This is a genomic window from Roseomonas sp. CCTCC AB2023176 (genome assembly GCF_042259275.1).
Taxonomy (GTDB): Bacteria; Pseudomonadota; Alphaproteobacteria; order Acetobacterales; family Acetobacteraceae; genus Roseomonas.
In genome coordinates this window covers 3,095,393-3,147,815 of record NZ_CP170086.1, presented here as the reverse complement: position 1 = coordinate 3,147,815, position 52,423 = coordinate 3,095,393, and the positions used below count along the sequence as shown (strand labels likewise).

65 protein-coding genes, 4 tRNA genes and 1 pseudogene (2 of these 70 cut by a window edge) are annotated in these 52,423 nt (G+C 68.7%); 14 read left to right on the top strand and 56 right to left on the bottom strand.

Translation table 11 applies throughout. The features are described 5' to 3' along the window. Nucleotides 1–12: the start of a carbon-nitrogen hydrolase family protein gene (locus ACE7GA_RS15750; protein WP_376088238.1), read on the bottom strand. Its footprint begins 822 nt before the window's first position; only the first 12 of its 834 coding nucleotides appear in the window; it begins with the start codon at nt 10–12; the stop codon falls past the left edge of the window. 153 nt (nt 13–165) lie between these two features. On the opposite strand from ACE7GA_RS15750, the gene ACE7GA_RS15745 reads away from it, so the two are divergent. Next, entirely contained in the window at nt 166–1,137 is a 972-nt protein-coding gene (locus ACE7GA_RS15745; RefSeq protein WP_376088235.1) for a Bug family tripartite tricarboxylate transporter substrate binding protein, read from the top strand. Nucleotides 1,138–1,176: 39 nt separating this feature from the next. Here ACE7GA_RS15745 and ACE7GA_RS15740 read toward each other — a convergent pair whose 3' ends face one another. From ACE7GA_RS15740 to ACE7GA_RS15535, 42 genes are all read right to left on the bottom strand, one after another. After that, nucleotides 1,177–1,332, bottom strand: a complete 156-nt coding sequence (locus tag ACE7GA_RS15740; protein WP_376088232.1) for a hypothetical protein — start codon at nt 1,330–1,332, stop codon at nt 1,177–1,179. A 9-nt stretch (nt 1,333–1,341) separates the two neighbouring features. After that, nucleotides 1,342–1,806: a hypothetical protein gene (locus ACE7GA_RS15735; protein ID WP_376088229.1), complete on the bottom strand. Its 465-nt coding sequence runs from the start codon at nt 1,804–1,806 to the stop codon at nt 1,342–1,344. After that, nucleotides 1,803–2,228, bottom strand: a complete 426-nt coding sequence (gene rplQ / locus ACE7GA_RS15730) for a 50S ribosomal protein L17 (protein WP_376088226.1) — start codon at nt 2,226–2,228, stop codon at nt 1,803–1,805. The genes ACE7GA_RS15735 and rplQ overlap by 4 nt, the downstream gene beginning before the upstream one ends. 26 nt (nt 2,229–2,254) lie before the next feature. Further along, nucleotides 2,255–3,268 carry a DNA-directed RNA polymerase subunit alpha gene (locus ACE7GA_RS15725; RefSeq protein WP_376088223.1) on the bottom strand — a complete coding sequence of 338 codons (1,014 nt, stop codon included), beginning with the start codon at nt 3,266–3,268 and terminating at the stop codon, nt 2,255–2,257. Between the two features lie 35 nt (nt 3,269–3,303). After that, complete coding sequence (rpsK, locus tag ACE7GA_RS15720; protein WP_376088220.1) at nt 3,304–3,702, bottom strand: 30S ribosomal protein S11; 399 nt, start codon at nt 3,700–3,702, stop codon at nt 3,304–3,306. Continuing rightward, nucleotides 3,702–4,079, bottom strand: a complete 378-nt coding sequence (rpsM, locus tag ACE7GA_RS15715; protein ID WP_376088217.1) for a 30S ribosomal protein S13 — start codon at nt 4,077–4,079, stop codon at nt 3,702–3,704. Before rpsM ends, rpsK begins: the two co-directional genes overlap by 1 nt. A gap of 159 nt (nt 4,080–4,238) precedes the next feature. After that, complete coding sequence (locus ACE7GA_RS15710; RefSeq protein ID WP_376088214.1) at nt 4,239–4,922, bottom strand: adenylate kinase; 684 nt, start codon at nt 4,920–4,922, stop codon at nt 4,239–4,241. Nucleotides 4,923–4,944: 22 nt separating this feature from the next. Continuing rightward, nucleotides 4,945–6,333, bottom strand: coding sequence for a preprotein translocase subunit SecY (gene secY, locus ACE7GA_RS15705; RefSeq protein ID WP_376088211.1), 1,389 nt, complete (start codon nt 6,331–6,333; stop codon nt 4,945–4,947). A 111-nt stretch (nt 6,334–6,444) separates the two neighbouring features. After that, nucleotides 6,445–6,933 (bottom strand): 50S ribosomal protein L15, encoded by a 489-nt coding sequence (rplO, locus tag ACE7GA_RS15700; RefSeq protein ID WP_376088208.1) that lies wholly within the window; start codon nt 6,931–6,933, stop codon nt 6,445–6,447. Between the two features lie 29 nt (nt 6,934–6,962). Then, nucleotides 6,963–7,154, bottom strand: a complete 192-nt coding sequence (gene rpmD / locus ACE7GA_RS15695; protein ID WP_376088205.1) for a 50S ribosomal protein L30 — start codon at nt 7,152–7,154, stop codon at nt 6,963–6,965. After that, nucleotides 7,147–7,827 (bottom strand): 30S ribosomal protein S5, encoded by a 681-nt coding sequence (gene rpsE, locus ACE7GA_RS15690; RefSeq protein WP_376088202.1) that lies wholly within the window; start codon nt 7,825–7,827, stop codon nt 7,147–7,149. Before rpsE ends, rpmD begins: the two co-directional genes overlap by 8 nt. 13 nt (nt 7,828–7,840) lie before the next feature. Beyond that, nucleotides 7,841–8,197: a 50S ribosomal protein L18 gene (rplR, locus tag ACE7GA_RS15685; protein WP_376088199.1), complete on the bottom strand. Its 357-nt coding sequence runs from the start codon at nt 8,195–8,197 to the stop codon at nt 7,841–7,843. Further along, the gene (rplF, locus tag ACE7GA_RS15680) at nt 8,197–8,730 is read right to left on the bottom strand and encodes a 50S ribosomal protein L6 (RefSeq protein ID WP_376088196.1); all 534 of its coding nucleotides are present in this window, start codon (nt 8,728–8,730) and stop codon (nt 8,197–8,199) included. Before rplF ends, rplR begins: the two co-directional genes overlap by 1 nt. Before the next feature lie 13 nt (nt 8,731–8,743). Further along, complete coding sequence (gene rpsH, locus ACE7GA_RS15675; protein WP_376088193.1) at nt 8,744–9,142, bottom strand: 30S ribosomal protein S8; 399 nt, start codon at nt 9,140–9,142, stop codon at nt 8,744–8,746. Nucleotides 9,143–9,155: 13 nt separating this feature from the next. Then, nucleotides 9,156–9,461, bottom strand: coding sequence for a 30S ribosomal protein S14 (rpsN, locus tag ACE7GA_RS15670; RefSeq protein WP_376088190.1), 306 nt, complete (start codon nt 9,459–9,461; stop codon nt 9,156–9,158). Between the two features lie 60 nt (nt 9,462–9,521). After that, complete coding sequence (gene rplE / locus ACE7GA_RS15665) at nt 9,522–10,082, bottom strand: 50S ribosomal protein L5 (RefSeq protein WP_376088187.1); 561 nt, start codon at nt 10,080–10,082, stop codon at nt 9,522–9,524. Continuing rightward, a complete protein-coding gene (gene rplX, locus ACE7GA_RS15660; RefSeq protein ID WP_376088184.1) occupies nt 10,079–10,393 on the bottom strand; it encodes a 50S ribosomal protein L24 in 315 nt (104 codons plus the stop codon). Before rplX ends, rplE begins: the two co-directional genes overlap by 4 nt. Next, nucleotides 10,393–10,761 carry a 50S ribosomal protein L14 gene (gene rplN, locus ACE7GA_RS15655; RefSeq protein WP_376088181.1) on the bottom strand — a complete coding sequence of 123 codons (369 nt, stop codon included), beginning with the start codon at nt 10,759–10,761 and terminating at the stop codon, nt 10,393–10,395. The genes rplX and rplN overlap by 1 nt, the downstream gene beginning before the upstream one ends. After that, the gene (gene rpsQ, locus ACE7GA_RS15650; protein WP_376088178.1) at nt 10,758–11,075 is read right to left on the bottom strand and encodes a 30S ribosomal protein S17; all 318 of its coding nucleotides are present in this window, start codon (nt 11,073–11,075) and stop codon (nt 10,758–10,760) included. The genes rplN and rpsQ overlap by 4 nt, the downstream gene beginning before the upstream one ends. Nucleotides 11,076–11,095: 20 nt before the next feature. After that, entirely contained in the window at nt 11,096–11,302 is a 207-nt protein-coding gene (gene rpmC / locus ACE7GA_RS15645) for a 50S ribosomal protein L29 (protein WP_376088175.1), read from the bottom strand. A gap of 4 nt (nt 11,303–11,306) precedes the next feature. Next, complete coding sequence (rplP, locus tag ACE7GA_RS15640) at nt 11,307–11,729, bottom strand: 50S ribosomal protein L16 (RefSeq protein WP_376088172.1); 423 nt, start codon at nt 11,727–11,729, stop codon at nt 11,307–11,309. 25 nt (nt 11,730–11,754) lie between these two features. Continuing rightward, the gene (rpsC, locus tag ACE7GA_RS15635) at nt 11,755–12,435 is read right to left on the bottom strand and encodes a 30S ribosomal protein S3 (protein WP_376088169.1); all 681 of its coding nucleotides are present in this window, start codon (nt 12,433–12,435) and stop codon (nt 11,755–11,757) included. Then, entirely contained in the window at nt 12,435–12,842 is a 408-nt protein-coding gene (rplV, locus tag ACE7GA_RS15630; RefSeq protein ID WP_376088166.1) for a 50S ribosomal protein L22, read from the bottom strand. Before rplV ends, rpsC begins: the two co-directional genes overlap by 1 nt. Next, on the bottom strand, nt 12,839–13,117 hold the full coding sequence (gene rpsS, locus ACE7GA_RS15625) for a 30S ribosomal protein S19 (protein WP_376088164.1): 279 nt from the start codon (nt 13,115–13,117) through the stop codon (nt 12,839–12,841). Before rpsS ends, rplV begins: the two co-directional genes overlap by 4 nt. Nucleotides 13,118–13,122: 5 nt before the next feature. After that, complete coding sequence (gene rplB / locus ACE7GA_RS15620; protein ID WP_376088162.1) at nt 13,123–13,959, bottom strand: 50S ribosomal protein L2; 837 nt, start codon at nt 13,957–13,959, stop codon at nt 13,123–13,125. 3 nt (nt 13,960–13,962) lie between these two features. Continuing rightward, entirely contained in the window at nt 13,963–14,298 is a 336-nt protein-coding gene (locus ACE7GA_RS15615; RefSeq protein WP_376088159.1) for a 50S ribosomal protein L23, read from the bottom strand. Further along, entirely contained in the window at nt 14,295–14,915 is a 621-nt protein-coding gene (gene rplD / locus ACE7GA_RS15610; RefSeq protein WP_376088156.1) for a 50S ribosomal protein L4, read from the bottom strand. The genes ACE7GA_RS15615 and rplD overlap by 4 nt, the downstream gene beginning before the upstream one ends. 10 nt (nt 14,916–14,925) lie before the next feature. Then, nucleotides 14,926–15,612, bottom strand: a complete 687-nt coding sequence (rplC, locus tag ACE7GA_RS15605) for a 50S ribosomal protein L3 (protein WP_376088153.1) — start codon at nt 15,610–15,612, stop codon at nt 14,926–14,928. Nucleotides 15,613–15,631: 19 nt separating this feature from the next. Then, a complete protein-coding gene (gene rpsJ / locus ACE7GA_RS15600; protein ID WP_376088150.1) occupies nt 15,632–15,943 on the bottom strand; it encodes a 30S ribosomal protein S10 in 312 nt (103 codons plus the stop codon). 1 nt (nt 15,944) lies between these two features. Beyond that, nucleotides 15,945–17,132, bottom strand: coding sequence for an elongation factor Tu (gene tuf, locus ACE7GA_RS15595; RefSeq protein WP_376088147.1), 1,188 nt, complete (start codon nt 17,130–17,132; stop codon nt 15,945–15,947). Between the two features lie 28 nt (nt 17,133–17,160). Further along, nucleotides 17,161–17,637: a 30S ribosomal protein S7 gene (rpsG, locus tag ACE7GA_RS15590; protein WP_376088144.1), complete on the bottom strand. Its 477-nt coding sequence runs from the start codon at nt 17,635–17,637 to the stop codon at nt 17,161–17,163. Nucleotides 17,638–17,648: 11 nt separating this feature from the next. After that, entirely contained in the window at nt 17,649–18,020 is a 372-nt protein-coding gene (gene rpsL / locus ACE7GA_RS15585) for a 30S ribosomal protein S12 (protein WP_376088141.1), read from the bottom strand. A gap of 324 nt (nt 18,021–18,344) precedes the next feature. Beyond that, nucleotides 18,345–22,502, bottom strand: a complete 4,158-nt coding sequence (gene rpoC, locus ACE7GA_RS15580) for a DNA-directed RNA polymerase subunit beta' (RefSeq protein ID WP_376088138.1) — start codon at nt 22,500–22,502, stop codon at nt 18,345–18,347. A gap of 97 nt (nt 22,503–22,599) precedes the next feature. Next, on the bottom strand, nt 22,600–26,796 hold the full coding sequence (gene rpoB, locus ACE7GA_RS15575) for a DNA-directed RNA polymerase subunit beta (RefSeq protein WP_376088135.1): 4,197 nt from the start codon (nt 26,794–26,796) through the stop codon (nt 22,600–22,602). A 258-nt stretch (nt 26,797–27,054) separates the two neighbouring features. Next, nucleotides 27,055–27,441, bottom strand: coding sequence for a 50S ribosomal protein L7/L12 (gene rplL / locus ACE7GA_RS15570; protein ID WP_376088132.1), 387 nt, complete (start codon nt 27,439–27,441; stop codon nt 27,055–27,057). An 85-nt stretch (nt 27,442–27,526) separates the two neighbouring features. Next, the gene (gene rplJ / locus ACE7GA_RS15565; protein WP_376088129.1) at nt 27,527–28,063 is read right to left on the bottom strand and encodes a 50S ribosomal protein L10; all 537 of its coding nucleotides are present in this window, start codon (nt 28,061–28,063) and stop codon (nt 27,527–27,529) included. A 298-nt stretch (nt 28,064–28,361) separates the two neighbouring features. Further along, on the bottom strand, nt 28,362–29,057 hold the full coding sequence (gene rplA, locus ACE7GA_RS15560; protein WP_376088127.1) for a 50S ribosomal protein L1: 696 nt from the start codon (nt 29,055–29,057) through the stop codon (nt 28,362–28,364). 2 nt (nt 29,058–29,059) lie between these two features. After that, complete coding sequence (gene rplK, locus ACE7GA_RS15555) at nt 29,060–29,494, bottom strand: 50S ribosomal protein L11 (protein WP_376088124.1); 435 nt, start codon at nt 29,492–29,494, stop codon at nt 29,060–29,062. Nucleotides 29,495–29,675: 181 nt separating this feature from the next. Then, the gene (locus tag ACE7GA_RS15550) at nt 29,676–30,656 is read right to left on the bottom strand and encodes a DJ-1/PfpI family protein (RefSeq protein WP_376088121.1); all 981 of its coding nucleotides are present in this window, start codon (nt 30,654–30,656) and stop codon (nt 29,676–29,678) included. A gap of 129 nt (nt 30,657–30,785) precedes the next feature. Then, complete coding sequence (locus tag ACE7GA_RS15545; RefSeq protein ID WP_376088118.1) at nt 30,786–31,694, bottom strand: LysR family transcriptional regulator; 909 nt, start codon at nt 31,692–31,694, stop codon at nt 30,786–30,788. A 55-nt stretch (nt 31,695–31,749) separates the two neighbouring features. Continuing rightward, nucleotides 31,750–32,526, bottom strand: a complete 777-nt coding sequence (gene allE / locus ACE7GA_RS15540; RefSeq protein ID WP_376088115.1) for a (S)-ureidoglycine aminohydrolase — start codon at nt 32,524–32,526, stop codon at nt 31,750–31,752. 62 nt (nt 32,527–32,588) lie between these two features. Next, the gene (locus ACE7GA_RS15535; protein ID WP_376088112.1) at nt 32,589–33,464 is read right to left on the bottom strand and encodes a hypothetical protein; all 876 of its coding nucleotides are present in this window, start codon (nt 33,462–33,464) and stop codon (nt 32,589–32,591) included. Between the two features lie 41 nt (nt 33,465–33,505). On the opposite strand from ACE7GA_RS15535, the gene ACE7GA_RS15530 reads away from it, so the two are divergent. Together ACE7GA_RS15530 and ACE7GA_RS15525 are read left to right on the top strand one after the other, a co-directional pair. Beyond that, a complete protein-coding gene (locus ACE7GA_RS15530; protein WP_376088109.1) occupies nt 33,506–34,162 on the top strand; it encodes a GntR family transcriptional regulator in 657 nt (218 codons plus the stop codon). Nucleotides 34,163–34,203: 41 nt separating this feature from the next. Then, nucleotides 34,204–35,169 (top strand): Bug family tripartite tricarboxylate transporter substrate binding protein, encoded by a 966-nt coding sequence (locus ACE7GA_RS15525; protein ID WP_376088106.1) that lies wholly within the window; start codon nt 34,204–34,206, stop codon nt 35,167–35,169. Nucleotides 35,170–35,250: 81 nt separating this feature from the next. Here ACE7GA_RS15525 and ACE7GA_RS15520 read toward each other — a convergent pair whose 3' ends face one another. The 8 genes and pseudogenes from ACE7GA_RS15520 to ACE7GA_RS15485 form a co-directional block, all read right to left on the bottom strand. Next, the gene (locus tag ACE7GA_RS15520) at nt 35,251–35,688 is read right to left on the bottom strand and encodes a DUF2062 domain-containing protein (RefSeq protein ID WP_376088103.1); all 438 of its coding nucleotides are present in this window, start codon (nt 35,686–35,688) and stop codon (nt 35,251–35,253) included. Between the two features lie 16 nt (nt 35,689–35,704). Then, nucleotides 35,705–36,241 carry a transcription termination/antitermination protein NusG gene (gene nusG / locus ACE7GA_RS15515; protein ID WP_376088100.1) on the bottom strand — a complete coding sequence of 179 codons (537 nt, stop codon included), beginning with the start codon at nt 36,239–36,241 and terminating at the stop codon, nt 35,705–35,707. A gap of 148 nt (nt 36,242–36,389) precedes the next feature. Beyond that, nucleotides 36,390–36,584 (bottom strand): preprotein translocase subunit SecE, encoded by a 195-nt coding sequence (gene secE, locus ACE7GA_RS15510; protein ID WP_376088097.1) that lies wholly within the window; start codon nt 36,582–36,584, stop codon nt 36,390–36,392. A gap of 84 nt (nt 36,585–36,668) precedes the next feature. Next, nucleotides 36,669–36,745, bottom strand: a tRNA-Trp gene (locus ACE7GA_RS15505). Between the two features lie 69 nt (nt 36,746–36,814). Continuing rightward, complete coding sequence (locus ACE7GA_RS15500) at nt 36,815–37,249, bottom strand: RDD family protein (RefSeq protein WP_376088093.1); 435 nt, start codon at nt 37,247–37,249, stop codon at nt 36,815–36,817. An 81-nt stretch (nt 37,250–37,330) separates the two neighbouring features. Continuing rightward, nucleotides 37,331–38,517 (bottom strand): annotated as a pseudogene (gene tuf, locus ACE7GA_RS15495) (elongation factor Tu). 90 nt (nt 38,518–38,607) lie between these two features. Then, nucleotides 38,608–38,681 (bottom strand) — tRNA-Gly (locus ACE7GA_RS15490). A 74-nt stretch (nt 38,682–38,755) separates the two neighbouring features. Continuing rightward, nucleotides 38,756–38,841: transfer RNA gene (locus tag ACE7GA_RS15485), tRNA-Tyr, on the bottom strand. Between the two features lie 379 nt (nt 38,842–39,220). Here ACE7GA_RS15485 and rlmB point away from each other — a divergent pair. The 3 genes from rlmB (at nt 39,221) to ACE7GA_RS15470 (ending at nt 41,208) form a co-directional block, all read left to right on the top strand. Then, on the top strand, nt 39,221–40,042 hold the full coding sequence (rlmB, locus tag ACE7GA_RS15480; RefSeq protein WP_376088090.1) for a 23S rRNA (guanosine(2251)-2'-O)-methyltransferase RlmB: 822 nt from the start codon (nt 39,221–39,223) through the stop codon (nt 40,040–40,042). Then, nucleotides 40,039–40,803, top strand: a complete 765-nt coding sequence (locus ACE7GA_RS15475) for a 2-keto-4-pentenoate hydratase (protein WP_376088087.1) — start codon at nt 40,039–40,041, stop codon at nt 40,801–40,803. Before rlmB ends, ACE7GA_RS15475 begins: the two co-directional genes overlap by 4 nt. A gap of 108 nt (nt 40,804–40,911) precedes the next feature. After that, nucleotides 40,912–41,208: a hypothetical protein gene (locus ACE7GA_RS15470; RefSeq protein ID WP_376088084.1), complete on the top strand. Its 297-nt coding sequence runs from the start codon at nt 40,912–40,914 to the stop codon at nt 41,206–41,208. Nucleotides 41,209–41,233: 25 nt separating this feature from the next. Here ACE7GA_RS15470 and ACE7GA_RS15465 read toward each other — a convergent pair. Together ACE7GA_RS15465 and ACE7GA_RS15460 are read right to left on the bottom strand one after the other, a co-directional pair. After that, nucleotides 41,234–41,305 (bottom strand) — tRNA-Thr (locus tag ACE7GA_RS15465). Beyond that, the gene (locus tag ACE7GA_RS15460; RefSeq protein ID WP_376088081.1) at nt 41,296–41,619 is read right to left on the bottom strand and encodes a hypothetical protein; all 324 of its coding nucleotides are present in this window, start codon (nt 41,617–41,619) and stop codon (nt 41,296–41,298) included. The genes ACE7GA_RS15465 and ACE7GA_RS15460 overlap by 10 nt, the downstream gene beginning before the upstream one ends. Nucleotides 41,620–41,744: 125 nt before the next feature. Between ACE7GA_RS15460 and uvrB the strand changes: the two genes are divergently transcribed. Next, nucleotides 41,745–43,937, top strand: a complete 2,193-nt coding sequence (gene uvrB / locus ACE7GA_RS15455; RefSeq protein ID WP_376088078.1) for an excinuclease ABC subunit UvrB — start codon at nt 41,745–41,747, stop codon at nt 43,935–43,937. Between the two features lie 8 nt (nt 43,938–43,945). On the opposite strand, the gene ACE7GA_RS15450 is transcribed toward uvrB, so the two are convergent. Then, entirely contained in the window at nt 43,946–44,194 is a 249-nt protein-coding gene (locus ACE7GA_RS15450) for a copper resistance protein CopC (RefSeq protein WP_376088075.1), read from the bottom strand. A gap of 227 nt (nt 44,195–44,421) precedes the next feature. Between ACE7GA_RS15450 and ACE7GA_RS15445 the strand changes: the two genes are divergently transcribed. After that, on the top strand, nt 44,422–44,856 hold the full coding sequence (locus ACE7GA_RS15445; RefSeq protein ID WP_376088072.1) for a hypothetical protein: 435 nt from the start codon (nt 44,422–44,424) through the stop codon (nt 44,854–44,856). Nucleotides 44,857–44,881: 25 nt separating this feature from the next. Here ACE7GA_RS15445 and ACE7GA_RS15440 read toward each other — a convergent pair whose 3' ends face one another. Together ACE7GA_RS15440 and ACE7GA_RS15435 are read right to left on the bottom strand one after the other, a co-directional pair. After that, nucleotides 44,882–45,637 carry a tripartite tricarboxylate transporter substrate-binding protein gene (locus ACE7GA_RS15440; protein WP_376088069.1) on the bottom strand — a complete coding sequence of 252 codons (756 nt, stop codon included), beginning with the start codon at nt 45,635–45,637 and terminating at the stop codon, nt 44,882–44,884. Nucleotides 45,638–45,848: 211 nt separating this feature from the next. Further along, nucleotides 45,849–46,436 carry a carboxymuconolactone decarboxylase family protein gene (locus ACE7GA_RS15435; RefSeq protein ID WP_376088066.1) on the bottom strand — a complete coding sequence of 196 codons (588 nt, stop codon included), beginning with the start codon at nt 46,434–46,436 and terminating at the stop codon, nt 45,849–45,851. Nucleotides 46,437–46,587: 151 nt separating this feature from the next. Here ACE7GA_RS15435 and ACE7GA_RS15430 point away from each other — a divergent pair, with 151 nt between their 5' ends. The 6 genes in view from ACE7GA_RS15430 to ACE7GA_RS15405 are tightly spaced (at most 49 nt apart) and all read left to right on the top strand, a layout consistent with a single transcriptional unit that may run on beyond the window. Further along, nucleotides 46,588–47,637, top strand: a complete 1,050-nt coding sequence (locus ACE7GA_RS15430; protein WP_376088063.1) for an ABC transporter ATP-binding protein — start codon at nt 46,588–46,590, stop codon at nt 47,635–47,637. Nucleotides 47,638–47,668: 31 nt separating this feature from the next. After that, a complete protein-coding gene (locus ACE7GA_RS15425) occupies nt 47,669–49,003 on the top strand; it encodes an ABC transporter substrate-binding protein (RefSeq protein ID WP_376088060.1) in 1,335 nt (444 codons plus the stop codon). Nucleotides 49,004–49,052: 49 nt separating this feature from the next. Continuing rightward, complete coding sequence (locus ACE7GA_RS15420; protein WP_376088057.1) at nt 49,053–50,018, top strand: carbohydrate ABC transporter permease; 966 nt, start codon at nt 49,053–49,055, stop codon at nt 50,016–50,018. Continuing rightward, entirely contained in the window at nt 50,011–50,925 is a 915-nt protein-coding gene (locus ACE7GA_RS15415) for a carbohydrate ABC transporter permease (RefSeq protein WP_376088054.1), read from the top strand. The genes ACE7GA_RS15420 and ACE7GA_RS15415 overlap by 8 nt, the downstream gene beginning before the upstream one ends. 16 nt (nt 50,926–50,941) lie before the next feature. Then, entirely contained in the window at nt 50,942–51,970 is a 1,029-nt protein-coding gene (locus tag ACE7GA_RS15410; RefSeq protein ID WP_376088051.1) for a C-terminal binding protein, read from the top strand. Further along, nucleotides 51,877–52,423 carry the 5' end (the start) of a GMC family oxidoreductase gene (locus tag ACE7GA_RS15405; protein ID WP_376088048.1) on the top strand. The gene runs 1,265 nt beyond the window's last position, so 547 of the gene's 1,812 nt are visible here — the first part of the coding sequence; it begins with the start codon at nt 51,877–51,879; the stop codon falls past the right edge of the window. The genes ACE7GA_RS15410 and ACE7GA_RS15405 overlap by 94 nt, the downstream gene beginning before the upstream one ends.

Genomic DNA, 52,423 nt, shown 5'->3' with positions numbered 1-52,423 from the left:
GGTGACGCGCATGGGCGGGCTGGAGGTCCCCGTGTTCGCAGGCATCAAGCGCCGGGGCGGGCATGGCCGCAAGGGTGGGGCCGGGCACGTCACGGAGACCTCGCCCGGCGCAGGGATTGACGGTCCCTCCCCCGCCCGCCACGCATCCGGGGGCCGGAGGGGACGATGATGACGGCGACGCGGCGAGCGGTTCTCGGAGTAGCGACGCTGGCGGTGCCGGCGGTCGCGGGGGCCCAGGCGGGCTGGCCAAACCGGCCGATCCGGCTGGTGGTCGCATTCGCGGCCGGCGGCGCGGCAGATTCGGTGGCACGCGTGATCGCGCCGGTGCTGGGCCAGAAGCTCGGGCAGACCGTGGTGGTCGAGAACCGGACGGGAGGCAGCGGCTCCGCAGGGGGGGCGCTCGTCGCCCAGGCGGCCGGGGACGGGTACACGCTACTCTGGGATGCGTCCTCGCATATCGTGAACCCGTCGCTGCTGCGGGGGCTGGCCTTTGACTACGCGACGGCCTTCCGCCCCGTTTCGCTCGTCGCGACCTTCCCGCAGGTCCTGGCGGTCAAGAACGACCTTCCGGTTCGCGACGTCGCAGGATTCATCGCGGCGGCGAAGGCGCGCCCGGGCGCGCTGACGGTAGGGACGCAGGGCAACGCAACGGCGGGGCACCTGGGACTGGCACAGTTCCAGCGCCTGGCGGGGATCGAGGTCACCCATGCGCCCTACCGCGGTGGTGCGGATGCGGCGCGCGACTTGGCAGCAGGGGTTCTGGACGGGGTGTTCATCACTGCGCTCTCGGCCGGGCCGATCGCGGATTCGGGGCGGGCCCGCATGCTGGCGGCGGCGACGGAGGGGCGGATCGCGCGGCGGCCAGAGGTGCCGACCTTCGCCGAGGCGGGTGTGCCGGGGCTCACGATCTCCGAATGGACCGCGCTCTTTGGGCCGGCGGCGCTGCCGGTGGAGATCGCGGAGCGGCTCCATGCTGGCATCACGGCGACGCTGGCTGATCCGGAGGTCCGGGCCCGGCTGGATCAGATCGTAGCGCTGCCGGTGGGGTCTTCGCCGGCAGAGTTCGCGACCTTCGTCCGGGACGGGCGGACGGCGATGGCGACGCTGGTACGAGAGGCGAACGTCAGGGCCGAGTAGGGCGGGACGGACCGCGGCGGCCGCGGGTCCCGGGGCGCCCTACCGCCTGCCGTTCGATTTGAGCGCGAGGACGAGGACGACGGCCAGGACCAGGATCGTCGCCATCAGGAAGAGGAAGGAGATCGTGAGGGCCAGGAGCCTCGTCACGAGCCAGAGGATGAAGAGGACAACGACGAGGCCGAGGGCGGTGCGCATCGCGCCGTCCTACCCGATCCGACGCCGCAGGTCCGGCCGAAGACCGAGGACCGGGGCGGCCAGTTCGGCCGGCCAAGGCGCGCCGCGCGGGGGAATGGTGAGGCTGGCCTCGCCCGCATCGAGCAGCAGCAGGAAGAACTGCTCGGCCGCCAGGTCGTAGCCGAGGAACAGGCCATTGCGGGCGCAGTCGCCTCCGTCGCAGGTCCAGCCATAGACGAAGCGCGCATCGCGGACGGTCAGGCCAGGGGCCATTGCGTGAAGATGGCGGTACACGATGGACTGGCGGCCGCGGACGACGGAGCGGAAGCCGATTGCGAGGTCGGGGTGAAAGGCCAAAGCCCGGACCGGCTGGCCGGCGAGGTCCAGTGGCGAGGGTTCCGCGCGCACGGGTGTCGCCAGCAGGAGCGCGAAAAGCAGAAGGGCGAGTGGTCGCCCACCCGCCCTTCGGATCGTGTCGTGACGGCGGACCGTCACGCCTCGGCCGTCTCTTCCTCCACGGCCTCTGGCCTCGGGCCGCTGTCGAGGCCCTTAGCCGCGGGGTCGCGCTCGACCAGCTCGATCACCGCCATCTGCGCGGCGTCGCCGTAACGGATGCCGGCGCGGAGGACGCGGGTGTAGCCGCCGTTGCGGGCCGAGTAGCGAGGGGCCAGCGTGTCGAACAGCTTGCGCACCACAGCCTCATCGCGGATCTGGGCCGCGGCCTGACGGCGGGCGTGCAGGTCACCGCGCTTGCCGAGGGTGATGATCCGCTCGACGTAGGGCCGCAGCTCCTTCGCCTTCGGAAGGGTGGTGCGGATCTGCTCATGCTTGAGCAGCGACGTCGCCATGTTCCGGAACATGGAGACGCGGTGGGCGGAGGTGACGTTGAGCTTCCGCCCGGAGATGCCGTGACGCATGTGTCTCTACCTTGTCCGGACGGCCCTCAGAAGGGCTCGTCCACCTTCCGCGCGAGATCCTCAATGTTCTCCGGCGGCCAGCCCGACACGTTCATGCCGAGCGCGAGGCCCATGGAGGAGAGGACTTCCTTGATCTCGTTCAGCGACTTGCGGCCGAAGTTCGGCGTGCGGAGCATCTCCTGCTCCGTCTTCTGCACGAGGTCGCCGATGTAGACGATATTGTCGTTCTTCAGGCAGTTCGCCGAACGGACCGACAGTTCCAGCTCGTCCACCTTCCGCAGCAGGTTGCGGTTGAAGGGCAGGTCGTCCTGGATCTCGGCGGCGCGCTGCTCACGCGGCTCGTCGAAGTTAATGAAGAGCTGCAGCTGATCCTGCAGGATGCGGGCGGCGAGGGCCACCGCGTCCTCCGGCGTGACCGTGCCGTCCGTCTCGACCTGCATCACCAGCTTGTCGTAGTCCGTCCGCTGGCCGACCCGGGTCGGCTCCACCCGGTAGGCCACGCGGCGGACCGGGGAGTAGATGGCGTCCACCGGGATGAGGCCGATGGGCGCATCCTCCGGCCGGTTCTCGGCGGCGGGGACGTAGCCCTTGCCGGTCTGGACAGTCAGTTCCGCCGAGATCCGCGCCCCGTCGTCGAGCGTGCAGATGACAAGATCGGGATTCGAGATCTCGATGTCGCCCGTCGTCTGGATCTGGCCGGCGGTGACCTCGCCCGGGCCAGTCGCGGTGAGGGTGAGGCGCTTCTGCCCCTCGCCCTGCATGCGGATGGCCAGGCGCTTGATGTTCAGGACGATGTCCGTGACATCCTCACGGACGCCCGGCAACGCCGAGAACTCGTGCAGCGCGCCGTCGAGGCGGATGGCCGTGACGGCCGCACCCTGGAGGGAGGACAGCAGGATGCGGCGCAACGCGTTGCCCAGCGTCTGCCCGAAGCCGCGCTCGAGCGGCTCCGCGACGACCGTGGCCTGGCGCGCGGGGTCGTTACCGCCCTCGACGTCCAGGCGCTCGGGCTTAATGAGGGAACGCCAGTTGCGATCCATCACGTGGGGGGTACTCCTGTGAAGGACGGAACCGATCAGACGCGGCGGCGCTTGCGGGGGCGGCAGCCGTTGTGCGGGATCGGGGTCACGTCCTTGATGGCGGTGACGTAGAAGCCGACGGCCTGGAGGGCACGGAGGGCGGATTCACGGCCCGAGCCGGGGCCGGAAACCATGATCTCGATGGTCTCCATGCCGTGCTCGCGTGCCTTGCGGCCCGCATCTTCCGCGGCGACCTGGGCGGCGTAAGGCGTGGACTTGCGGGAGCCCTTGAAGCCCTGGCTACCGGCCGAGGACCACGCGATGGCGTTGCCCTGGGCGTCGGCGATCGTGACGATGGTGTTGTTGAAGGAGGCGAGGACGTGCGCCACGCCGGAAGAGATGTTCTTCCGCTCCTTGCGGCGCGGACGCTGACCGGCGGTCGGCTGACGGGCCATTACTTCGTCACCTTCTTCTTGCCGGCGATCGCGACCGCCTTGCCCTTGCGGGTACGGGCGTTCGTGTGGGTGCGCTGGCCGCGCACCGGCAGGCCTCGGCGGTGGCGAAGGCCGCGGTAGCAGGCCATGTCCATCAGCCGCTTGATGTTCATCGCGACTTCACGACGCAGGTCGCCCTCGACCCGGTATTCGGCGTCGAGAACGTTGCGGAGCCGCAGGATCTCATCGTCCGTGAGCTGGTTGACGCGACGCTCCTCGGGGATGCCGACCTTCGCGCAGATCTCGACCGCGTTCTTCGGGCCGATGCCATAGATGTAGCGGAGCGAGATGTGCACCCGCTTGTTGTCGGGGATGTTCACGCCGGCGATACGCGCCACGTTCGGTCTCCTGGAGCCGAAGGCTCCGCTAGGGGCCGGCGGCCCTTGTGGATCAAGGTGGCCGGCGAGGTGATCCCTGTCGCCTGGGCGGGCGGCAGAAAGACGTCGGTGCAAGCAGGAACACGACAGGGTTTTGGCCCTGCCGCGGGAGGGGCGGAATTAACGATCCGGGACGGTCGCGTCAACCCTGGAATCGGCCCCGGCGAGGATGCGCTGGAGGGCGGCGGATACCGCGTCCATGTCGGCCATGCCGTCCACCTGCTGCAGCTTTCCCTGGCCGGCGTAGTAGGGCAGCAACGGGGCCGTCTGGCGGTTGTAGGCATCCAGCCGGGCGGAGACGGTTTCGGCCTTGTCGTCGGCGCGTCGTATGAATTCCGTGCTGCCGCAGACGTCGCAGGTCCCGGCCTGGGAGGTCGGCTTGAACCGATCATGGTACCCCGTGCCGCACTTGGCGCAGGTGAACCGGCCGGCGATCCGCTCGACCAGGGCGGCGTCGTCCACCTTCAGCTCGATCACGTGGTCGAGCCTGAGGCCGCGTTCCCGCAGCATGACGTCGAGAGCCTCGGCCTGCGGGACCGTGCGGGGGAACCCGTCGAGGATGAAGCCCTTGGCGCAGTCGGGCTTCGTCACGCGCATCGCGAGCATGGCGGTGATGATCGCGTCGGGTACGAGGCCACCCGATTCCATGATCGCCTTGGCCTCACGCCCGATATCGCTGCCCGACTTGACCTCGGCGCGGAGCATGTCGCCGGTCGAGATCTGGGCGATCCCGTACCGGTCCTCCAAACGCTTGGCCTGGGTCCCCTTCCCCGCCCCCGGCGGGCCCAGCAGGATCAGGTTCAATCTCGTTCCCCCCGTTCGACGATCAGCGACGCCTGACGACGGCGCCGCGCTGCGGCATGGGCGCAGGCCCGGGGCCGCGGCCCGGCACGCGAGCCTTCTTGATCAGGCCCTCGTACTGATGCGCGAACAGATGAGACTGGACCTGAGCCACCGTGTCCATCGTGACGGAGACGATGATCAGCAGGGAGGTGCCGCCGAAGTAGAACGGGACGCCATAGGAGCTGATCAGGATCTCCGGGATGAGGCAGATGACGCAGAGGTAGACGGCGCCCACGAGCGTGAGGCGAGTCAGGACCCGGTCGAAGTATTCGGCCGTCGCAGCACCGGGGCGGATGCCCGGCACGAAGCCGCCGTACTTCTTCAGGTTGTCCGCCGTCTCCTGCGGGTTGAAGACCACGGCCGTGTAGAAGAAAGCGAAGAAAATGATCAGGGCGACGTAGAGCGCCATGTAGAGCGGCTGGCCATGCGCCAGGAGCTGCGCGATGCGCGTGAGCCAGGTCTCCTCCTGCCCCGCCGCGAAGCCCGAGAAGGTCGCGGGCAGCAGGAGCAGGGACGAGGCGAAGATCGGGGGAATGACGCCGGCCGTGTTGATCTTCAGCGGCAGGTGGGTCGAGTCGCCCCCGAACATGCGGTTGCCGACCTGGCGCTTCGGGTACTGGACGGGGATGCGGCGCTGCGCCCGCTCGATGAACACGACGGCGGCAATGATACCGACTGCCGCGAGCAGGAAGAAGATGATGAAGAACGTGGACAGCGCGCCGGTCCGGCCGAGCTCCAGCGTCGCCACCAGCGCGTGCGGCAGGTTGGCCACGATCCCCGCGAAGATGATGAGCGAGATGCCGTTGCCCACGCCCCGGGCGGTGATCTGCTCACCGAGCCACATGAGGAACATCGTGCCGCCAACGAGTGTGGTCACGCAGGAGATGCGGAAGAACCAGCCGGGATCCGGCACGGCCGCCCCGAAGGAGCCACGCATGCCCTCGAGCCCCACGGTGATGCCATAGGCCTGGAAGAAGGCGATCAGCACCGTCAGGTAGCGGGTGTGCTGGTTCAGCTTCTTCCGACCGGACTCGCCTTCCTTCTTAAGCGCCTCCCAGGACGGAATGGCCGCCGTCATCAGCTGCACGATGATCGAGGCGGAGATGTAGGGCATGATGTTCAGGGCGAAGACGGTCATCCGCCCCAGGGCGCCGCCCGTGAACATGTCGAACATGCCGAGGATGCCGCCGCCGTGCTGCTGCAGGATCTCGGCCATGACGGCCGTATCCACGCCGGGCACGGGCACGTAGGTGCCGATGCGGTAGACGATCAAGGCGCCCAGCGTGAACCAGATCCGCTTCTTCAGTTCGGTGGCGCGCGACAGGACGCCGAGGTTCAGGTTGGCCGCGAGCTGCTCGGCGGCGGAAGCCATGGGTCTTCGTCCCTTAGAAAACTGAAGCCGGGCACGGCTGCGGCGCCGGGCGGGTAGCCACGGCGCCGCAGAACACTTGTTCAGTCAGTCCGTCGAAGGCAAGGGCGGCGTTCAAGCCGCCGGTGCCTCCTCCGTAGCGGCCTGCTTCACCGTGACGGTGCCGCCGGCGGCCTGGACGGCCGCGATGGCCGCGGCCGAAGCCCCGGTAACGGATACGGTGATGGCGCGGGTGATCTCGCCCTTGGCCAGCAGGCGGACGCCCGCCAGCTTGCCGACGCGGACCAGGCCGGCTCCCTCGAGCGCGGCCTCATCCAGCGTCGTGTCGGCGGCGAGCTTGCCGTCGGCCAGCGCCTTCTCGATCGCGCCGAGATTCACCACCGCGTACTCCTTCCGGAACGGGTTCTTGAACCCGCGCTTCGGGAGGCGCCGGTAGAGGGGGAGCTGCCCGCCCTCGAACCCGTTCAGCGAGACGCCGGTCCGGGCCTTCTGGCCCTTCACGCCGCGTCCGCCTGTCTTGCCCTTGCCGGAGCCGATGCCCCGGCCGATGCGCTTGAACTTGGGCCGGGCGCCCTCGTTGTCGCGCAGTTCATTCAGCTTCATGTGGTTTCTCCGGGGTGAGCCTTACCGGCTCAACCCTCGACCTTCACGAGATGCGCGACCTTGCGGATCATCCCGCGAACCGCGGGGGTATCCTCCAGCTCGCGCGAGCGGTGCATCTTGTTCAGGCCAAGCCCGATCAGCGTCTCCTTCTGACCGGGCTTGCGCCCGATCGGAGAGCCGACCTGCGTGACCTTCACGGTCGCCTTGGTGGCCTCAGACATTCGGAGCCTCCGTCACGGTCTCGGCCGTGTTGGCGGCTTCGGCCTTCGGCTGCGGCAGAAGGTCGGACACCTTCTTACCGCGGCGGGCGGCAACGGCCCGCGGGCTCGTCGAGCGCGCGAGGCCGGCGAAGGTCGCCTTGACCATGTTGTGCGGGTTCGTGGTGCCCGTGCACTTCGCGACGACGTCGTTCATGCCGAGTACTTCGAAGACGGCGCGCATCGGGCCGCCAGCGATGATGCCGGTACCGGCCGGCGCGGCGCGGAGGATGACCCGCCCCGCCCCGAACTCGCCGATGACGTCGTGGTGCAGCGTGCGGCCCTCGCGCATGGGCACGCGGATCATGCCGCGCTTGGCACGCTCCGTCGCCTTGCGGATCGCCTCGGGCACCTCGCGAGCCTTGCCGGCGCCCCAGCCGACGCGGCCCTTCTCATCGCCCACGACCACCAGGGCGGCGAAGGAGAAGCGACGGCCACCCTTCACCACCTTGGCCACGCGGTTGATGGTGACGAGCTTGTCCTTGAACTCGTCGCCGCCTTCCCGGTCGTTACGGTTATCACGGTTCTCGTCACGCCGACGGCCTCGGCGACGATCACCCTCGCCGCCCTCGCCGCCGGAACGCGGGGCGCCGCCGGGACCAGACCGGGGCCCGCCCGAACGCGGTGCGTATGCCATGCCTACACGCTCCTCAGAACGACAGCCCGCCCTCGCGGGCGCCGTCCGCCAGGGCCTTGACCCGGCCATGGTAGAGATAGGGACCGCGGTCGAAGACCACGGCCGAGACGCCAGCCGCCACCGCCCGCTCTGCGATGCGCTTGCCGACGGCGGCCGCCGCATCCTTCGTCGCGCCGGTGCTGTCGCGCGCATCCTTCTCCAGGCTCGACGCCGAGGCGAGCGTGCGGCCCGCCGCGTCGTCGATTACCTGGGCGTAGATGTGCCGGCCCGAACGGAAGACGGATAGGCGAATGCGCCCACCGCCCTTCACCTTGATCTGGTAGCGCGTCCGCTCGCGGCGGCGCTGCTGCAGGTCGAGTTTCGTTGCCATTACTTCTTCTTACCCTCCTTCCGGAGGATCTGCTCGCCCTCGTACTTGACGCCCTTGCCCTTGTAGGGCTCGGGGCCACGGAAGGCGCGGATCTCCGCGGCGACCTGGCCAACGCGCTGCTTGTCCGCACCCTCCACGCGGATCGCCGTCGGGCGCTCCGTCGTGATCTTGATCCCCTCGGGAATCGGGTAGCGGATCTCATGGCTGTAGCCGAGGTTGAGGACGAGGTCCTTCCCCTGCACCGCCGCGCGGTAGCCCGTGCCGTTGATCTCCATGGACCGGGTAAACCCGGTGGAGACGCCGGTGAGCATGCCATCGATGAGGGACCGCGTGGTGCCCCACATCGTCCGGGCCGCACGGTCGTCACCGCGGGGGGCCACCGCCACCTCGCCGTTCTCGACCGTGACGTCCACCTTGTCCGTCAGGGCCAGGCGCAACTCGCCGAGCTTGCCCTTGGCCACGACGGTGCGGTCCTGCAGCGTCACCGTGACGCCGCTCGGCACCTTCACCGGGTACTTGCCGACGCGAGACATCGTTCGTTCCCCGTCAGAACACGCGGCAGAGGACCTCGCCGCCGACATTGGCGACGCGGGCCTCGGCGTCACTCATGACGCCGCGCGGGGTGGAAAGGATGGAGACGCCGAGCCCGTTGTAGAACTTCGGCAACTCCTTGATCTTGGAATACACGCGGCGGCCCGGCTTGGAGACGCGGGTGATCTCCTTGATCGCCGGCTCGCCCTCCGAGTACTTCAGCTCGATATCGAGCATCCGCACGCCAGGGCGCACCTCCTCGGCCCGGAAGCCGCGGATATAGCCCTCGCGCTTCAGCACCTCGAGCACGTCGGAGCGCAGGCGCGAGGCCGGGGAGACCACGCGCGACTGACGCGCGCGCTGGCCGTTGCGGATGCGGGTGAGCATGTCACCCAGCGGATCGGTCAGGCTCATGTCTGCCCTCCCCTCACCAAGACGCCTTCGTCAACCCGGGAATCTGTCCCGAGGAGGCGAGTTCGCGCAGCATGTTCCGGCTCAGCTGGAACTTGCGGTAATTGCCGCGGGGACGGCCGGTGAGCGCGCAGCGGAGGCGCACGCGGTTCTTGGCGCCGTTGCGCGGCAGCTGGGCGAGCCTGATCGTCGCCTCGAAGCGGTCCTCGACCGGGAGTTCCCGGTTCATGATGACCTTCTTCAGGGCGGCACGCTTCGGAGCGTGCGTCTTCGCGAGTCTGGCGCGCCGGTTGTTCTTCTCGACCGACGAAGTCTTGGCCATGGGCCTGTTATCCTCCGGAACCTGCCGATCCGCGATCGGCCGTTTTCCAAACGGGGTTGGTCAGTTGACGAAGGGCAGCTGGAAGCCGCGCAGAAGGGCCTTCGCTTCCTTGTCCGTCTTCGCCGTGGTGACGAATACGATGTCCATGCCGCGGACCGCGTCCACCTTGTCGTAGGCGATCTCGGGGAAGATGATCTGCTCCTTCAGGCCCATGGCGTAGTTGCCACGGCCGTCGAAGCCCTTGCCCGAAACGCCGCGGAAGTCACGCACGCGGGGCAGCGCGATCGTCACCAGGCGGTCGAGGAACTCGTACATCCGGGCGCGGCGCAGCGTCACCTTTGTGCCGATGGCCTGGCCCTCGCGGATCTTGAAGCCCGCGATCGCCTTCTTCGCCTTCGTCTTAACCGGCTTCTGACCGGCAATGGCCGTCAGCTCCGCGACCGCCGCGTCCAGCTTCTTGCTGTCGCCCGCCGCCTCGCCGACGCCCATGTTAATGACGATCTTCTCGAGCTTCGGCACTTCCATCGAGTTCTTGTAGCCGAACTCGTCCATCAGCGCCTTGCGCACCTGCTCCAGGTAGACCTGCTGCAGACGCGGGAGCTCCTTCGTGGTCTCGCTCATGCGATCACCTCGCCGGACGCCTTCGCGAACCGGACCTTCCTGTCCCCCTCCATCCGGAAGCCGACACGCGTCGGCTTGTCGGACTTCGGATCGATCAGCGCCAAGTTGGAGAGGTGGATCGGCGCCTCCTTCTCCTGGATGCCACCGGGCTGATTCAGCCCCTGCGGCTTACTGTGGCGCTTCACCATGTTGACGCCCTGAACCACCGCCCGGTTCTCGGTCGGCGAGACGGAGAGCACCTCACCGCGCTTGCCCTTGTCCTTGCCGGCAAGGACCTGGACGCGGTCGCCCTTCTTGACCTTCGCCGCCATCACAGAACCTCCGGCGCGAGAGAGATGATCTTCATATACTTCTTCGCGCGAAGCTCCCGGACAACCGGGCCAAAGATGCGGGTGCCGATCGGTTCGTTCTGCTTGTTGATCAGCACGGCGGCGTTGCCGTCGAAGCGGATCGCGGTCCCGTCATTCCGGCGCACCGGATAGGCGGTGCGGACGATGACGGCGCGATGCACCTCGCCCTTCTTCACCTTTGCGCGCGGAATCGCGTCCTGGATAGCGACGACGATGACGTCGCCGACCGAGGCCGTCTTCCGCTTGGACCCACCGAGCACCTTGATGCACTGGACCCGGCGCGCACCGGAATTGTCGGCCACGTCGAGGTTGGATTCGACCTGGATCATGCTGCTGCACTCCCGGACGCCACGACCTCGGCCTCAAGGTCCGCCAGGGACCGGTAGGCCACGGGCACGTCGACCGTCTCGCCGTTGCGGGCGGTCACGATCCAGGACTTGCGCTTGGAGATCGGACGGCACTCCTCGATGGAGACCGTGTCGCCTGTCTTGCACAAGTTCGTATCGTCGTGCGCCGCATACTTCTTAGAGCGGCGGATGAACTTCTTGTAGAGCGGATGCATCACGCGACGCTCGACCAAGACGGTAACCGTCTTGTCCATCTTGTCGCTGACGACCCGCCCGCTGAGGACGCGCTTCGGCATGGCCGGGGTTTCCTCTCGGGTTACGGGTTCTTGGGCTGCCGGGCGCGCTCGCCCAGCACGGTCTTCACGCGGGCGATGTCACGGCGCACCGCACGGATGCGCCCCACAGCCTCGAGCTGACCGGTCGCGCGCTGGAAGCGCAGGTTGAACTGCTCCTTGCGGAGATCCAGCAGCATCGTCTTCAGTTCGTCGGCGGACTTCGTCCGCACATCCGCGATCTTCGTCATCGCGCTACGCCTCCACGCCGCCCAGGCGGGCGACGACCTTCGTCTTGATCGGCAGCTTCGCCGCACCGAGGCTCAGCGCCTCGCGCGCCGTCTCCTGCGAGACGCCGTCGATCTCGAACATGATACGACCCGGCTTGATCCGGGTGACCCAATACTCCGGCGCGCCCTTGCCTGAGCCCATGCGGACTTCGGCCGGCTTCGTGGAGACCGGGACGTCGGGGAACACGCGGATCCAGACACGGCCCTGGCGCTTCATGGCGCGGGTAATCGCGCGGCGAGCCGCCTCGATCTGCCGGGCGGTCACCCGCTCCGGCTCCAGCGCCTTGAGGCCGAAACCGCCGAAGGCCAGCGTGAAGCCGCCCTTCGCGTTGCCGTGGATGCGGCCCTTATGTGCCTTGCGGAACTTGGTCCGCTTCGGGGAGAGCATGTGCCTCTACCTCAGCCCAACTCAATCAACGCTGCGGGGCCTGTTCGGCCGCCCGCTTGTCCTGCGCCATGGGATCGTGGCCCAGGACCTCGCCCTTGAAGATCCAGACTTTGACGCCGCAGGTGCCATAGTTGGTCTTCGCCGTAGCCGTGCCGAAATCGATGTCGGCGCGGAGCGTATGCAGGGGCACGCGGCCCTCGCGGTACCACTCCATCCGCGCGATCTCAGCGCCGCCGAGCCGGCCGCCGCAGTTGATACGGATGCCGCCCGCGCCGAGGCGCATCGCGGACTGGACGGCGCGCTTCATCGCACGACGGAATGCCACGCGACGCTCGAGCTGCTGCGCGATGCTCTCGGCCACGAGGACGGCGTCGAGCTCCGGCTTGCGGATCTCAACGATATTCAGCGCGACTTCGGCACCGGCCATCTTCGCCAGATCCTTGCGCAGCACCTCGATGTCAGCGCCCTTCTTGCCGATGACAACACCGGGGCGGGCAGCATGGATCGTGACACGCGGCTTCTTCGCCGGCCGCTCGATCACCACGCGCGCCACGCCCGCACCCTTCAGGCGCTCACGCAACGTCGTACGCAGCTTCAGGTCGTCGTGCAGCAGGTTCGCGTAGTCCGCGTCGCCGGCATACCAACGGCTGTCCCACGTGCGATTAATGCCGACCCGGAGGCCGATCGGATTGACCTTGTGACCCATCAGGCAGTCTCCTCGGCCACCGGCGTCGCAGGAGCAACTTCGCGCTCCGCCACGACGATCTTCAGGTGGCTGAACCACTTCTCCACACGCGACGCCTTGCCGCGGCCACGCGCCTGGAACCGCTTCATGACGATCGAGCGGCCGACCTCAGCGCGCGACACGACCAGCTTATCCACGTCGAGCTGGTGGTTGTTCTCGGCATTGGCGATCGCAGATTCCAGCGTCTTCTTCACCGTCACCGCGATGCGGCGCTTGCTGAAGGTCAGGGTCGCAATCGCGTCCTGCGCCTTCCGGCCCCGGATGAGGCCAGCCACAAGGTTCAGCTTGCGCGGCGAGACGCGGATATTCCGCGTGACCGCCTGCGCCTCGGTGTCCGGAAGACTCCGCTCGTGCTTGGGCTTGCTCATCCCCGCTTCGCCTTCTTGTCGGATGAGTGGCCCGTGAAGGTCCGCGTCGGCGAGAACTCGCCGAACTTGTGCCCGACCATGTTCTCGGTGACCTGCACCGGAATGAACTTCTTGCCGTTGTAGACGCCGAAGGTCAGTCCGACGAACTGCGGCAGGATGGTGCTCCGGCGAGACCAGATCCGAATGATCTCGTTCCGCGTGGAGTTCCGTGCCGCCTCGGCCTTGTTGAGCAGGTAGCCGTCAACGAACGGCCCCTTCCATACGCTGCGCGCCATCGCGATCAGCCCTTCTTCGCGGTGCGGCGGCGGATGATCATCCGGTCCGTCCGCTTGTTGACGCGGGTCTTGTAGCCCTTCGTCGGCTTGCCCCAGGGCGTCACGGGGTGACGGCCACCAGACGTCCGGCCCTCACCGCCACCATGCGGGTGATCGACCGGGTTCATGACGACGCCGCGGTTATGCGGACGACGGCCCATCCAGCGCATGCGACCAGCCTTGCCGATCTGCTGGTTCTGGTTGTCCGGGTTGGACACGGCCCCGATCGTTGCCATGCACTCGGCACGGACGATGCGAACCTCGCCTGACATCAGCTTGACCTGCGCGTAGCCCGCATCCTTGCCAACGAGCTGGCAATAGGTGCCGGCCGCCCGCGCCATCTTGCCACCGGCGCCAGGCTTCATCTCGATGTTGTGGACGATGGTCCCAACTGGGATGGCGCCCAGCGGCATCGCATTGCCCGGCTTGATGTCGGCGCGCTCGTCCGCGATCACCACGTCGCCCGCCTTCAGCCGCTGCGGCGCGATGATGTAGGACAGCTCGCCGTCCCGGTACTTCACGAGCGCGATCCACGCCGTGCGGTTCGGGTCGTACTCCAGCCGCTCGACCGTCGCCGGCACGCCCATCTTGGCGCGGCGCTTGAAGTCCACGTACCGGTAGGCCTGCTTGTGTCCGCCGCCCCGGAACCGCACGGTGGTGCGTCCATGGTTGTTGCGACCACCCGAGGAGTGCTTGCCCTCGGTCAGCTTCTTGACCGGCGCGCCCTTCCACAGCTCGGACCGGTCAACAAGGACCGTGGCGCGGAGGCTCGGGGTGACCGGGTTGAACGACTTAAGTGCCATGGCTTACGCGAGCCCCGTCGTCAGATCGATGCTCTGGCCATGCGCCAGTGTCACGATCGCCTTCTTCCAATCGGACCGCTGGCCGGGACGGCCGCGGAACCGCTTCGCCTTGCCCTTTACGACGAGCGTGTTGACGGCAGTCACGGTCACGCCGAACAGCTGCTCGATCGCGGCCTTGATCTCCGGCTTCGTCGCGTCCAACGCCACCTTGAAGGTGACCTGGCCCGTCTCGTTGAGGATCGTTGCCTTCTCGGTGATCACCGGGGCGACGACAACCTGATACAGACGCTCCTTCGACAGGACCGACTTCTGCGTCTTCGTGGTCTGCGTCTCGCTCACGAGAGCCGCTCCTTCAGCGCCTCGACGCCAGCGCGCGTCACCGCGAGCACGTCGTGGTTCAGGATATCGTACACGTTGGCACCGATGGTCGGCATGACCTGGAACTTCGGCACGTTGCGTGCGGCGCGAACCATGCCCTCGTCCGGCTCGGCGTCGAAGACGAGGGCGGAGGACCAGCCGAGCGCCTTCACCTTGGCGACGAGCGCCTTGGTCTTCGGTTCATCGCCCATGCTCGCCGTGTCGAGCACGAAGAGCTTGCCCTCCGCCGCTTTCTGGCTCAGCGCGGAGATCAGGCCAAGGCGGCGCACCTTCTTCGGCAGCGAGTATTCGTGGCTGCGCACCACCGGGCCGTGGACAATGCCGCCGGTCCGGAACTGCGGAGCACGGAGCGACCCCTGACGGGCGTTACCCGTGCCCTTCTGGCGATACGGCTTCTTCGTCGTGCCGGAGACCTCACCCATGCCCTTCACCTTGTGCGTGCCGGCACGGCGCTTCGCGAGCTGCCAGTGCACGACGCGCGCCATGATGTCCGCGCGCGGCTCGGCGCCGAAGACCTCAGCCGGAAGCTCGATCTCGCCGGCCTCGGCGTTGTCGAGCGTGATGACCTTTACCTGCATCGTCTCGTCCTCAGGCCGTCGCCGCGGGGAACGGCGCATCGGCGTGGCGCGCGCGCTTGATCGCGTCGCGCACCATGACCCAGGTCCCGGCGGAACCGGGGACCGCGCCCTTCACCATGAGCAAGCCACGCTCGGCATCGACGCCGGCGACCTCAAGGTTCTGGGTCGTCACGCGCTCCTGGCCCAGGTGCCCGGCCATCTTCTTGTTCTTGAACGTCTTGCCCGGATCCTGCCGGTTACCCGTCGAGCCGTGCGAGCGGTGGGAGATCGATACGCCGTGCGACGCCTCGAGACCCGAGAAGTTCCAGCGCTTCATCGCGCCGGCAAAGCCCTTGCCCTTCGTGACACCCGTCACGTCGATCTTCTGGCCCTTCACGAAGTGAGCGGGCGAGAGCGACGTACCGGCATCCACCACCGCATCGGCGGCCACGCGGAACTCCACGACCTTCGCCGGAGCCTCGACGCCCGCCTTCGCGAAATGCGCGCGGTTGGCCTTCGACACGTTCTTCGTCTTCGCCGTGCCGGCGCCGACCTGCAGGGCGACGTACCCATCCTTGTCCTGCGTCCGCACGGCGACAACGCGGACCTTGTCCACCTGCAGCAACGTCACGGGCACGGTTGAGCCGTCCTCGTTGAACAGCCGGGACATGCCCAGCTTGCGGGCGACCAGGCCCGTGCGGCCTTCCTTGGCGGCCATGATACCGTGCCCCTCGAACTCAGATCTTGATCTCGACGTCCACGCCGGAGGCCAGGTCGAGCTTCATCAGCGCGTCCACGGTCTGCGGGGTGGGGTCGACGATGTCCAGAAGGCGGCGATGCGTCCGAATCTCGAACTGCTCGCGCGACTTCTTGTCCACGTGCGGCGAGCGATTCACCGTGAACCGCTCGATATGCGTGGGCAGCGGGATGGGCCCGCGCACCCGCGCACCGGTCCGCTTCGCAGTCTGCACGATCTCCCGCGTACTGCCATCCAGCACGCGGTGATCGAACGCCTTGAGGCGGATCCGGATATTCTGCGCGTCGGCCATCTTACTTCTCGATGCTCGCGACGACGCCGGCGCCGACCGTGCGGCCGCCCTCGCGGATGGCGAAGCGCAGGCCCTCGTCCATGGCGATCGGGGCGATCAGCTCGACCTCCATCGTCACGTTGTCCCCCGGCATCACCATCTCCACGCCCTCCGGCAGCTTCACCACCCCCGTCACGTCGGTGGTCCGGAAGTAGAACTGCGGCCGGTAGTTCGTGAAGAACGGCGTGTGACGCCCGCCCTCCTCCTTCGTCAGCACGTACGCCTCGGCCTTGAACTTCGCGTGCGGCTTGATCGAGCCAGGCGCCGCAAGAACCTGCCCGCGCTCCACCTCCTCACGCTTCGTCCCGCGCAGCAGCGCCCCGATGTTGTCGCCCGCCTCGCCCTGGTCCAGCAGCTTCCTGAACATCTCGACGCCCGTCACCGTCGTCTTCACCGTGTCCTTCAGCCCGACGATCTCGATCTCCTCGCCGACCTTCACCACGCCGCGCTCCACGCGCCCTGTCACCACCGTCCCGCGCCCGGAGATCGAAAACACATCCTCGATCGGCATCAGGAACGGTCGGTCCTTCGGACGCTCCGGCTGCGGAATGTAGGCGTCCACCGCCTCCATCAGCTTCAGGATCGCCTGCTCGCCGATCTCAGGCGACTTGTCCTCCAGCGCCATCAGCGCCGAACCATGGATGATCGGGATCTCGTCGCCCGGGAACTGATACGACGAGAGGAGCTCGCGCACCTCCATCTCCACCAGCTCCAGCAGGTCAGGGTCCGCCATGTCCACCTTGTTCAGGAACACCACCAGCGCCGGCACGCCCACCTGCCGCGCCAGCAGGATGTGCTCCCGCGTCTGCGGCATCGGACCGTCCGCCGCCGACACCACGAGGATCGCCCCGTCCATCTGCGCCGCACCCGTGATCATGTTCTTCACGTAGTCGGCGTGCCCAGGGCAGTCCACGTGCGCGTAGTGACGGTTGTCCGTCTCGTACTCCACGTGCGCCGTCGAGATCGTGATCCCCCGCGCACGCTCCTCCGGCGCCTTGTCAATCTGGTCGTACGCCGTGAACGTCGCACCACCCTTCTTCGCCAGCACCTTCGTGATCGCCGCCGTCAACGACGTCTTGCCGTGATCGACATGCCCGATCGTGCCGATGTTGCAGTGCGGCTTGTTCCGCTCGAACTTCGCCTTGGCCATGGCCTATGCGCCCCGAATCTTCTGTCTGTTACCAGCGGTAGTGGGAGAAGGCCTTGTTGGCCTCTGCCATCCGGTGGGTGTCCTCACGCTTCTTGACGGCCGATCCGCGGTTGTTGGCCGCGTCCATCAGCTCCGCCGAGAGGCGATCCTCCATCGTGTGCTCGCCGCGCTTCCGCGCAGACTCGATCAGCCACCGGATGGCCAGTGCCTGGCGCCGCTCCGGCCGCACCTCGACGGGCACCTGGTAGGTGGCACCACCTACGCGGCGTGACCGAACCTCGACCGCCGGCTTCACGTTCTCCATGGCTTCGTGGAACATGCGAAGCGGGTCGGCATTCTGGCCGCCGCGACGCTTCAGCGTATCCATGGCACCATAGACGATCGTTTCGGCCGTGCTCTTCTTCCCATCGTACATCAGCACGTTCATGAAACGGCTCAGGACGACATCGCCGAACTTGGGGTCCGGCAGGACTTCGCGCTTCTCGGCGCGGTGACGACGCGACATCTCTCAGCCCCTCACTTCGGCCGCTTCGAGCCGTAAAGCGAACGACGCTTGCGCCGCTTCGGCAGCCCCTGAGTATCCAGGACGCCGCGCAGGATGTGATAGCGCACGCCCGGCAGGTCCTTCACGCGGCCGCCGCGGATGAGCACCACGGAGTGCTCCTGCAGGTTGTGACCCTCGCCCGGGATGTAGGACACGACCTCGAAACCGTTCGTCAGACGCACCTTGGCGACCTTACGAAGCGCCGAGTTCGGCTTCTTCGGCGTTGTCGTGTACACGCGCGTGCACACGCCACGCTTCTGCGGGCAGCTCTGCAGAGCCGGGACCTTGTTGCGGGTCGGCTTCGGCTCGCGCCCCTGCGCGATGAGCTGGTTGATCGTCGGCATGACGCCCCTTCGTAAACTTCACAATGGCCTTCAGCCCCGCGCAAGCAAAGGCGCCCGCTTGATCGCGATGCGACCCGGCGGGCTGCGCGTTTCGCTCCCGGCCTGTGCCACGCAACAGCGGGCGGCACCGGGAACGCGGAACTGTCGTCCAAACCCACGTGATCGGCGCCGATGCGCCTGACCTCGCGAGAGGGGCGGAGACCTACCCCCCGTCCCATCCCGAGTCAAGCGATTTGGCATCCCGATAAAGGAACGGGGCGGATGGTTTCCCGTCCGCCCCGTTCAAATCCGGCGCTACTCGCGAGGCGCCGCTGACGCTGCGGCTTACTCCGCTGCGATGGGGTCGCCGCCGGGCGGCAGCGCAGGCTGCGCGGCTGGAAGGCGCGTCTTGTCCTTCTGCGCTGCGATGGCACGCAGGCGGTTCATGACGGCGCCGGAGCCAGCCGGGATCAAGCGTCCGACGATGACGTTCTCTTTCAGGCCTTCCAAGCGATCCACCTTGCCGGCCACCGCCGCCTCCGTCAGCACTCGTGTCGTCTCCTGGAAGGAGGCGGCGGAGATGAAGGAATTGGTCTGGAGGCTCGCCTTCGTGATGCCCTGCAACACAGGCTCGGCCCGTGCGGGCCGCTCCTTTGCCTCGATCCGCTTCTCGTTCTCGATGTCGAACTCGATGCGGTCCACCTGCTCGCCGATGAGATAGGTCGTGTCGCCCGGCTCGATGATCTCGACCTTCTGCAACATCTGGCGAACGATCACCTCGATGTGCTTGTCGTTGATCTTCACGCCCTGCAGTCGGTAAACATCCTGTATCTCGTTGACGAGATAGTTCGCGAGCGCCTCGACCCCCAGCACGCGCAGGATGTCGTGCGGGACGCGCGGGCCGTCCACCAGCGGGTCGCCGGCGCGGACGTAGTCCCCTTCCTGTACCGACACGTGCTTGCCCTTGGGCACGAGGTACTCGCGCGGTGGGGGCTGCTCGTCGCCGACCGCATCGGGAACCACGACGATGCGACGCTTGGCCTTGTAGTCCTTCCCGAACTCCACCCGCCCGTCGATGTCCGAGATGATCGCGGCGTCCTTCGGACGACGCGCCTCGAACAGCTCGGCCACGCGCGGCAGACCGCCCGTGATGTCACGGGTCTTCGAGGATTCGCGCGGCAGGCGGGCAATGACGTCGCCCGCGTGCAGTTCGGCCCCGTTGTCCACGTTCAGGATAGTCGAGGGCTGCAGGTTCACGCGCGCCACTTCGCGCCCGTTCTCGCGGATCACGATACCGGGGCGAAGGTTGGCGTTCTTGCCGCGCTCCACCGGCTCACGCACCACCTTGGAGGTGAGGCCCGTGACCGGGTCGGTCTCCTCGTAAAGGGTGATGCCCTCGAGCAGGTCGGTGTATTCCACCGTGCCCGCGCGATCGATGATGATCGGCAGGGTGAAGGGGTCCCACTCCGCCAGCTTCTGCGCACGCGTGACGGTCGCGCCGTCATCGGCAAGCAGCTTGGCGCCGTAGGGCACGCGGAAGCGCGCACGCTCCCGGCCCTGTGCGTCGTTCAGCACGATCTCGCAGTTACGGGACATGACGATCGTCACACCCTCGGAGTTCGTGACGACGTTGCGGTTCAGCACCTTGATCGTACCGTCGCCCGTTGCCTCGACCGCCGATTGCTCCGCGCTCCGCTGCGCCGCACCACCGATGTGGAAGGTACGCATCGTCAGCTGCGTACCCGGCTCACCAATGGACTGCGCGGCGATGACGCCGACCGCCTCACCCGTGTTGACCGGCGTACCGCGGGCGAGGTCGCGCCCGTAGCACATGCCGCAGACGCCTTGGCGCGCGTCGCAAGTCAGGACGGAGCGGATATACACTTCCTCCACGCCTGCCTTCTCGACCTCCTCGGCCATGACTTCGTCCACCAGCGTGTGACGGGGCACGATCACCTCGCCCGTCACGGCGTCGGCGACGTCGCGCTGCACCGTGCGGCCCAGGATCCGCTCGGAAAGCGAGGAAACAACCTCACCCCCATCCAGCACTGCCCGCACCGTGATCCCGCGCTCGGTCCCGCAATCATCGTCCACGATGATGCAGTCCTGCGCCACGTCCACGAGCCGCCGCGTGAGGTAGCCCGAGTTCGCCGTCTTCAGCGCCGTATCAGCAAGGCCCTTCCGGGCGCCATGGGTGGAGTTGAAATACTCGAGGACTGTCAGCCCCTCCTTGAAGTTGGAGATGATCGGCTGCTCGATGATCTCGCCCGACGGCTTGGCCATCAGGCCGCGCATGCCCGCGAGCTGCCGCATCTGCGCCGGCGATCCACGCGCGCCGGAATGCGACATCATCCACACCGAGTTCGTGGGCTTGCCCGCCTCCTGCCGCGAGATCTCCTTCATCATCGCGCCCGCGACCTCTTCCGTCGCGCGCGACCAGGCGTCCACCACCTTGTTGTAGCGCTCGCCCGCGGTGATCAGGCCGTCGAGGTACTGCTGCTCGAACTCCTTCACCTCGCCCTTCGTGCGCGCGATCATCCCTTCCTTCTCGGCGGGGATCATCATGTCGTCCTTGCCGAAGGAGATGCCGGCTTTCGCCGCATTCCGGAAGCCGAGGCCCATCAGGCGGTCGGCGAAGATCACCGACTCCTTCTGGCCACAGTGACGGTACACCGCGTCGATGACGTCGGAGATCGAGCGCTTCGTCAGCTGCCGGTTCAGGATGGAGTAGGGCAGGTTCGGATGCGCCGGGAGCAGGACACCCATCATCATGCGGCCAGCCGTCGTAGCAACCCGCTCCATGACCTTTTTGCCATCCGCATCGACCGTCTGCCGGCGCGCCCGGATCTTGCTGTGCAGCGTGATCGAACCGGCGGCCAACGCCATTTCGATCTCGCCCATGTCGGCAAAGGCCGGAGCTTCTTCCTCCTTGGCAACCCGGAACTCGGGTGTTTCCAAGGACAGGTAATACAGGCCCAGAACGATGTCCTGCGACGGCACGATGATCGGCTTGCCGTTCGCAGGGCTGAGGATGTTGTTGGTGGACATCATCAGCACGCGCGCTTCCAGCTGCGCCTCGAGGCTCAGTGGGACGTGGACGGCCATCTGGTCGCCGTCGAAGTCAGCGTTGAACGCGGTGCAAACGAGCGGGTGAAGCTGGATGGCCTTGCCCTCGACCAGCACCGGTTCGAAGGCCTGGATGCCCAGGCGGTGCAGCGTCGGCGCCCGGTTCAGCAGGACGGGGTGCTCGCGGATGACTTCCTCGAGGATGTCCCAGACCTCTGGCCGCTCCTTCTCCACCATCCGCTTCGCAGCCTTGATGGTCGTCGCGTGCCCGTACTTCTCGAGCTTGGAGTAGATGAACGGCTTGAACAGCTCGAGCGCCATCTTCTTCGGCAGCCCGCACTGATGCAGCTTCAGCTCAGGGCCGACCACGATGACCGAACGGCCGGAATAGTCGACGCGCTTACCGAGCAGGTTCTGCCGGAAACGGCCCTGCTTGCCCTTCAGCATGTCGGATAGCGACTTCAGCGGCCGCTTGTTGGCGCCCGTAATGGCGCGGCCACGGCGGCCGTTGTCGAACAGCGCGTCCACCGCCTCCTGCAGCATGCGCTTCTCGTTGCGCACGATGATGTCGGGCGCACGCAGCTCAATCAGACGCTTCAGCCGGTTGTTCCGGTTGATGACGCGACGGTACAGGTCGTTCAAGTCGGAAGTCGCGAAGCGCCCGCCATCCAGCGGCACGAGCGGACGCAGCTCGGGCGGGATCACCGGGACGACGTCAAGGATCATCCACTCCGGACGCGCGCCGCCCTCGGCGAAGCTCTCGATGAGCTTCAGCCGCTTCACCAGCTTCTTGCGCTTGGCCTCGGAGGTCGTCTCCTTGAGCTCGCCGCGAAGGCGCGTGCTCTCCTTGCCCAGGTCGATGCCAGTGAGCATCTGCTTCACCGCCTCGGCGCCGATGCCGACCGTGAAGGCGTCCTCGCCGAACTCGTCCTGCTTCGACTGGTACTGGTCCTCGTTCAGCAGCTGATGAAGCTTGAGGTCCGTCAGGCCGGGCTCGAGCACAACGTAGCTCTCGAAGTACAGGACCTTCTCCAGCTCCTTCAGCGACATGTCGACCATCAAGCCGACGCGGCTGGGCAGCGACTTCATGAACCAGATGTGCGCGACCGGGCTGGCGAGCTCGATATGACCCATGCGCTCACGACGCACCTTGGCCAACGTCACCTCGACGCCGCACTTCTCGCAGATGATGCCGCGGAACTTCATCCGCTTGTACTTGCCGCAGAGGCACTCGTAATCCTTGATGGGCCCGAAGATCCGGGCGCAGAACAGCCCGTCCCGCTCCGGCTTGAAGGTGCGGTAGTTGATCGTCTCGGGCTTCTTGATCTCGCCGTAGGACCAGGAGCGGATCTGCTCCGGCGAGGCGATCGTGATCTTGATCTGATCGAAGGTGACGGCCTGGCCAGTCTGGCCAAGGATCTTCATCAGCTCGTTCATGGGCCTTCCTTCTAAGTCCAGCCTGCCGCGGCAAGCCGCGGCACAATCAGCGGCCGGCCCCGCTGGGAAGGGGCCGGCGCGATCCTCATTGGGTCGTTCAGGAGCCGCGGTTCTCGAGGTCCACGTTCAGGCCAAGGGACTTCAACTCCTTGGTCAGCACGTTGAAGGACTCGGGAATGCCGGCCTCGAAGGTGTCCTGGTCGCGCACGATCGCCTCGTAGACCTTCGTGCGGCCGGAAACGTCGTCCGACTTCACCGTCAGCATTTCCTGCAGCGTGTAGGCCGCGCCGTAAGCCTCCAGCGCCCAGACCTCCATTTCGCCGAAACGCTGGCCGCCGAACTGCGCCTTTCCGCCCAGCGGCTGCTGGGTGACGAGCGAGTAGGGGCCGATGGACCGCGCGTGGATCTTGTCGTCCACGAGGTGGTGCAGCTTCAGCATGTAGATGTAGCCGACGGTGACCTTGCGCTCGAAGCGCTCGCCCGTCCGTCCGTCCACCAGCCAGACCTGCCCGGACCGGTCGAGCCCCGCCTTGTCGAGCATGCGCTCGATGTCGGAAGGGCGCGCGCCGTCGAACACCGGGGTCGCGATCGGGACGCCGCGGCGCAGGTTCTCACCGAGATCGAGGAGTTCCTCCTCCCCGAGGTTGGCGATCTGCGTCGCCGTCTCCTCATCCTCGAAGACGTCCGCGAGCTTCTCCAGGAGCGGCTCGCGGTTGGCACCGGCGCGGCGGTAATCCTCGACCAGCTCGCCAATCTGCTTGCCGAGGTTGGCACAGGCCCAGCCCAGATGCGTCTCCAGGATCTGCCCGACGTTCATGCGCGACGGCACGCCGAGCGGGTTTAGCACGAGGTCCACCGAGGTCCCGTCCTCCAGGAACGGCATGTCCTCGATCGGCACGACGCGGGAGACGACACCCTTGTTCCCATGACGCCCGGCCATCTTGTCGCCCGGCTGCAGCTTGCGCTTCACCGCGACGAAGACCTTGACCTGCTTCATGACGCCGGGCGGCAGCTCGTCGCCGCGCTGCAGCTTCTCGACCTTGCTCTCGAAGCGCTTCTGCAGACGCTCGACAGCAGCGTCGAACTCGCGCTTCAGCGCCTCGATCTCGGCCTGCACCGCATCGTCGGTCACGCCGATCTGGCGCCAAGTCATGCGGTTGAACTCGTCCAGCACGTCGTCGGTGATGACCGTGCCCTGCTTGACGCCCTTGAAACCACCCGCGGCCTTGCGGTTCAGCAGCTTCTCGCGGAGACGGCCGGTAAAGGACCGCTCCTGGATTGCGCGCTCGTCGTCGCGGTCCTTCGCCAGGCGCTCGATCTCCGCCCGCTCGATCGCCATGGCGCGTTCGTCCTTGTCCACGCCGCGGCGGGAGAAGACCCGAACGTCCACGATCGTACCGGACACGCCCGGAGGCAGGCGCAGCGACGTATCGCGCACGTCAGACGCCTTCTCACCGAAGATGGCGCGAAGGAGCTTCTCCTCCGGCGTCATCGGGCTCTCGCCCTTCGGCGTGACCTTGCCGACGAGGATGTCGCCCGGCTGCACCTCGGCACCGATGTAGACGATGCCCGCCTCATCAAGGTTGCGCAGCGCTTCCTCGCCGACATTCGGGATGTCGCGGGTGATCTCCTCCTGGCCCAGCTTCGTGTCGCGGGCGCTCACCTCGAACTCATCGATGTGGATGGACGTGAACACGTCATCCCGCGCGATGCGCTCGCTAATGAGGATGGAGTCCTCGAAGTTGTAGCCGTTCCAGGGCATGAACGCGCAGAGTACGTTCCGGCCCAGGGCCAGCTCGCCCAGCTCCGTCGAAGGCCCGTCGGCGATGATGTCGCCGGAGCGTACTTCCTCGCCCACGCGCACAAGCGGACGCTGGTTGATGCAGGTGGACTGGTTGGAACGCTGGAACTTCCGGAGACGGTAGATGTCGACGCCCCGCGTCGTGCCGTCATCGCCCGTCGCCCGCACCACGATGCGCGCGCCGTCGATGGAGTCCACCACGCCGTCACGCCGCGCCACGATGGAAGCACCGGAATCCCGCGCGACCGCGGCCTCCATGCCAGTGCCCACCAGCGGCGCGTCGGACTGCACGAGCGGCACCGCCTGCCGCTGCATGTTGGAGCCCATCAGCGCGCGGTTCGCGTCGTCGTTCTCAAGGAACGGGATCAACGCGGCCGCGACGGACACCAGCTGCTTCGGCGAGACATCGATCGCGGTGACCTCTTCCGGCTTCACGAGCCGGAAGTCACTGCCCTGGCGCACGGAGACCAGCTCCGACCGGAACTCACCGGTCGAGCGGTCCACTTCGGCGTCGGCTTGCGCGACAACGAGCTTCTCTTCCTCCATCGCGGACAGGTACCGGGGCTCACCGACGATCTTGCCGTCGCGGACCATCTGGTAGGGCGTCTCGATGAAGCCGTACTTGTTCACCTTCGCGAAGGTCGCGAGCGAGTTGATCAGGCCGATGTTCGGCCCTTCCGGCGTCTCGATCGGGCAGATTCGGCCGTAATGCGTCGGGTGCACGTCGCGCACCTCGAAGCCGGCGCGCTCCCGAGTCAGGCCGCCCGGCCCGAGCGCGGAGAGGCGCCGCTTGTGCGTCACTTCCGAGAGCGGGTTGGTCTGGTCCATGAACTGCGACAGCTGCGAGGAGCCGAAGAACTCCCGCACCGCGGCCGCCGCCGGCTTCGCGTTGATCAGGTCGGTGGGCATGACGGTGTCGATATCCACCGACCCCATCCGCTCCTTGATCGCGCGCTCCATGCGGAGCAGGCCGACGCGGTACTGGTTCTCCATCAGCTCGCCGACCGAGCGCACCCGGCGGTTGCCGAGATTGTCGATGTCGTCGATCTGGCCCTTGCCGTCCTTCAGCTCGAGCAGCGTGCGGACCGTGGCGATGATGTCGTGCTTGCGCAGCGTACGCTGGGTGTCCGGCGCCTGCTCCATCGAGAAGCCGAGGCGCATGTTCATCTTCACGCGGCCGACGGCCGAGAGGTCGTAGCGGTCGGGGTCGAAGAACAGGCCGCGGAACAGCGTCTCCGCAGTCTCGGGCGTCGGCGGCTCGCCCGGGCGCATGACGCGGTAGATGTCCATCAGCGCGTCTTCGCGGTTGGAGTTCTTGTCCACCGCGAGCGTGTTGCGGATCCAGGGGCCGACGGTCTGGTCGATGGCGAGCGTCGGCAGCTTGTCGTAGCCCGCTGCCTCGATGGCCGCGAGCTTCGCCTCGGTCAGCTCGTCGCCGGCCTCGGCGTGGATCTCACCGGTGGACAGGTCCACGAGATCCTCGGCCACGAAGCGGCCGAGCAGATCGAGGCGCCCGACGAGCACCTCCTTCGTGCCGTCCTCCGCGATCTTGCGGGCGGCGCGCGGCGTCAGCTTCGCATCCTTCTTCGCGACCACGGCCCCCGTTGCCGCGTCCACCAGGTCCTCCGCCAGCTTCACGCCACGGAAGGAATCCGGGTTGTACGGCCGCGACCAGCCCTGCGGCCCGCGGGAGAAGACGACCTGCGCGTAGAACGCCGACAGGATCTCCTGCGCGTCCATGCCGCGAATCTCGGAAACCTCGACCGGCGTCGTGCCGCGCTGCGCACGCAGCGCCTCGGTCTCCGTGCCATCCAGCGCGTAGAGCAGCGTCGTCGCCGGCAGCTTCCGCTTCCGGTCGATGCGGACGTAGCAGATGTCCTTTGCGTCGAACTCGAAGTCGAGCCATGAGCCGCGATAGGGGATCACCCGCGCCGCGAAGAGGAACTTGCCGGAAGAATGCGTCTTGCCCTTGTCGTGGTCGAAGAACACGCCGGGCGAGCGATGCATCTGGGAGACGATGACGCGCTCCGTCCCGTTCACGATGAACGTGCCGTTCTCCGTCATCAGGGGGATATCCCCCATGTAGACGCCCTGCTCCTTGATGTCGCGGATCGAGCGGGCGCCGGTATCCTCGTCGATGTCCCAGACGATCAGGCGCAGATGGGCCTTCAGCGGGGCGGCGAAGGTCAGGCCGCGCTGGATGCACTCCTCCACGTCATACTTCGGCTCCTCGAACTCGTAGCGCACGAACTCGAGCGACCCGCGGCCCGCGAAGTCGTTGATCGGAAAAACGGAGCGGAAGACCTCCTGCAGGCCCGTGTTCGTGCGCTGCGCCGGATCAACCTCCATCTGCAGGAAGGTCTCGTAAGACGCGCGCTGGACGTCGATCAGGTTCGGCATCGGCGCCACCTCGGGCAGCCGCCCGAAGGACTTGCGAAGACGCTTCCGCGTGCCGAACCCCTTGCCGTCGAAGCCCTTGCTGATAGCGTTCATGCAGTCCTGCTTCCCTCTGCCCGTCCGCCACGCGCCCCCGTGGCGGACCGCCCAATCTCGTGGCCAGAGCCCAACCTTCGCGGCCAGGGCATCCAGCGAAATGCGGGCACGGGCGGAAACCCGTTGGTTTCCGCCCGGCCCGAACATCATGTCTGCACCCGCGGGATATAGGCCCCCGCAGGCTGGAAGTCACGCCCAGGCGAAATCCGGTGAAGGACCGATTCGCCGCCTCAGCCTTCGGCCTCAGCGGCTCGGACCTTACTTGACTTCGACCTTGGCGCCGTTCTCCTCGAGGACCTTGCGGATCTTCTCCGCCTCGTCCTTCGAGACGCCTTCCTTCACAGTCTTCGGCGCACCCTCGACCAGATCCTTGGCTTCCTTGAGGCCCAGGCCGGTGATGGTGCGGATCTCCTTGATCACGTTGATCTTCTTGTCGCCGCCGGCGGCAAGGATCACCGTGAACTCGGTCTGCTCCTCGACGGGAGCGGCAGCGGCGGCACCGCCGCCGGCAGCCGGGGCGGCCGCCATGGCGACGGGCGCCGCGGCGGAAACGCCCCACTTCTCCTCGAGCATCTTGGAGAGCTCGGCGGCCTCCAGGACGCTGAGGGAGGACAGCTCGTCAACGAGCTTCGCGAGATCGGCCATCGTGTGTGTCCCTTGATCTAGTGGCTTGGCTTGATAGTTGCAACCCGATCAGCAACCGTTCCGCCGCTGATCGGAAATCGTCTCGTCACGCGGCTTCTGCCTGGTCCCCGGCATTTGCCTTGTCGGCATATGCCTTCAGCACCCGCGCCACCTGCCCGGCCGGAGCCTGCAGGACGCCCGCGATGCGCGTGGCCGGGGTCTGGATCAGACCCACGAGCTGCGCCCGGAGCGTTTCGAGCGACGGCAGCTCGGACAGCGACTTCACCCCGGCGGGGTTCAGCAACTGGTCACCGAGGGCCGCGCCCAGGACGACGAACTTGTCGTTGCCCTTGGCGAACTCCAGCGCCGTCTTCGCCACCGCCACGGGGTCCCGGGACCACGCGAGCGCGGTCGGACCCTTCAGCAGGGGCGTGATGGCCTGAAAGCGGGTGCCGTCGAGGGCGAGGCTGGCCAGCCGGTTCTTCGCGACCTTGTAGGTCACCCCGGCCGCCCGCATGCGGCGCCGCAGGTCGTCCACCGCCGCGACCGTGAGCCCGTCATTCCGGGCCACGAGCACGAAGGAGGTCTCCGCGAACGCCGTACCGAGCGTCGAGACGAACTCGCGCTTCTCCGTACGATCCAACGCACGTCTCCAACGAAGGCCAGGATCTGGTGGAGGGACCCCGGCCGGTTCACGCGGGGGCGCACCCTCTCGGGCGCACCCCGGTTCGCCTGTCAGATCAAGCCGGAAGCCAAGCCACGACCGGCGGGACACCCCGCCGGGCCGTTTCGTCTGGCACCCCGTCTCCCCGTTGCGCGGCGAACCGCATCAAAGCCCCTACTCGGGCCACACCGGGTCTCGGACAGGTTTCGGGCGGGTCTCCCCGCCCTGCCCATGGCGGCCACGAAGGACCGCCATGAATTTCGTTCAGCCGGCCCCGTTACGCAGATAGGGTCGCCGGATCCACCTTGATGCCGCGCCCCATCGTCGAGGACACGGCGACCTTCTTCACGTAGGTGCCCTTGGCACCCGACGGACGGGCGCGCTGGATGGCGTCCACGAAAGCCTTCGCGTTCTCGAGGAGCTTGCCCTCCTCGAAGGAGGCCTTGCCGATGCCGGCATGGACGATGCCCGCCTTCTCGGCCCGGAACTCCACCTGGCCGGCCTTGGCGGCGGTGACCGCACCCTTCACGTCCATCGTGACGGTGCCGAGCTTCGGGTTCGGCATGAGGCCGCGCGGCCCGAGCACCTTACCCAGCCGACCGACGAGGCCCATCATGTCGGGCGTCGCGATGCAGCGGTCGAAGTCCATCGTGCCGCCCTGGACCGTCTCCATCAGGTCCTCGGCGCCGACGATGTCGGCCCCGGCGGCGCGCGCCTCCTCGGCCTTCGGGCCGCGGGCGAAGACGGCGACGCGGACGGTCTTGCCCGTGCCATTCGGCAGACCGACGACACCGCGGACCATCTGGTCGGCATGGCGCGGGTCGATGCCGAGGTTCATGGAGATCTCGATCGTCTCGTCGAACTTGGCGGTCGCGCCCTTCTTGGCCAGCGCGACGGCCTCGGCGAGGGCATAGGCCTTCTCGGCCTCGAGGCCTTCGGACACGGCGCGGAGGCGCTTGGAAACCTTCGGCATGGTCAGCCCTCCACCACCTGCATGCCCATCGAGCGGGCGGAGCCGGCGAGCATGCGGACGGCCGATTCCACCGTCTCGCAGTTCATGTCCTTCATCTTGACCTTGGCAATCTCCTCCAGCTGCGACCGGGTCACGCGGCCGATGGTGCCGCCCTTGCCCGGGGTCTGGGAGCCCTTGTCGAGCTTCGCCGCCTTCATGAGGAAGTAGGTGTTCGGCGGGGTCTTCGTGATGAAGGAGAAGGTGCGGTCCGTGAACGCGGTGATGACCACCGGCGTCGGCGTGCCGGGCTCCATGCCCTGGGTCGCCGCGTTGAATTCCTTCACGAAGGCCATGATGTTCAGGCCGCGCTGGCCGAGGGCGGGGCCCACCGGCGGCGACGGGTTGGCCTTGCCGGCCGGGATCTGCAGCTTGATGTAGCCGGCGATTTTCTTCGCCATGACTACCTCCTTTCAGTCGGAGGCCCGCGGTGCATGCGGCCCGGCCGATGGCGGCCCAGACCTCCCGCGTTCCTGTGAAAAACGGCACGGCCGGCAAGACCCGGCCGTGCTGCGGCCCCGCTCTTAGACCCCCTCCCCCGTCCTGTCCAGCATGAAGGGAGCCCGCGGCGGGAACGGCGCCTCAGGCCGCCCGTGGCACCAGGACCGTTACGTCCGGCGGCTCGGCAAGGGTCGCGAGCAGCCGCCCCAGGTCACCGCGCGCCTCGCGCCACGTGAGATAGCGGCGCTGGTGCTCCCGGCTTTCCCAGCCCTGCTCCAGGACGATCACCTCGGGCCGGTCGGCATCGGTCAGCGTACGGCTGTACCGGCAGCCCTCCGCCCGGCGCGTCTCGGGAAGAGCCTCGGCGAGGATCGCGAGTGTCTCTATCGGCGCCCGGGAGACGAGGCGGAGCGTTACGCCGACGCCGGCACCCGCCTCCCGCACGGCATCCACCACGTGTCGCGCGACGGCGGCCGCCGAGGCCGGGTTCTGCCCCGTGACGAGATGAGCGTCGCGAACGGCGTGGGCCTGGAAGGCCGGGCCGCCCTCGAACATGGCCCCGAGCTCCTGCAGGCGCGTCTCGAGTAGGAACGGCATCGCCTCGGTCAGCCCGATGGCCGCCTCCTCGGCGTTCGTGAAGGCATTGACGCGGCGGCCCGCCACGATCGGCCGGCCGTCTCCGCGCCGTGCCGCGAGCAGCCCGGCGGGACCATGACAGACGGCGGCGACCACGCCGCCCCGGTCGAACAGCGACCCGACAAGCCGGGCCAGCGGCTCGCTCCCCGGCAGGTCCCACATCGTACCGTGCCCGCCGGGCAGGAACACGCCGTCATAGCGGCCGGCATCCGCCTCGGCGACGGGAAAGGCACCCCGCAGAAGAGCCATGGCGCCGGGGTCGCGGAGGAACCGGGCAACGGACGGCTCGTTCGCCCCGACCGCTGCCTCGAGGGAGCACGGGTCGTGCGGCGGGGGGCCACCGGCGACGGAGGCAATCTCCACCTCGATGCCAGCATCACGGAAGATCCAGTAGGGGGTGGCGAGTTCCTCCCAATGGAAGCCGGTGCGGCGGCCGGTGTCGCCGAGGGCGGCGTGGCTCGTGGTGACAATGAGGAGGCGGGGCATCTGGCCCTCCGGACGGGGTTTCGCGCCGGGCACCATGCCCGTCGCCGACACCCCGTCAGTTGCGTCCACGGCCATGAAATCAGAAATCGGAAGTGATGATGCTCCGTATCATCGAGTTTTGCTGATGGATCAGCCGGGGCAGGCGGCCGCGAAGGCATCCCGGACGGCGTGGCGGAACCACACCTCGCCCGGATCGCGGTCGAGCGGCGCGCGCCAGGCGAGCGCGTTCGCGACGGGGGGCATGGCAACCGGCGGCGCCTCGATCGTGAGGCCGCCGAGGGCAGCCAGCCGCGCCGCCACAAAGTCCGGCACCGTCGCGAGCCGGTCCGTCCCCGGCAAGACGGCGAGCAGCAGCGCGAAGGAGGAGACACCGACCGCGACGCGCCGCGCCATCCCCCGATCGCCGAGGAGGCGGTCGAGTGGCCCAGCAAGGTCCCCCGCCGGCGTCACAAGGGCATGCGGGCGTGCGCAGAAGGCGTCCAGGTCGCCCGCCACGGGCGGGCTCGCGGCGTCGCGGAGCAGGACCCAGGGCGCGTGGCGCAGGACGCGAACCTTGGCCGTTGCCGGCGCATCGTCCCGCAGCCACCCCGCGACGGTGCCGACCTCACCGACCCCCAGCATCGCGGGCAGCGTGCGGTAGTCGCCGACGCGGAGGACGAGATCGCAGGCCGGGGCTTCCTCCCGCAGCCGCGCCGACAGGATCGGCAGCGCGGCGAAGGCGAAGGCATCCGTGCAGCCGAGCCGAAAGATCCGCGCGTCGTGCCCCGGCACGAAGGGCCGCGCCCCGGCCATTGCTTCCACGAGCCCGAGCAGATGCGGCCGTGCGGCCTCCGCGATCTCCAGCGCGCGCGGCGTCGGTTCCATGCCGCGCCCCGTCCGCACGAGCAATTCGTCGCGGAAAAGGTCGCGCAGACGCGCCAGCGCCGCGGAGGCCGCGGGCTGTGACACGCCAAGGCGACGCGCGGCCGGGGTCACCCCGCGCTCCTCGACGAGGGCGACGAGCGTCACGAGCAGGTTGAGGTCGGGCGTGGCAGCCAAGGCGCGCGCCGTGGTCGTAGAGGCCGGGGGCCGCGCCGATGCAGTCCGCCCGACCCTAAATCACGTCGCGATTCACGTCCTTATACAGCAGGTACTCGCAGACCTCGTTGCCCGTCGCGTAGATCTGCTGCGGCACGAAGGGGCCCATCCAGACGAAGTCGCCGGTCCAAAGCTCGTGCCAATCGCGCCCCAATAGCTGCAGCGCCTGGCCCTGGAGCATGACCATCCCATGCTCCATGACATGCGTCTCAATGCACCAGAAATGCGCGCCAGGCTGGTAGCACATGATGTTCATCTCGAAATCCATGGCCATGTCGGCGGTCCCGAGGAGGAGGTGCCGCCACCGCGGCCCGTTGTCCTCCCGCCGCGCGGTGTCGCGGTGGCCGACGATGGGGCGGGGCTGCGCCAGCACGGCCCGCGGCTCCTCGTAGGGCTTGCGCACCCAGATCAGGCGCGCCTCCTCCGGGCCCGCGTTGAAGATCCGGACGTCCTGGCCGTTTGGAAAGTAGACGTAGCCGCCGGGCGTCAGCGTGACGGCGGCCCCCTCCACCTCCGCCTCCACCGTCCCGGATAGGACGTAGAAGAACGCCTGCGCGTCGCTTTGCAGTTCCGCGGGCTGGGGTCCCCAGGCCTTCGGCGGCATGATCAGCAGCGCCTGGGCAAAACGCGCGCCCATCCGCGGCGTCGTCTGGAACCGGACGATGCAGCCCGGCCAGGCCGGCAACAGGCTGTCCATGATCCCCTCCGGCGGGAAGACGCAGTAGTGCGGCGTCAGCATCGTCCGGTTGTGGCCGATGATGCCGGGCGGTGGGTTCGGGGTCGGGACGCGCATCGGGGTGCCTCGGGGTGGTGGGGCTGCGCACCACGCCCGCCCCCAAGGTCAAGCCGCGGCCGTCAGGCCGCGGCGGCGCGGTCCATCGCGGCCGGCACGCTGAAGTCGGGCAGGGTCAACACCGCCAGGACCATCTCGCCCGCGCTCGTCAGCCGCAGGCGCTCGCGCGGGTCCACCTCCACGGCGCTGCCGGCCCGTAGCGCCTGACCATCCGCCGCCCCCTCTCCCGACAGCACGTACAGCAGCGTGCGGGCAGGCCCGCCCTCCTTCGCGACGCCGCCCCGTGAAACCCGGATCTGACCGATCCGCACTCCCCGCTCCGTCAGCCGCCCGAAGTCGCGCCGCGCGACGCCCGGCCCGTCCTCCAGCCAGGCAAAGGCGTCTGGGTGCATCACGACGGGGGATCGGAAGCGAGGCCGCGGATAGACGACCGGCGTGCCCATCACGTGCTGCCAGACCGCTTCGTACCCATCCTGGTTCCGCTTCACGCCGGGCGGAAGGTTCGTCTCCTTGTCCCGAAAGAAGACGCCGTCGCGGAAGGTACCGAGCTTCGACAGCTCCGCCGCGCCGCCGAAGAGCGCCTGATATGGCATGAAGCCGGACCCGGTCGGCGCGCCGGATTGCAGCAGCAGCTGTTCCGACGGTCCGTCGGCCGCGATCGTGTAGTAGGTCCCCTCGCCGTAGTAGCCGACCTCACCGGGCCGGAGGAGGTCCGCCTTCCCGTCGCCGAACTCGCCCATCAGCTGCCAGCGCACCTGGTCGAAGTTGTGCCGGTGGCGCGGCGCATCATAGCGCGTCTCGACCCTCGCGATGGACAGCTCGTAGCAGTCCGGCGCCCCGGCGGGGCCCGTCAGGAGGTGCTTGAAGGCGATTCCACCTTCCCGGTGCGAGGTGCGGGGGACGGTGAAGGGGATCTCGTCCCCATGGACCACGCGCATGGCTTCCCTCCTCGGTCGTAGGACGATATCGTAGGACGGAGATGCTGGACGCCGCAACGCTTTCCCGCGTGGACCAGGTTGCCCTCGCCGTGCGGGAGAGGGTGGCCGGAGGCGCCTACGTCCCGGGCCAGCGCATCGTCGAAGCCGCGGTCGCGGCCGAATTCGGCGCCTCCCGGGGCGTTGTACGCGAGGCCTTCCGGCGCCTCGCCGCGGAGGGCGTGCTGGACCTGGAGCCACACCGCGGCGCGGTGGTCCGCCGACTCGCCCGCGCCGACGTCCAGGCCATCGCCCCGATCCGGGAGGTGCTGGAAGGCCTCGCCGCCCGGCTCGCCGCAGGCGCCTCGGGTGCGGCCGCCCCGCTGCGCACCTCCCTCGCTGCCCAGCATGCGGCGGAGGCGTCGGATGACCCCGTTGGCGCCTTCGCGCGGGAGAACCTGGCCTTCCACGGCCTGATCCTCGACCTCGCCGACAACCCTCGGCTGGCGGAGAGCCTGCGCCCGCTCTCCACCCCCTTGTCACGCATGACCTACGCCCGGCTGCTCAGCCGCGCGGCGCGGGACCGGGCGCGCGCGGAGCACGTGCGGGTGGTCGAGGCCCTCATCGCCGGCGACGGCGCAGCGGCGGAGGCCACCATGCGCGCCCATGTCCGCTCGGCATCCGAGGAGCTGCTGCGCCTGCCGCACCCGCTTCTCGCCTGACGTCACCACGGCCGCAGAGACGGCCGCCCCGAGAGGAAACGATGCACCGACGCCCCCTCCTGCTTTCCGCCCTGGCCGCGGCCGCTGCCCGCCCCGCACGGGCCGACGACCTGCCGCGCGGGCCGTTCCGCATCGTCAGCGGCTTCGCGCCGGGTGGGTCCATCGACACCCTCGCCCGCTTCCTGGCGCGCCTGGCGCAGGACCGGACGGGGCGGACCTTCGTCGTGGAGAACCGTCCCGGCGCGGGCGGTACGCTCGGCGCGTCGGCCGCGGCGCGCGCGGCCCCGACCGGCGAGACGCTCCTGATCGGAGATGTCGGCACGATCGGCACGGCGAAGGTCTTCTTCCGGGACCTGCCCTACGACTCCGAAGCCGACTTCGTCCCCGTGATCCTCGCCGCGACCCAGCCGATCGTCATGGTGACGGCGACGACGCCCACCTCCCTCCCCGACCTGATCGCCCGCGCCCGCGCCAATCCCGGCCGGCTGACGCATGGCGCCGCGGGCGTCGGCAACCTCACCCACCTGCTCGGGGAAGAGCTCCGTCGCCGCGCCGGGATCGAGATGACGGACATCCACTACCGATCCGGCGGCGAGGGGATCACCGCAGCCCTGAAGGGCGAGGTGGACCTGTCCTTCTTCTCGCTCGCGACGGCGCTGCCGCATCTCCGCTCCGGCGCGGCCCGGGCGCTGGCGGTCCTGGAGCCAGGGCGCCTGCCCGACTACCCCGACCTGCCACCCGCCGCGGAGACCCTGCCCGGCTACGTCGCGGCCTTCTGGTACGGCCTGCATGCCCCCGCCGCGACGCCGCCCGCGACAGTCCAGGCCCTGAACGCCGCCCTCAACGCCGGACTCCGCGACGCGGAGGCGACGCGGAATCTCACCGCGGCCGGGTTCCGCGTCGGCGGCGGCACGCCGCAGGACTACGGCGCCGTGGTCGCGCGGGAGCGGGAGACCTGGGGCGCGGTGATCCGGCGGCTGGGGCTGGAGGGAACGGGCGGTCGCTGAGGCTGCGGTCTCCTATCGTCGCGCAGTGGTTGGCGCTGAGGCGACGGGTGCAAGCGACATCCCGCCGGCGCCGCATGGGTCTCACAGGGGCGAGGCTGTCGCCTGCTTCCTGACCGCCCAGCGGGCCACCGCGTAGGCAAGCGGGCCGACGACCGCGCCGACCAACAACCCGCCGAGCGCGAGGTGTTCCCCCGCAGGCAGCGCCTGGATCAGCCAGGCCGGCCCGTGCTTCGGGATCCAGTGCGGCCCGTGGCCGGGCATGAGGAGGCGCCCGATCTCATATTCCAGCGGTATGAGGATCGCGTGCGTCAGCGGGTTGCCGAACAGGACGCAGGCCGCTCCTGCCGCGGGAAGGCTCCCGCGGACCAGGAAGGCAGCGGTCGCCGCAAAGATCAGGTGCAGCCCGAAGGCGGGGAGCATCGCCGCGAAGGCCCCCGCGCCGATGCCGCGCGCCACCTTGGACGGGCCGCCGGGCGAAGCGAGGAGGCCCGCCCAACCCGTCCGGAGCCGGGCCGCCAAGCGCGCGAGCAGCGCGTCAGACCTTCTCGACCTGCCCGTATTCCAGGTCCACGGGCGTCGCGCGGCCGAAGATCGAGACGCTGACCTTCACGCGGCCCTTCTCCTCGTCCACTTCCTCCACGGTGCCGTTGAAGGAGGTGAAGGGACCGTCTGCGACGCGCACCTGCTCGCCGACCTCGAAGACGATGGCGGGGCGTCGCGGCTTCTCTGCGGTATCCTGGACCTGCTGCAGCATCCGCATCGCCTCCCGCTCGGGGATCGGCTGCGGCTTGTTGCGGGCGCCGAGGAAGCCCGTGACCTTCGGGGTGTCCTTCACGAGGTGCCACGCCTCGTCGGACATCTCCATCTTCACCAGGACATAGCCGGGGAAGAACTTCTTCTCGGCGTTGACCTTCTGGCCGCGGCGGACCTCAACGACCTGCTCGGACGGGACGAGGACGTCGTCGATCGCCTCGGCCAGGCCCTTCTGGGCAGCCTGTTCCTTGATCTGCTGGGCGATCTTCTTCTCGAAGCCCGAGTAGACGTGGACGACGTACCACTTCTTGTCGGCCATGATGCCGGTAGCCTCCTGTCTCGCATCCCGGCCTCCGGCCCCTCTCGCTGGGGACCTCCGACGCGGGACGCGTCCGAATGTTGTGCCCTTCCGGCCGGGCAGGCCGCGGGGACTGGCCGGCCCGAGGGCCGTCGGTCCGCGAAACGCGTCAGCCGAACCCGAAGAGGACCCGCATGGCAAGACGGATCACCTGGTCCACGACGACGAAGAACACCGCGGCCAGCGCCGAGAGCGCCATCACCAGCCCCGTGGTGATGAGCGTTTCCTTGCGGGAGGGCCAGGTGACCCGGCCCACCTCCTGCCGGACCTCGCGCAGATAGGCGAGGGGATCGATACGGGCCAAGCGGGGCCTCCGGGGCGCGCTCCCCGCGCCGCCGGGGCGGGAGGGACGGCGCGTAGGGTGAACGACAAGCGCGGCCGGCAGGCCTGGCAGGGGCGGAGGGTCTCGAACCCCCAACCTCCGGTTTTGGAGACCGGCGCTCTAGCCAATTGAGCTACGCCCCTACGGCCGGGGCCGCGCAGGGGCCGTGGCTTACGGCAAGGCCGTTCGCCTGTCGAGGGGATCGCCCGGCGTCAGGCCCGGACCGGGTCGCGCACGACGAGCGTCCCGCCCAGCTTATCGTGCCAGCACTGCCGCCGGCCGTCCCGGATCATCCAGAGATACCCGAAGCCCAAGGGAATCGCGGACAGCAGGTAGCCGAAGTAGCGTAGCGCGAGACGCGGCCAGGGCGGCACGCCGCCGGTCGCGGCGTCCACGACGCGCAGTCGCAGCAGCATCTTCCCCGGCGTCGCCTGCCGCGTGACCCAGAACAGGATGACGACGCAGGCCCAGATCAGGTTCAGCAGGATGTCGGCGCCCGGCGAGAGGTCCGTGCCGCCCTTCAGCCCGAGTCCGATGGACGCCAGCACGTAGGAGGCCGGGATCATCCAGGCCGCGTCGAGGATGCTCGCGACGACGCGCACCCAGAAGCCGGCGAGGACCGCTTCCCCGTACCGCGTGTCGCTCATCCACCCCGCCTCCACACGGACGAAGGGCGGGCCACCTTCCGGCAGCCCGCCCCCCCAGCGTCCCGCCCGAGGGCGGGCCTATTACTTCTCGATGCTCGCGACGACGCCGGCGCCGACCGTGCGGCCGCCCTCGCGGATGGCGAAGCGCAGGCCCTCGTCCATGGCGATCGGGGCGATCAGCTCGACCTCCATCGTCACGTTGTCCCCCGGCATCACCATCTCCACGCCCTCCGGCAGCTTCACCACCCCCGTCACGTCGGTGGTCCGGAAGTAGAACTGCGGCCGGTAGTTCGTGAAGAACGGCGTGTGACGCCCGCCCTCCTCCTTCGTCAGCACGTACGCCTCGGCCTTGAACTTCGCGTGCGGCTTGATCGAGCCAGGCGCCGCAAGAACCTGCCCGCGCTCCACCTCCTCACGCTTCGTCCCGCGCAGCAGCGCCCCGATGTTGTCGCCCGCCTCGCCCTGGTCCAGCAGCTTCCTGAACATCTCGACGCCCGTCACCGTCGTCTTCACCGTGTCCTTCAGCCCGACGATCTCGATCTCCTCGCCGACCTTCACCACGCCGCGCTCCACGCGCCCTGTCCCACCGTCCCGCGCCCGGAGATCGAAAACACATCCTCGATCGGCATCAGGAACGGTCGGTCCTTCGGACGCTCCGGCTGCGGAATGTAGGCGTCCACCGCCTCCATCAGCTTCAGGATCGCCTGCTCGCCGATCTCAGGCGACTTGTCCTCCAGCGCCATCAGCGCCGAACCATGGATGATCGGGATCTCGTCGCCCGGGAACTGATACGACGAGAGGAGCTCGCGCACCTCCATCTCCACCAGCTCCAGCAGGTCAGGGTCCGCCATGTCCACCTTGTTCAGGAACACCACCAGCGCCGGCACGCCCACCTGCCGCGCCAGCAGGATGTGCTCCCGCGTCTGCGGCATCGGACCGTCCGCCGCCGACACCACGAGGATCGCCCCGTCCATCTGCGCCGCACCCGTGATCATGTTCTTCACGTAGTCGGCGTGCCCAGGGCAGTCCACGTGCGCGTAGTGACGGTTGTCCGTCTCGTACTCCACGTGCGCCGTCGAGATCGTGATCCCCCGCGCACGCTCCTCCGGCGCCTTGTCAATCTGGTCGTACGCCGTGAACGTCGCACCACCCTTCTTCGCCAGCACCTTCGTGATCGCCGCCGTCAACGACGTCTTGCCGTGATCGACATGCCCGATCGTGCCGATGTTGCAGTGCGGCTTGTTCCGCTCGAACTTCGCCTTGGCCATTTTTGTCCTGTCCCGTTCGGGGCGCGGGGCCCCCGCCCACCGCCAGGGGGCGTGTTGCAGAAGGTCTCGTGTTCAGCGCGCGCAGGGCAGTGGAGCGGGTGACGGGAATCGAACCCGCACAGCCAGCTTGGAAGGCTGGAACTCTACCATTGAGCTACACCCGCCCGGTTCGTGCCGCGGACGCACCGGAATCCGGAACCCCCGCTTCTCGCGCGCCGCGCCTGCCGGTTGCGGGGACTGGTGGAGGGGGTTGGATTTGAACCAACGTAGGCTCACGCCAACGGATTTACAGTCCGTCCCCTTTAGCCACTCGGGCACCCCTCCACAGGGTCCCCAACCCCTGCGGGCGGGAGCGCGGCGGGTTAGCCGTATCGGAGCGGGGGTGTCAACGGCAGGGGCGGCGTGGCGTCGCGCTCTTCCGCCGCGGCGCCGCGGCGGCCAGGATGGGCGCATGCCTCCCCGACGCCCGCCCGGCCCGCCGTCTCCGCGTGGCGGACCTTCCCCCGGCGCAGGTTCGTTCCGGCCAGGCGGACCACCGCGCGCTGCGCGCGGTCCCGATGACCGCGCCGGTGGAAGGGAACGCGGGCCGCGGCGGGACGAGGTGCCGGAGCGACCCGCGCGACGTGAGGAGTGGCAAGCCACCGAGCGCGGGCCTCGCGGACTTCCACCGCGCAGCGCGGCGCCGGGCCGCGCGGAACGGCCGGTGACCCCTCCCTCGCGCAACCGCGGCGCGCCCGGGCCCGAAGGCCGCGAGGCCATCCCCAAGGAGGGCAGCGGCGTCGTTTGGCTGCATGGCCTGCATGCCGTGGCCGCGGCGCTGGCCAACCCGCGACGGCGCCTCCGCCGCCTCCTCATCACGGCCGAGGCCGAGGCCGCGCTGACCGAAAAGCTGCGATCCACCGGCGGCATCCCGAAGCGCGTCCAGGCCGAGCGGGTCGAGGACCGCTCGCGCTTCCACACCTTCCTGCCGGAGGACGCCGTCCACCAGGGCGCGGCGCTCCTGGCCGAGCCGCTCCCCTCCGTAAACCTGGACGACGCCCTCGCCGCCTCGCCCGGCCCGGTGCTGCTGCTGGACCAGGTGACGGACCCGCGGAACGTCGGCGCCATCCTCCGCTCCGCTGCAGCCTTCGGGGCGGCGGCCGTCGTCATGCAGGACCGGCACGCGCCGCCCGAGACGGGCGCCCTCGCCCGCGCGGCTTCGGGCGCGCTGGAAGTCGTGCCGGTGGTGCGGGAGGTGAACCTGGCCCGCACCATCCGGCACCTCCAGGACAAGGGCGCCTGGGTCATGGGCCTCGCCGGCGACGCCAAGCGCACCCTTGCCGAGGCCAAGCCGACGGACCGGCGTGCCGCTCTCGTCCTCGGCGCCGAGGGCAGCGGCCTGCGGCGCCTGCAACGCGAGACCTGCGACGAGCTGGTTCGCCTTCCCATCGCGCCCGCGATGGAAAGCCTGAACGTGTCGGCCGCTGCGGCCGTCGCGCTCTACGAAATCGCCCGCGACGCGGATGCGGGAGGAGACGAGGGATGACGGATGCCGTCGCGGAAATCCTGGCTGCCCGGCGCGACCACCGGAACCTGGACTTGGCCATGGCGGACCGGCCGGCGGACCTCGAAGCCGCCTACGCCCTGCAGCGCCGCCTCGCGCGCGAAATGGGCGAGGACCCGCCGGCCGGCTGGAAGATCGGCGCCACGACGACATCGATGCAGGCCTATCTTGGCCTGACCCATCCCTGCGCCGGCTTCACACCGCGCACCGGGCTGCGGGACGACCACGGTGAGTTCCGCTTCGCCGACTACGTGAAGCCCGGCGTCGAGTGCGAGATCGGGCTGCGCCTGCGCCACGGCATCGCGCCGGGCCGCCATGGCCGCGACGCGCTCGCCGACGCGGTAGAGCACGTCTTCGCGGCGATCGAGGTCGTGGACCAGCGCTACGGCGACTTCGCCTCGCTCGGCGCGCCGACGCTCATCGCGGACCAGGTCTTCCATGCCGGCGGCGTGATGGGGCACCCGGCCTCGGGCTGGCCGGGAATCGACCTCGCCGCGGCGCGCGGCTTCGTGTCGGTGGACGGGGCGGTAAGGGCGGAGGGCGTCGGCGCCGACCTGCTGGGCCACCCGTTGGACGCGTTGGGCTGGCTGGCCGATTCGGGGGCGGCCCATGCGTTCGGCGGCTTGCGGGCGGGGCAGGTCGTGTTCCTCGGCTCCGTGACGCCGCCGATCTGGCTGGACGGGCCGTGCCGCGTCAGCGTCTCCTTCGAACCTCTCGGCGAGGTGACCGCGTCCTTCGCGTGACGTGCGCCCGGCGGGAAGGATGCCTTAACCCGACCCGGCGCAACCTGCCGCCGCACCCGAGAGGGGCACCGTTCCGCCAGGATGGCCCGACAGAGAGGATGTTCCCTCATGCGGTCCTCCACGCGGGGTTCTGCCCCTTCGACCTGGCCGACCTCCCCCGACCCTGCCGCCTGGCAGGCCCTTCCCGACGACCTGCAACTGACCCTGGCGCAGGAAGCCATGCGCCGCGCCGCCGACACCCTGGCCGACCACGCCGAGCTGCTGGCGGCCGAGATGGAGAACGGCGCACTGCTCGATCAGGGCCGGACGGGACGCGCTGCGCCTCTTCGCCTCCGTCGTCAGGGCGACGAGCAGCGGCGGTTTCGCCTGCGCCGGGAGCGCGTGACGGGACGGTCGGTGGCGTGACCGGCCGGCGGGCGGTCGCGCGCGGTGCCGGGTGAGGGGATCGAACCCCCGACCTTCGGTTTACAAAACCGCTGCACTACCGCTGTGCTAACCCGGCCTGCGCCCGCGGAAGGACAGGATTTCCGCCCCTGCCGACGCCGGGCCCCCGCTCTCCGCGCGGACCTGGACGGCGGGGAGAGGGTAGCCCCGCGCCGTCCCGCGGGAAAGCCGCGGCGCGGTGCGGACCCGCCGTGGCTGGGGGGCGCCGATTCGGATCGTCGCGGGACAGGCAACGGCGCGATCCCTGCCCCAGCGCCGGAGCGCGAGCGGCGACAGGAGGGCCGCCGCGAGCCCGAACACCCCGATCAGGACGAGCATGTCCACCGTCTCCCAACGCCGGAAGCCCCCAGGACACTCCTGGTGGAACGGCACCCCGGCATCGTCCAACTATTTTGTCACGAATCCGTTTCGCGTGAAGGTCCTCACATCTCGTTCGTCGCGGGTTGGGGAGAACAAACCGTGCAAGCGGCGCGCGCCTGTCCTATCTCTGGCGGGCCATGGACACCCTGCCGACCAGCCTGTTCCACCCGATCCGCCGGCCGGTGCCGGCGGGCGGAAAGCCCCTCAAGGTCGTCTCCCCGTATGAACCCGCGGGCGACCAGCCCACGGCCATCGCGGAACTGGTGGAAGGCCTGCGGCGGAACGAGCGGGATCAGGTGCTCCTCGGCGTCACCGGATCCGGCAAGACCTTCACCATGGCCAAGGTCATCGAGGCGGTGCAGCGCCCCACCCTGATCCTCGCGCCGAACAAGACGCTGGCGGCGCAGCTCTACGGCGAGATGAAGTCGTTCTTCCCGGAGAACGCAGTCGAGTACTTCGTGTCCTACTACGACTACTACCAGCCGGAGGCCTACGTCCCGCGCACCGACACGTATATCGAGAAGGACGCGCAGATCAACGAGCAGATCGACCGCATGCGCCACGGCGCGACGCAGTCGCTGCTCGAGCGCCGCGACGTGATCATCGTCGCGTCGGTGTCCTGCATCTACGGCATCGGCTCGGTCGAGACCTACTCCAACATGATCATCAAGCTGGAGGTCGGCGGCCGGATCGAGCGCGACGCGCTGCTGAAGGCGCTGGTCGAGCAGCAGTACCGCCGAAACGACACGGCCTTCCAACGCGGCACCTTCCGCGTGCGGGGCGAGACGGTCGATGTCTGGCCGTCCCACCTCGAAGACCGGGCCTGGCGCATTTCGATGTTCGGCGACGAGGTGGACGGCCTGCGCGAGTTCGATCCGCTGACGGGCGAGATCGCGGGGGAGATGGAGCGCGTCGCGATTTACGCGAACTCCCACTACGTCACGCCGCGTCCCACGCTGATCCAGGCCATCCGCGACATCAAGGTGGAGTTGAAGGAAACGCTGGCGCGCCTGCACGCGGAGGGAAAGCTGCTCGAGGCGCAGCGCCTGGAGCAGCGCACGATCTTCGACATCGAGATGATGGAGACGACCGGTTCCTGCAAAGGCATCGAGAACTACTCCCGCTACCTCTCGGGCCGCGGCCCCGGCGAGCCGCCGCCGACGCTCTTCGAATACCTGCCGGAGGGCTCGCTGCTTGTCGTGGACGAGAGTCACGTCACGATCGGCCAGATCGGCGGCATGCAGCGCGGCGACTTCGCGCGGAAGTCGGTGCTCGCGGACTTCGGTTTCCGCCTGCCCTCCTGCATCGACAACCGTCCGTTGAAGTTCGACGAGTGGGAAGCCTTCCGGCCCGAAACGGTCTTCGTCTCCGCGACGCCCGGCGCCTGGGAGATGGAGCGCACGGGCGGCACCTTCGCGGAACAGGTCATCCGCCCGACCGGCCTGATCGACCCGCCGACCGAGATCCGGCCGGTGGAGGGCCAGGTGGACGACCTGCTGGCCGAATGCCGCACCGTCATTGGCAAGGGCGGCCGCGTCCTCGTCACCACGCTGACGAAGCGCATGGCCGAGGACCTGACGGAATACATGACGGAGACGGGCATCAAGGTCCGGTATCTCCATTCCGACGTGGATACGCTAGAGCGGATCGAGATCATCCGCGACCTGCGCCGCGGCGTCTTCGACGTGCTCGTCGGGATCAACCTGTTGCGGGAGGGGCTGGACATCCCGGAATGCCAGCTCGTCGCGATCCTCGACGCGGACAAGGAAGGGTTCCTGCGCTCCACGACCTCGCTGATCCAGACGATCGGCCGCGCCGCGCGGAATGCGGAAGGGCGCGTCATCCTCTACGCCGACGTGATGACGCGCTCGCTCCGCGCCGCGCTGGAGGAGACGTCGCGGCGCCGCGCCAAGCAGATCGCCTACAACGAGGCGCACGGCATCACGCCGCAGACCATCCGCCGCGACATCTCCGACGTCCTGCAGTCCGTCTACGAGCAGGACTACGTCACGGTGGAGGCGGTCGAGGACGACAAGACCGCGCAGTTCGTCGGCAAGGACCTCCGCGCCTCCATCGCGGAACTGGAGCGCAAGATGCGCGCCGCCGCCGCCGACCTGGAATTCGAGACGGCCGCACGCCTGCGCGACGAGATCAAGCGGCTTGAGGCGCTGGAATTGGGCCTCGACACCCCGCCGCCGACTGGGCGCGAGGCGCGGGCGCGGCAGGACTGGAAGCCGAAACCGCTCGGCCCCGGTGGCGGCGGCTACGACCCGGACAAGGCGAAGAACCGCACGGCGTCCCGCGGAGCGCCGCGCCGCAAGCGGGCCTGAACGCGCCGCTACCGCACGGAGAAGGCGAGGTCGCCCATCAGCCCCGCCCCGCCCCGCGACGACCAGGCGGTCCAGCGCAGCACGTAGTCGCCAGGGGGCAGCCCGCCGGTGTTGGCGTAGAGCGTGTCGGGGCTCGCCCCGAGCCGCGGCCGGAGGCTCCGCAGGACGGTTTCGGCCCGGACCACCTCCAGCCGCGAAGCGCCGTGGTCCACCGGCTGGTTGAAGCGGATCCGGAACTCCTGCCGGCGCCCGTCCATCACGGCGCGGGGGCCGGTGAGACGTCGAGCATCCGCATCTCCTCCGCGAGGGCCGGCCGGATCAGGGCCAGGACGAGGAGGGCGGGCAGGAGGCGGTGGGGCATGGGCGGTGTTCCCGGGCGCGTACAAGCAGCCCTTCGCCGCAGGGCGCCCGCCGGCTACGGTCCCGCCTGCCGCAACCCCGCCCGGGGCGGGGCGATACCGATGTCCGAGAACAGGAGCCCCCGATGCACGCCAAGATCGGCATCAACGCCGCCCCCCAGGCGGTCATGAACTGGCTCTCGCGGCCGGAGAACACGCGGCACTGGTTCGCCCACCTGCGCCACGCGGCGGAGGAGATGCCCGATGTCGGGCTCTCCGCCGATGCCGGGGCGATGCTGGTGCGCTGGACGGCCGCGCCGGCCGGCGAGATGCACGTGACGGGGCGGGGCCATGCCTCCGACCTCACCCTGACCTTCTCCGACACCGGCCATGTCGTGGAGCCGCCGGTCGAGGAGATGAGCCCGGACGACCCGCAGACAAACGCCGGCAACGCGCTGCGCAGCGTCAAGAGCCATGTCGAGAACGCGGAGGGCGGCGACCCCGACATGCACACGCGCGGCGTGGTCTCGAAGGAGGAGGTCGAGGAGATGAACCGGGACAAGGACCCGGCCGCGACCTGAAGACGGGGCCGGGGCCGGACACAGGTCAGTCCAGCGTTGCGCCGGATCGCCGGACCACCTCGCCCCAGCGGGCCGCCTCGGCGCGGATGTAGGTCGCGAAGGCCTCCGGCGCGCTGCCGACAGCGGCGGCGCCCTGTTCCCGCAGCGTCCGCTCGACCTCCGGGTCCGCCAGCGAGGTGGCGGCCGCGGCGTGCAGGGCGGCGAGCATCGGCGCCGGCGTGCCGCCCGGCGCGACCATGCCGTACCAGTTCACCGCCTCCACCGTGGGCAGCCCGGCCTCTGCCGTCGTCGGAACCTCGGGCAGCAGCGGCGACCGTTCGCGGCTGCCGATCGCAATCGCGCGCAGCGCGCCGGCCCGGACCTGGGGCAGCAGCACCGGCAGGTCCGCGAACATCATCTGGACCTGCCCCGCGACCAGGTCCGTTACCGCCGGCGCGGCGCCGCGATAGGGCACGTGCACGATCTCGATCGCCGCGGCGAAGCGCAGCCCCTCCCCCGCCAGGTGCGGCATGGAACCGTTGCCGGAGGAGGCGAAGTTCACCCGCCCCGGATTCGCCCGGGCATGGGTGATCAGTTCCGCGAGGTTCGTCGCGGGCAGGCGGGGATTCACGGCCAGCAGTTCCGGCACCGTCGCGACGAGCGTCACCGGCGCGAGGTCCCGCCCGACGCGGTAGGGCAGGTTCGGAACGAGGCTCTCCGCGATCGCGAGCGCCCCCGCGCTCGTGACCGCGACCGTGTGTCCATCCGGCGGCGCCTTCGCGACGAGGTCCGTGCCGACCACGCCCCCGCGCCCGCGCGGTTGTCGACGATCACGGGTTGGCCGATCAGCACCGACATCCGCGCCGCGAGGACGCGGGCGATGATGTCGTTCGGACCGCCAGGCGGGAAGGGAACGACCATCCGAAGCGGGCGCGTGAAGGACTTGGGCTGCGCCATGGCCGGAGCAGCAACGGCTGCGCCCAGCGCCAGGGCGCCGCGTCGGGTCAGGTCGGTCACGGCGCGCCTTCCTCCATCAGGGTGGGCAGCGGGTTCTCGACGCCGTCGGGCACGCCGATCCGGTAGACGTTCAGGGTCATGGAGACGAGAGTGTAGTAGCCCAGAAGGCCGACGAGCTCCGCGAGGCCGCGTTCACCGAGGATGTCGCGCGCCTCGGCGTAGGCCTCGTCCGCCAGCCCGCGCTCCCGGTGGATGGCGAGGGCGGCATCGTGCACGACCCGCGTCGTCGCGTCCGGGAAGACGGGCCGGCGGCCGTGGCGGATGGACTCGATGGTCTCTTCCTCCAACCCGGCCTCCCGCGCCGCGCGGGCGTGGACGAACCACTCGTACTGACTCGTCCAGAGGCGCGCAGTAACGAGGATGGCCAGTTCGGACAGCCGCGGTCCGAGCGCCGTCTGGTAGCGAAGGAACTCCCCGAGGGCCTGGGCGCGGCGGGCGAGTTCGGGACTGGCGATCCAGGCCCGCATCGGCGCGGGCACCCGGCCGCGCAATCCGGACGCGGCTTCCGCCAGGGCGGCGCGCTGCTCCGGCGTGCGGTCCTCTTCCGGGATGTCCACAAGGCGGGACTTAACCTTCGTCTGCATCGCGGCCGGCGTTCCTCTTCCCCCTGGCCGAGGATTGCCACCGGCCCCGGGCCCTGCCTAGGCTTCCCGAAAGCACTGGGGGAAGCGGATGGAATCCGTGCGTGCCGCCGCGCGTCCCGCGCCATCGCTGACAGCGAAGGACTAGGGACGAATGGCCTCGGTCGAGATCCGGAACGTCCGGAAAGCCTTCGGTACGACGCAGATCCTGCACGGCGTCTCCGTGGACATCGCGGACGGGGAGTTCTGCGTCCTCGTCGGCCCGTCCGGCTGCGGCAAGTCCACCCTGCTGCGGATGATTGCGGGGCTGGAGAACATATCGGGCGGGGAGATCTCGATCGGTGGGCGGGTGGTGAACGCGCTGCCGCCGAAGGACCGGGACATCGCCATGGTGTTCCAGAATTACGCGCTCTATCCGCACATGACGGTGCGGGAGAACATGGGCTTCTCCCTGAAGCTGGCGAAGGCCCCGGCCGACGTGACCCAGGCCGAGATCAGCCGCGCCGCCCGCATCCTCGGGCTCGAGGCGCTGCTGGACCGATATCCCCGGCAGCTGTCGGGCGGCCAGCGGCAGCGCGTAGCCATGGGCCGCGCGATCGTCCGGAACCCCCAGGTGTTCCTCTTCGACGAACCGCTGTCGAATCTCGACGCCAAGCTGCGCGTCCAGATGCGGGCGGAGATCAAGGACCTGCACCAGCGCCTGAAGGTCACGACGGTCTACGTCACGCACGACCAGATCGAGGCGCTGACGATGGCCGACAAGATCGTGGTGATGAACGGCGGCCGCATCGAGCAAACCGGCGCGCCGCTGGAACTCTACGACCGCCCGGCGAACCTGTTCGTTGCGGGCTTCATCGGATCGCCCGCCATGAACATGCTGCGCGGGACGGTCGGCGATGGCGGCGTGCGGATCGGCTCGGATGCGTGGCCCCTGCCACCGAATGCCGGGGTCACGCCGGGACAGCCGGTCATCTACGGCATCCGTCCGGAGCACCTATCGCTCGATACAACCGGCATCGCGGGTCAGGTCGCGCTCGTCGAGCCGACGGGGTCGGAAACGCAGGTGACGCTGCGAATGGGCGAGGCCTCGCTGACCGGCGCCTTCCGCGAACGCGTCACGGCACGGCCGGGCGAGTCGCTCGCGATCCGGCCGAACCCCGCGCTGGTGCACCTGTTCGACGCGGAAACGGGCCGGCGTATCTGACGCCGGCGGCAACGAGGAGGAAAGAACGGGAATGGCGAACATCATCACCCGCCGCAGCCTGCTGGCGGCGAGCGCGGCCGCCATGGCCGCGACGGCGGTCGGCGAGGCCGGCGCGCAGATCGCACGGACCGATGCCCCTGCGCCGCGCCTGCCGATCGAGAGCGGCGCGACGCTGCGCATGCTGCGCCCCGTCCGCTTCGTCCAGCCGGACGAGGACACTTGGCGCGCCAACTGCGCCCGCTTCACCCAGGCGACCGGCGTCCAGGTCAGTGTGGACTTCGTGGGGTGGGAGGACATCTCCCAACAGACGGCCGTCACCGCGAACACCGGCGCCGGCCCCGATCTGATCGTCGGCTTCAACGAGGCGCCGCACGTCTACGCCGACAAGCTGGTCGAAGTGACGGACGTCGCGGAATACATCGGCCAGCGCTACGGTGGCTGGCTCGCGCTGGCGCAGAAGTACGGCAAGCGGCACAACACGAACAACTGGATCGGCCTGCCCTTCGGCTCCTCCGGCGGGCCGATGGTGTGGCGCAAGTCCGTCCTGTCCGAGGTGGGCTTCCAGGCGCCGCCGGAAGACCTGCCTGGATTTCTGGACCTCTGCAAGAAGCTCAAGGCCGCGAACAAGCCGTCGGGCTTCGCGTTGGGCAATGCGGTCGGTGACGGCAACGCCTTCGCCAACTTCATCGTCTGGTCGCATGGCGGCGCCCTGGTGAACGAGGACGGCAGCGTCGGCATCAACACCCCGCAGACGGTCGAGGCGCTGAACTACCTGAAGGAGCTCTACCCGACCTTCATCGACGGCACGACGGCGTGGAACGACGTCTCGAACAACCGCGCCTATTCGGCCGGTCAGATCGCGCTGACGCAGAACGGCGTGTCGCTCTACTTCTCGATGAAGAACGATCCGGCCACGCGCGCGGTCGCCGACGACACCTTCCACTCGCTCATGCCGAAGGGGCGCGCGGATTCGGCGCCGAATGCCGGGCTGACGCTGAATGCCATGGTGTTCCGACACTCCCGCTTCCCGAACGCGGCGAAGGCGCTGCTGGCCTTCCTGCTGGAGTCCGAGCAGTACGACCCGTGGCTCCAGGCCAATCTCGGTTACTGGTCGCAGCCGCTCGAGAACTACTCGGCCTCGCCGGTCTGGAACTCCGACCCGAAGATCGCGGTCTTCAAGGACACGATGCGCAGTACCTTCTGGAACGGGTACAAGGGCCCGATCAGCGAGGCCTCCGCCACCGCGACGAACGAGTACATCATGGTGCAGATGTGCGCCTCCGTCGCCTCGGGCCAGGCGACGCCCGAGGCCGCGGCACGGGAGGCCGCGCGGCGCTCCGAGCGCATCTTCCGCCGCCGTACGTGACGGGACGGGAGCCCCGGCGACGGGGCGCCCTTTCCCGAGGAGGAACGCCATGTCCGAAGCCGCATTGACGCCCAGGGCAGAACGGTGGGTCGCGCGCCGCGCCGATCCCGGCTGGCTCGTGCGCCTGTTCGATAACAAGGCGTTCCTCGTCTTCGTCTGCCTGCTGCCGGCGGTCGGCCTGCTGCTGACGTTCCTCACCTACCCGCTCGGCCTCGGCATCTACCTGGCCTTCACGGACACGACGATCGGCCGCGCCGGGCACTGGGTCGGGCTGGAGAATTTCGAGTACCTCCTGGAGGACCCGATCTTCTGGAACGCGGTCTTCTATTCCGTCTTCTACACGACCGTCGCGACCATCCTGAAGTTCGGCCTGGGGCTTTGGCTCGCGCTGCTGCTGAACAACCACTTGCCGTTCAAGAGTATCCTCCGCGCGATCATCCTGCTGCCCTGGATCGTGCCGACGGTGCTGTCGGCCATCGCCTTCTGGTGGATCTACGACCCGCAGTTCTCGATCGTCTCCTGGGGATTGATGCGGCTCGGGGTGATCGACAGCAACATCAACTTCATCGGGTCTCCCTGGCCCGCGCGGTGGAGCCTGATCTTCGCCAATGTCTGGCGCGGTATTCCCTTCGTCGCGATCTCCCTCCTGGCCGGGCTGCAGACCATCTCGCCATCCCTCTACGAGGCTGCGCTGATCGACGGGTCCACGGCGTGGCAGCGCTTCCGCTTCATCACCTTCCCGATGCTGCTGCCGATCCTGGCGATCGTCATGACCTTTTCGATCATCTTCACCTTCACCGACTTCCAGCTGGTCTATGCCATCACGCGGGGCGGGCCGGTGAACTCGACCCACCTCCTCGCGACCCTGGCCTTCCAGAAGGGCATTCCGGGCGGGGAGCTGGGCGAAGGTGCGGCGATCGCCGTCTCGATGATTCCCTTCCTCGTCTTCGCAACGCTCTTCTCCTACTTCGCGCTGGCACGGCGGAAGTGGCAGCAGGGAGAGGCCAATGACTAACGCAGCCACCCTTCCCGCCGATGCGCCGGAGACCCGGAACAGCGCGACCGTCGCGCCGGAAACGATGCAGTGGGACAGTCGCGCGCGGCGCATGGTGACGATCTACCTGCCGCTCGCCTGCTTCGTCCTGATCCTGCTCTTCCCGTTCTACTGGATGACGATCACGTCGTTCAAACCGAACTCCGAACTCTACAACATGCGGGACAACAACCCGTTCTGGATCAACTCGCCAACGCTGGACCATATCCGGCACTTGCTGTTCAACACGCGTTACCCCCGCTGGCTCTGGACGACGATGCTGGTGGCGGTCGGGGCGACCGTCCTGTCGCTCTTCGCCTCGACGCTCGCGGCCTACGCGATCCAGCGCCTTCGGTTCCGCGGCAGCCAGTACGTCGGCCTGGCGATCTACCTGGCCTACCTCGTCCCGCCTTCCATCCTTTTCATCCCCCTCGCGACGATGGTCGTGCAGCTCGGTCTCTTCGATAGCCCGATGGCGCTGATCCTCGTCTACCCTACCTTCCTCGTGCCCTTCTGCACGTGGCTGCTGATCGGCTACTTCAAGTCGATCCCGTACGAACTTGAGGAATGCGCGCTGATCGACGGCGCGACGAGACTTCAGATCCTGCGGCAGATCACCCTGCCGCTCGCCGTGCCCGGGCTGATCTCGGCGGGCATCTTCTCCTTCACCCTCTCCTGGAACGAGTTCATCTACGCCCTCGCCTTCATCCAGAGCGGCGACAAGAAGACCGTCCCCGTCGCTATCCTGACCGAACTGGTCACGGGCGACGTGTACCAGTGGGGCGCGCTGATGGCCGGGTCGCTGCTCGGTTCCCTGCCCGTCGCGCTCTTCTACTCCTTCTTCGTGGACTACTACGTCTCCTCCCTCACCGGCGCGGTGAAGGAGTGATGCCGAAAGGGACGCCATGGCTGCCTTCACGATCCTGACCACGCCATTCCTCGGGGACGGCTATCTGCTGGAGCGCGAGGCGCTGACGGGCCTGGACGCGGAGTTCGTGGAGGTGCCGGCGAACGAGCACGCCTTCGCCGAGGCTGCGTCACGCGCGGACGCGATCTACGGCAAGGGCCTCCGCATCTCCCGCCGGATCATCGAAGCCGCGACGAAGTGCCGCGTCATCGCACTGGGCTCCGTCGGCGTGGACCAGGTGGACGTAGTCGCCGCAACGGAGAGGGGCATCCCCGTCACCAACATCCCCGACACCTTCATCGAGGAGGTGGCGGATCACACGATGACGCTTCTGCTGGCGGGCTGGAGGCGCCTACCCACCCAGGAGCGGCTGGTGCGCGACGGCCGGTGGAAGGAAGGCCGCCCGCATCTGTACCAGTTCCCCCGCCTGCGCGGCCTGACGCTGGGCTTCATCTCCTTCGGCCGCATCCCCCGCGCCGTGGCGGAGCGCGCGAAGCCCTTCGGCTTCCGCATGATGGCCTACGACCCCTATATCGAGGAGTTCACCGCCCTGCCCTACGGCGTCGAGCTCGCGCCGCTGGACGACGTCCTGTCCCAATCCGACTTCGTCTGCATGCACGCACCCGGCACGCCGGAAACCGGCGGCATGTTCGGCGCGCAGCACTTCGCGAAGATGAAGGACACGGCGATCTTCGTGAACACGGGCCGCGGCCAGACGGTGGACGAAGGCGCGCTGATCGCCGCCCTCCAGGGTCGCCGCATCGCCGGCGCCGCGCTGGACGTGCTGGCGCAGGAACCACCCGCGCCGGACAACCCGCTCCTGCACATGGATAACGTGATCCTCACGGCCCACGTCGCCTCGGCGTCGTCGCGCTTCGATCCGGCGCGCAAGCGCCGCGTGGGGCAGGAGATCGCGCTCGTGCTGCGGGGCCGTTGGCCCATGTCGGCGGTGAACCCGGCCTCGCTCTACAAGTCGGACCTGGAGCGCTGGCAGCCCATCTCCATCATGCGGGGGCCGAACTCCTGAGCGACGACACCTTCGACCACGTCATCTGCGGCGGCGGCTCCGCCGGCTGCGTTCTGGCGTCCCGTCTCTCCGCCACGGGACGCCGGGTCGCGCTGGTCGAAGCGGGGCAGGACACGCCGCCAGGGAAGGAGCCGGCTGATATCCGCTCCTCCTATCACGGCCCGGCAGTGTACAACCCCGCGTATATCTGGAAGGGGCTGAAGGTCCAGCTCCGGCCCGTCCCGCACAACCGCCCGGAAGCCGCGGCGCCCCTGCGGGCGCTGGAACAGGCGCGCGTGCTCGGCGGCGGTTCCTCCATCAACGGCCAGTTGGCCAACCGCGGGCTGCCGACCGACTACGACGGCTGGGCGCGCGAGGGCGCGGCGGGCTGGTCCTGGTCCGACGTCCTGCCCTTCTTCCGCAAGCTGGAAACCGACCTCGACTTCGGCGAGACGGATCTGCATGGCGGCTTCG

What these genes read in the sequence shown, in the direction of transcription:
- rplL (WP_376088132.1), bottom strand. Translation starts at nt 27,441, where the DNA reads ATGGCCGATCTCGCGAAGCTCGTTGACGAGCTGTCCTCCCTCAGCGTC.
- ACE7GA_RS15450 (WP_376088075.1), bottom strand. Translation starts at nt 44,194, where the DNA reads ATGGACGGGCGCCGGCAGGAGTTCCGGATCCGCTTCAACCAGCCGGTG.
- uvrB (WP_376088078.1), top strand. Translation starts at nt 41,745, where the DNA reads ATGGACACCCTGCCGACCAGCCTGTTCCACCCGATCCGCCGGCCGGTG.
- ACE7GA_RS15420 (WP_376088057.1), top strand. Translation starts at nt 49,053, where the DNA reads ATGTCCGAAGCCGCATTGACGCCCAGGGCAGAACGGTGGGTCGCGCGC.
- rplX (WP_376088184.1), bottom strand. Translation starts at nt 10,393, where the DNA reads ATGGCGGCGAAGGTCAAGAAGGGCGACCGCGTCCAGGTCCTTGCCGGC.
- ACE7GA_RS15415 (WP_376088054.1), top strand. Translation starts at nt 50,011, where the DNA reads ATGACTAACGCAGCCACCCTTCCCGCCGATGCGCCGGAGACCCGGAAC.
- rpmD (WP_376088205.1), bottom strand. Translation starts at nt 7,154, where the DNA reads ATGTCTGAGGCCACCAAGGCGACCGTGAAGGTCACGCAGGTCGGCTCT.
- rpsN (WP_376088190.1), bottom strand. Translation starts at nt 9,461, where the DNA reads ATGGCCAAGACTTCGTCGGTCGAGAAGAACAACCGGCGCGCCAGACTC.
- rpsL (WP_376088141.1), bottom strand. Translation starts at nt 18,020, where the DNA reads ATGCCGACGATCAACCAGCTCATCGCGCAGGGGCGCGAGCCGAAGCCG.
- ACE7GA_RS15525 (WP_376088106.1), top strand. Translation starts at nt 34,204, where the DNA reads ATGCACCGACGCCCCCTCCTGCTTTCCGCCCTGGCCGCGGCCGCTGCC.
- rpmC (WP_376088175.1), bottom strand. Translation starts at nt 11,302, where the DNA reads ATGACGAAGATCGCGGATGTGCGGACGAAGTCCGCCGACGAACTGAAG.
- allE (WP_376088115.1), bottom strand. Translation starts at nt 32,526, where the DNA reads ATGCGCGTCCCGACCCCGAACCCACCGCCCGGCATCATCGGCCACAAC.
- rplE (WP_376088187.1), bottom strand. Translation starts at nt 10,082, where the DNA reads ATGAGCGAGACCACGAAGGAGCTCCCGCGTCTGCAGCAGGTCTACCTG.
- tuf (WP_376088147.1), bottom strand. Translation starts at nt 17,132, where the DNA reads ATGGCCAAGGCGAAGTTCGAGCGGAACAAGCCGCACTGCAACATCGGC.
- rplR (WP_376088199.1), bottom strand. Translation starts at nt 8,197, where the DNA reads ATGGCAACGAAACTCGACCTGCAGCAGCGCCGCCGCGAGCGGACGCGC.
- rpsG (WP_376088144.1), bottom strand. Translation starts at nt 17,637, where the DNA reads ATGTCGCGTCGTCACCGCGCCGAGAAGCGCGAAGTCCTGCCGGACCCC.
- secY (WP_376088211.1), bottom strand. Translation starts at nt 6,333, where the DNA reads ATGGCTTCCGCCGCCGAGCAGCTCGCGGCCAACCTGAACCTCGGCGTC.
- rplQ (WP_376088226.1), bottom strand. Translation starts at nt 2,228, where the DNA reads ATGCGTCACGGCATCTCCGGGCGGAAGCTCAACGTCACCTCCGCCCAC.
- ACE7GA_RS15410 (WP_376088051.1), top strand. Translation starts at nt 50,942, where the DNA reads ATGGCTGCCTTCACGATCCTGACCACGCCATTCCTCGGGGACGGCTAT.
- rplA (WP_376088127.1), bottom strand. Translation starts at nt 29,057, where the DNA reads ATGCCGAAGGTTTCCAAGCGCCTCCGCGCCGTGTCCGAAGGCCTCGAG.
- ACE7GA_RS15470 (WP_376088084.1), top strand. Translation starts at nt 40,912, where the DNA reads ATGCGGTCCTCCACGCGGGGTTCTGCCCCTTCGACCTGGCCGACCTCC.
- rplC (WP_376088153.1), bottom strand. Translation starts at nt 15,612, where the DNA reads ATGGCCGCCAAGGAAGGCCGCACGGGCCTGGTCGCCCGCAAGCTGGGC.
- rpsH (WP_376088193.1), bottom strand. Translation starts at nt 9,142, where the DNA reads ATGAGCCTGACCGATCCGCTGGGTGACATGCTCACCCGCATCCGCAAC.
- rplP (WP_376088172.1), bottom strand. Translation starts at nt 11,729, where the DNA reads ATGCTCTCCCCGAAGCGGACCAAGTTCCGCAAGGCACATAAGGGCCGC.
- rpsQ (WP_376088178.1), bottom strand. Translation starts at nt 11,075, where the DNA reads ATGCCGAAGCGCGTCCTCAGCGGGCGGGTCGTCAGCGACAAGATGGAC.
- rplN (WP_376088181.1), bottom strand. Translation starts at nt 10,761, where the DNA reads ATGATCCAGGTCGAATCCAACCTCGACGTGGCCGACAATTCCGGTGCG.
- rplO (WP_376088208.1), bottom strand. Translation starts at nt 6,933, where the DNA reads ATGAAGCTGAATGAACTGCGCGACAACGAGGGCGCCCGGCCCAAGTTC.
- ACE7GA_RS15500 (WP_376088093.1), bottom strand. Translation starts at nt 37,249, where the DNA reads ATGAGCGACACGCGGTACGGGGAAGCGGTCCTCGCCGGCTTCTGGGTG.
- rpsC (WP_376088169.1), bottom strand. Translation starts at nt 12,435, where the DNA reads ATGGGTCACAAGGTCAATCCGATCGGCCTCCGGGTCGGCATTAATCGC.
- rplK (WP_376088124.1), bottom strand. Translation starts at nt 29,494, where the DNA reads ATGGCGAAGAAAATCGCCGGCTACATCAAGCTGCAGATCCCGGCCGGC.
- nusG (WP_376088100.1), bottom strand. Translation starts at nt 36,241, where the DNA reads ATGGCCGACAAGAAGTGGTACGTCGTCCACGTCTACTCGGGCTTCGAG.
- ACE7GA_RS15430 (WP_376088063.1), top strand. Translation starts at nt 46,588, where the DNA reads ATGGCCTCGGTCGAGATCCGGAACGTCCGGAAAGCCTTCGGTACGACG.
- ACE7GA_RS15435 (WP_376088066.1), bottom strand. Translation starts at nt 46,436, where the DNA reads ATGCAGACGAAGGTTAAGTCCCGCCTTGTGGACATCCCGGAAGAGGAC.
- rplV (WP_376088166.1), bottom strand. Translation starts at nt 12,842, where the DNA reads ATGAGCAAGCCCAAGCACGAGCGGAGTCTTCCGGACACCGAGGCGCAG.
- ACE7GA_RS15425 (WP_376088060.1), top strand. Translation starts at nt 47,669, where the DNA reads ATGGCGAACATCATCACCCGCCGCAGCCTGCTGGCGGCGAGCGCGGCC.
- ACE7GA_RS15445 (WP_376088072.1), top strand. Translation starts at nt 44,422, where the DNA reads ATGCACGCCAAGATCGGCATCAACGCCGCCCCCCAGGCGGTCATGAAC.
- rpsK (WP_376088220.1), bottom strand. Translation starts at nt 3,702, where the DNA reads ATGGCCCGTCAGCCGACCGCCGGTCAGCGTCCGCGCCGCAAGGAGCGG.
- rpsJ (WP_376088150.1), bottom strand. Translation starts at nt 15,943, where the DNA reads ATGGCCGACGCGCAGAATATCCGGATCCGCCTCAAGGCGTTCGATCAC.
- rplD (WP_376088156.1), bottom strand. Translation starts at nt 14,915, where the DNA reads ATGCAGGTAAAGGTCATCACGCTCGACAACGCCGAGGCCGGCGAGATC.
- rplF (WP_376088196.1), bottom strand. Translation starts at nt 8,730, where the DNA reads ATGTCTCGCGTCGGCAAGTACCCGGTGAAGGTGCCGAGCGGCGTCACG.
- rpoC (WP_376088138.1), bottom strand. Translation starts at nt 22,502, where the DNA reads ATGAACGAGCTGATGAAGATCCTTGGCCAGACTGGCCAGGCCGTCACC.
- ACE7GA_RS15535 (WP_376088112.1), bottom strand. Translation starts at nt 33,464, where the DNA reads ATGCGCGTGGTCCATGGGGACGAGATCCCCTTCACCGTCCCCCGCACC.
- rpsE (WP_376088202.1), bottom strand. Translation starts at nt 7,827, where the DNA reads ATGGCATACGCACCGCGTTCGGGCGGGCCCCGGTCTGGTCCCGGCGGC.
- ACE7GA_RS15475 (WP_376088087.1), top strand. Translation starts at nt 40,039, where the DNA reads ATGACGGATGCCGTCGCGGAAATCCTGGCTGCCCGGCGCGACCACCGG.
- ACE7GA_RS15725 (WP_376088223.1), bottom strand. Translation starts at nt 3,268, where the DNA reads ATGGATCGCAACTGGCGTTCCCTCATTAAGCCCGAGCGCCTGGACGTC.
- ACE7GA_RS15550 (WP_376088121.1), bottom strand. Translation starts at nt 30,656, where the DNA reads ATGCCCCGCCTCCTCATTGTCACCACGAGCCACGCCGCCCTCGGCGAC.
- ACE7GA_RS15740 (WP_376088232.1), bottom strand. Translation starts at nt 1,332, where the DNA reads ATGCGCACCGCCCTCGGCCTCGTCGTTGTCCTCTTCATCCTCTGGCTC.
- ACE7GA_RS15530 (WP_376088109.1), top strand. Translation starts at nt 33,506, where the DNA reads ATGCTGGACGCCGCAACGCTTTCCCGCGTGGACCAGGTTGCCCTCGCC.
- ACE7GA_RS15745 (WP_376088235.1), top strand. Translation starts at nt 166, where the DNA reads ATGATGACGGCGACGCGGCGAGCGGTTCTCGGAGTAGCGACGCTGGCG.
- rpoB (WP_376088135.1), bottom strand. Translation starts at nt 26,796, where the DNA reads ATGAACGCTATCAGCAAGGGCTTCGACGGCAAGGGGTTCGGCACGCGG.
- rplB (WP_376088162.1), bottom strand. Translation starts at nt 13,959, where the DNA reads ATGGCACTTAAGTCGTTCAACCCGGTCACCCCGAGCCTCCGCGCCACG.
- rpsS (WP_376088164.1), bottom strand. Translation starts at nt 13,117, where the DNA reads ATGGCGCGCAGCGTATGGAAGGGGCCGTTCGTTGACGGCTACCTGCTC.